Genomic DNA, 56790 nt, shown 5'->3' on the forward strand with positions numbered 1-56790 from the left:
CGGCGTTACTAATGATGTCTTTATAAGTGCCACGACAACCACGGAACCCCACCCAGAAAATAGGTGCGGCGGGTGGGGAGTGGAAAAAGGAGCAGGGAGACCCCCCCCCCCCGGACCAAGACCGTGGCGCCCCCGCCCCCCCCCCCGATCCCCCCCCCGCGGGGGGCCCCGCCGATCGACGTGGCAGAGCCGCGCCCGACCGACGTGGTCACGCCGCCTTCGCCGCCCTCGCCGCCCGCCCCGACCCCCAATGTCGAGGCCTCGGTTGATGCGTCCTACAAGAACCGCAATCCGCCCAAGTATCCGCCGGCGGCGCTGCGGGCCGGCATCACCGGTACGGTGGTGCTGATCATCGACGTCGACGCCAGTGGCAATGTCACCAACGTGTCGGTGGAGAAATCCAGCCGCAACCGCGACCTCGATCGCGCGGCCATGGATGCCGCCCGCAAGTGGCGTTTCAACCCCGGTTCGCAGGGTGGCCAGAAGGTGGCCGGACGCGTGCGCGTGCCTGTTGACTTCAAGATGTAAAGCGCGGACAAGCTGTTTCATGCCTGTCCGGGCAAATGGATTGCAAAAGAACCAAGCGACAACCGCTACATAACCGCATCACCCTCATCATCACAAATAAAAGGTAAGCGTCATGCTGCAGGAAACCACCGCCGCTGCTGGAGGCACCAACGCCGCCGATGCAATGAAGAACATGGGCTTCGGACATCTGATCCAGGAGATGACCGCCCATCCCAGCGAATTCGCCGTGTCGTGGATCGTGCTGATCACCCTGGTGATCATGTCGGCGCTGAGCTGGTACTGGACCGTGATCAACTTCATCAAGAACGTGCGACTGAAGGGTCAGGCCGAACGCGTCACCGGCGCCTTCTGGGATACCGCCAACGCCCAGGACGCCATCCGCCTGATGGAAGAACAGCCCCGCAACGAGCCGTTCTCCAAGATCGCGCTCGACGCCGCCCAGGCTGCCGCCCACCATCAGCGCAGCGAAGGCTCCAAGCTGGCAGAGTCGCTGAACCGTTCGGAGTTCGTCGATCGTTCCCTGCGCCAGGCCGTGACGCGCGAAAGCTCCAAGTTGCAGGCCGGCATGACCGTGCTGGCAACCGTCGGTGCAACCGCTCCGTTCGTGGGCCTGCTGGGTACGGTGTGGGGCATCTACGGCGCACTGATCAAGATCGGCGCGACCGGACAGGCATCCATCGACGCAGTGGCCGGCCCGGTGGGCGAGGCGCTTATCATGACCGCGCTGGGCCTGTTCGTGGCCATCCCGGCGGTGCTGGCGTACAACTTCTTCAACCGCACCAACAGCTCCACCAACGCCAAGTTCGATACGTTCGCGCATGACCTGCACGACTTCTTCGCCACCGGCTCGCGCGTTCGCTGAGCCGGCTCGAAGTCACGTACAGATCAATCGCATAAGCACGGAGCCCGGAAATGGCCTTCAGTAGTGGTAACGACAGCGGCGGCCCCATGGCCGACATCAACGTCACGCCCCTCGTGGACGTGATGCTGGTATTGCTGATCATCTTCATCATCACCGCGCCGCTGATGTCGCACAAAGTGCAGATCAAGCTTCCCGAGGCCAATTTGATCCAGGACCCCGAGAAAGCCCAGAAGCGCAAGTTGCCCATTACGGTTTCCGTGAAGGAAAACGGCTCGCTGTACTGGAACGATGAAGCGATCACCAAGGAAATCCTTGAGTCGCGTCTTTCCAGTGCCGCGCAGCTTACGCCGCAACCACCACTCAACCTGCGTGGTGACCGCACCACCAAGATGCGTACCATCAACGAGGTGACACGCATCGCGCAGGAGCAGGGAATGCTGGACGTTGGCTTCGTTGCCACCAAAGACAGGAGCCAATAAGCCATGGCATTCGCTACCGGTTCCGGCAAGGGCCAGCCGATGGCCGACATCAACGTCACGCCCCTGGTGGACGTGATGCTGGTGTTGCTGATCATCTTCATCGTGACCGCGCCGGTCATGACCTATCCCATCGACGTCGACCTGCCGCAGCGTGTGATCAACCCGCCGCCGCAGGTACGCGAGCCGCCGCCGCCGATCGAGCTGAAGATCGACGCCTCCGGACAGGTCACCTGGAACAACGCCGCGGTGCAGGTCAACGCCCTCCAGCAGATGATGGAGAACGAGGTCCAGCGCGATCCGACCAACCAGCCGCTGCTGCAGATCGATGCCAATCCCGATGCGCAGTACGACGTGATGGCCAAGGTCCTGGCAGCCGCCAAGAACGCGCAGATGCTCAAGATCGGTTTCGTGCAACAGCAATAAAGGGCAGCCGCCAAGCGCCGCAACCCGGCAGAAATCTTCCACGCCGCCTTCGGGCGGCGTGGTCGTTTCCAGGACAGGAGATAACGCCGAGATATCACCGCTTGTGGTGCCTCGCAAGTCGGCGTAGCGTGGAATCGACCACCGACTCCAGGAGTGCGCCATGGCTTTCTCCGCTGCCGTCCGTGATTCCGCCGTTGCCGAAATGAACATCACGCCGCTGGTGGACGTGATGCTGGTCTTGCTGGTGATCTTCATGGTTTCCGCACCGCTGGTGTCGAGTCCGGTCAGCGCCAGCCTGCCGCAGAGCGTCCTGCGACCCGTCACTCCCACGCCTTTGCAGTTGCAGCTGACCGTCGCGGCGGATGGGTCGTATCGGCTGGATGATCGCCCGCTAGCGCCTGACCAGCTCTGGGAGCGACTGGAGGATGCGCTGGTCAGCGATCCACAGGCCACATTGCGCGTGGATGCCGAGTCCGATGCCCACTACCAGAACGTGGTCACCGCGCTGGCCCATGCACGCAGGATCGGTATCACCCGTATCAGCATCCAGCCCTGACCCCGGCTGATGGCGGCCGTCCGGTGCTGCGGCCGGACAGCCGTCCCTGCATGCCCGGCACCGGAACGCGGCTCAGACTCTGCTGTCCAGGATCCGCAGATAGTTGTGAACCGTCTGTTCCAGACCGGCATACAGCGCCTCGCTGACCAGCGCATGGCCGATGGAAACTTCCAGCAGCTGCGGAATGGCGTTCCGGAATTCCCCCAGGTTGGCCTGGCTCAGGTCATGCCCGGCATTCACGCCCAGGCCCAGCGACCGCGCCTGCTCGGCGGTGGTCACGCAATCGCGCAACGCTGCGACCGCATCACCCCGCGCATGCGCCTCGGCGTAGGGGCCGGTATAGATCTCGATACGCTCGGCGCCCATCGCGCGCGCCTGGTCCAGCCCGGCGCCTCCGGCATCGACGAACAGGCTCACCCGGCAGCCCATGGCCTTGAGCGCGGCCACCAGCGGCGCAAGCCGCGCCGCATCGCGAGCGAAATCAAAGCCGTGGTCGGAGGTGATCTGGCCGTCGCTGTCCGGCACCAGCGTGGCCTGGGCAGGGCGGACCTGTTCGCACAGGGCCAGGAACCCGGGATAGCCGGCACGCGCGGGTGCAAACGGGTTGCCCTCCAGGTTCAGTTCGACCTGCTGCTGCGCCACCAGCCCGGCCAGCGCGAGCACATCATCGGTGCGGATATGGCGCTGGTCGGGCCGTGGATGCACGGTGATGCCATGGGCGCCGGCTTGCAGGCAGGTGCGCGCGGCGCGGACCACGTCGGGTTCGTTGCCGCCACGCGAGTTGCGGATCACCGCGATCTTGTTGACGTTGACGCTGAGCGCAGTCATCCGTCCACAAGACCCGTGGTGGACCCCGGGTTCAAGACTGCGCCGGCGGCTCGACCGGGGGCTGCAGACCGGCCTTGCGGGCTTCGGCGATCTCACGCAGGCGCCGCAATTCCATCGGGTCGATCATCTGGCTTTCGTCACGGCTGCTGCTGCCTATGCGTGCCGCGTACCAGCCCATGATCCAGGCCACGAACAGGGCCAGCGACACCAGCAGGCACACCACCATCAGGGCTACCGAAGCGGTTTTCAGGGCGACCGCCATGGCGGCCAGGGCAAGCAACAGGAATAGCCAATGCATGAGTCGGTTCCCCTCCAGGCAGTGGCCGAAGTTTACTATTTCCACCCCGCAGAAACGCCACCCGGTTCACAGCAATGGCGACATCAGGCGGGCCAGGGCCTCGGGCAGGCGATTGCGCCACAGCGAGCGGTTGCGCAGGTCCTGCACGCGCTCGGACGCGTCCATCTCGCCTTCCATCAACTGGGCCAGGGTGGCATTGATGGTCGGGTCGCGGAACAGCACGGAGATCTCGAAATTCAGCCGGAAACTGCGATGGTCGAAGTTGGCGCTGCCGATCAGGGCCATGCCGTCGTCGCAGAGCAGGGCCTTAGTGTGCAGCAGCCGCGGACCGTATTCGTAGACCTTGATGCCAGCGGCCAGCAGCTCGTCGAAATACGAGCGCGCGGCGTAGGTGACCAGGCGCGAATCACTCATCTTGGGCACCAGCAGGCGCACGTCCACGCCGCCCAGCGCGGCCGAGGTCAGGGCCATGCGCGCGGCTTCGCCGGGCACGAAGTACGGGGTGACCAGCCAGACCCGTGACCTGGCTTCGTGGATCGCGGCCACGTGCAGGCGATGGATGGCTTCCCAGGAGGAATCCGGCCCGGATACCACCACCTGGGTGGAAGTGCCGCCCTGCAGGCCCTGGCCGGGGGCCTCCCACAGTTGCGTGCCTTCGAAATCCTGGCGCTTCTGGCCGGTGGCATAGGCCCAGTCCTCGATGAAGACCACCTGCACGCTGCGCACCACTTCGCCCTCCAGGCGCAGGTGCAGGTCGCGATAGGCATTGGCGTGCAGCCGCTCGTTCTCTTCGTCGGTGATGTTGATGCCGCCGGTGAAGGCGACCCGGCCGTCCACGACCACGATCTTGCGGTGCGTGCGCAGGTTGACCCAGGTGCGGGTGAACGGGCGGAAGCGGGTCGGGTGGAACCAGGCGAATTCGCCGCCGGCATCCAGCAGCGGCTGCAGGAACCCTCGCGACACCTTCGAGGAACCCACCGCATCCAGCAGCAGGCGCACCTTGACCCCGGCGCGCGCGCGTTCGACCAGGGCGTCGCGCAGGCGCGTGCCGGTCTGGTCCGGCATGTAGATGTAGTACTCCAGGTGGACGTGGTTGGTGGCCGAGGAGACCGCATCGATCAGCGCGTCGTAGGTGGCCGCCCCATCGATCAGCAACTGCGCCGACGTGGCCGAGGAGGGCGCCAGCCCGGTGGTGGCCTGTCCCAGCAGCGCCAGTTCCGAACCGCCGTCATCGAAGGCGGCGGACACATCGTGCGATTCCAGGCCCTTGCGCGAGCGATGCCGGCGCAGGCGCTGGCGATTGATCTTCTGCGGCCCGAGCAGGAAGTAGATCAGGTAGCCCAGGTAGGGCAGCAGCGCCAGCGACAGGACCCAGGTCAGGGTGGCGACCGGCTCGCGCTTCTGCAGTACGATCCAGCCGCACAGCAGCAGGATGTAGAGCAGCCAGGCCAGGGTCAGGTACAACTTGAGGTGCGGGATCGCCCACAGGGCGGACCACAGGGTCTGGATGGTTTCTAGCATGCACCGGTACCTGCCGGTGTCGCCGGCCATGAGATCCCACGACGATAGCATTCCAGCATGGGCGAACTGATCAAGGGACGCGGCTCCACCGGCTATCTGCCGGGGCGCTTCGAAGTTTCCGTCACCGATGCCGTCGACGATGGCTGGCATGGCGGGGAAGAGGAAGAGTTTGCCCCGGTGCTGCCCCGCACCCAGGTGCGCGAGGAGGTCGCGCGCAGCGTCATCAGCCGCAACAGCTCGCCAGACATCGGCTTCTCGCAATCGGTCAATCCGTACCGCGGTTGCGAGCATGGCTGCAGCTACTGTTTCGCGCGCCCCTCGCATGCCTACCTCGGGCTGTCGCCGGGGCTCGACTTCGAAACCAAGATATTCGCCAAGACCAATGCGCCGGAGGTGTTGCGCCGGGAGCTTGCCAGGCCCGGTTACCAGGTCAGCCCCATCGCCCTGGGTATCAACACCGATGCCTACCAGCCGGTCGAGCGCGGGCTGCAACTGACGCGACGGCTGATCGAGGTGTTCGCCGAGACCCGGCACCCCTTCACCCTGATCACCAAGAACGCGCTGGTCACCCGCGACCTGGACCTGTTGGCGCCGCTGGCCCGGCAGAACCTGGTGCGCGTGCATTTTTCGGTGACCTCGCTGGACAACCGCTTGTCCGCGGCGCTCGAGCCGCGGGCCTCGGCGCCACACGCGCGCCTGCGTGCGATGCGCGCGTTGCGCGAGGCCGGCGTGCCGGTCGGGGCGATGGTGGCGCCGGTGATCCCGTGGGTGAACGACAGCGAGCTTGAGGCCGTGCTGGAAGCCGTGCACCAGGCGGGCGCCGAGTCGGCCGGTTATGTGCTGCTGCGCCTGCCGCATGAAGTCTCGCCCTTGTTCCGCGACTGGCTGCAGAACCACGTGCCCGATCGCGCCGCCCATGTCATGAGCACCATCCAGCAACTGCGGGGTGGCAAGGACTATGACGCCAGCTTCGGCAAGCGCATGCGCGGGCAGGGCGTGTATGCCGATCTGCTGGCGCGCCGCTTTGCGCTGGCGGTCAAGCGTCTCGGTTTCCCGCCACGGCCTGCGCGCGGCCTCGACCACAGCCTGTTCGTGGCCCCGCGCGCGCCATCGCCGCAGGGCGAACTGTTCTGATAGCCGGGCGCAGGCCAATGCCTGCATGCTTGCCAGCCTTCCGGGCAGGGTCGGGGGAGCAGGTGCGCGGCCATGGCCGCCGCTGCCGCGCCGCCTGCAGGCTGGCCCCGTCCATCGGGAAATGGACGGGCGCCCAGTGCCCACTCACACACACCAGGGGAAACAAGATGAAGATCCGCACCATCGCCGTGGCATCGCTGCTGTTCGTTTCCGGCATCGCCGCCAGCCACGCGGCCCAGCAGGCCGGCCCGGCCAACTACCGCGGCAAGGACAAGCAGGAGGCCGCGCTGGCCCTGCTCGAGGTGGCCAAGGCCCAGGCTGGCAAGGGCAGCTGGGAGCGCATTGCCGTCGCCCGCATCTATTACCTGGGCGGCATGAAGCCGCAGGGCAAGGCGATCTTCGATGACGTGCTGGCCCATGATCCGGAGTCCAGCGACCTGTTCCGCATTGCCCGCATCTATCGCCAGGCAGGCGAGTGGGAACTGGCCAAGGCGTTGCTGGAACGTTCGGTGCGCGAGAACCCCAAGGACAGCAAGGGCATGGCCGAACTGGGCGCCTATTACCTGCTGGCCGACGAGCGTGCCGCCGCCGAGGACCTGTTCGACCGCTCGTTCAAGCGCGAGGACGAACTGTGGTCGACGGTGGCCGCCGCTGGCGCCTACCTGGGCGTTGCCCCGCAGGAGTGAGGCTGTCGGACGCCCTCGGCACCGTTCTGGTCCCGAGGGTTGCCGTCCCGCCGGCCCGGAGCCCGCCGAGGCACAGCAGATCAGTGCAAGGCGATCGGTGCCCTGCCGCTCAGGCCGCCGGGTACAGGTGCTCGGCCGACTGGAACAGGATCCAGCTGGTGGCGATGAACTTGTCGCCGTGCTGCGGGCGGTTGCCGCGGTGGGTATGGGTGAAGGCGGTGGGCGCGATCAGCAGGCTACCGGTGCGCGGGGCGATCTTGCGCTGCTGGAACAGGAATTCGGTTTCTCCTTCGGCGAAATCGTCATTCAGGTAGAGCGTCCACAGCAGGTGGCGGTGCAGGGTCTCGGCGCCCGGATCGCGCGGGTAGAGTTCGCAATGCCAATAGGGATAGCCGCCCTCGCCGGCGCCGTACCATTGCAGGTTGATCGCGCCCGGGCGCAGGCAGGTGCGGGCCAGTTCGACCAGCTGGGCCTCGCCCATGGCGGGGAAATCACCGGCCTGCAGCCGGCGCATTTCGCCGGTGGCATCGGCCTGTTGCAGCATCAGCGGCGAGATCAGGACCTGCGGGTACTTGCGCAGGTAGGCCAGCAGCCCGGCGAACACGGCCTGCTGCAACCGCTGCTCGACCTCACGCCAGGCCGGGTCGCCGCTGATGCGCAGGTCGCGGCTGTGCTTGAGCTCCGGATACACGCCACCGCCGACCCGGCCTGGCTGGAGGTCGCGGCTGCCACGCAGGCGCGCCACGATGGCCTCGCAGCTGGCCCGGTCCAGGGCCGCGTCGGTGACTTCGATGAAGTCCGCGGGGTCCGCCATCAGGCCTTGCCGTCGGCGATGGCGTGCTGGCGCTCGACCGCGGCGACCTCGTTGCGCGAACCGAGGAAGACCGGCACGCGCTGGTGCAGCTGCTGCGGAGGCACGTCGAGGATGCGTTCGCGCCCGGTACTGGCCGCGCCGCCGGCCTGCTCGACCAGCAGGCCCATCGGGTTGGCTTCGTACATCAGCCGCAGCTTGCCGGCCTTGCCTGGGTCCCTGCGGTCCCACGGGTAGATGAAGATGCCGCCGCGGGTCAGGATCCGGTGCACGTCGGCGACCATGCTGGCGATCCAGCGCATGTTGAAATCCTTGCCGCGCGGGCCTTCCTTGCCGGCCAGCAGTTCCTCCACGTACGCCTGCATCGGCGGTTCCCAGTGGCGCTGGTTGGAGACATTGACGGCGAACTCGGCGGTGTCGGCGGGAATCCGCATGTCGCGCTGGGTCAGCAGGAAGGCACCCTGCTCGCGATCCAGGGTGAAGGCATGGGTGCCGTGGCCCACGCTCAGCACCAGCATCGTGCTGGGGCCGTAGATGCAGTAGCCGGCGGCGACCTGGGCGCTGCCGGGTTGCAGGAAATGCGCGTCGGTCGCCGCGCCGACCCCGTCGGGGTGGCGCAGGACCGAGAAGATCGTGCCGACCGAGACGTTGACGTCGATGTTGGAGCTGCCATCCAGCGGGTCGAACAGGAGCAGGAAGTTGCCGCGCGGGTACGCATCGGGGATCGGCTGGCAGTGGTCCATTTCCTCCGAGGCGCAGGCGGCCAGGTGGCCGCCCCAGGCATTGGCTTCCAGCAGGATGTCGTTGCTCAGTACGTCCAGCTTCTTCTGCGCCTCGCCCTGGATGTTCATGCTCATCGAACCAGCGGTGCCGGCATCGCCCAGCACCCCGCCCAGCGCGCCCTTGCTGACGGCGATGGAGATGCTGGTGCAGGCACGCGCCACCACCGCGATCAGCTGGCGCAGGTCGGCCTCGATGCGGCCGGCGCGTTGCTCCTCGATCAGGTAGCGGGTCAGGGAAACCCGCGGGTTTTCTTGCGTGGACATGGCACCACGGGAGCAGAGAGGACGCGGGCATTGTCCGGTGTTGGGCAGGGGAAGCAAGCGCATGCCAGAATCGGGCGCTTACCGGAGCGATGCCGTGCCAGAAATCGACAACGCGCTCCTGCTGGGATTCTCTTCCGCGCTCGGCCTGGGGTTGCTGATCGGCCTGGTCCGTGAGCGCAGCCACGCCCGCGGCCACGCCATCGCCGGCTTGCGCACCCATGCGCTGGCGGCATTGGCCGCGGCGGTGGCGGCCTGGCTGGGCCCACCGGTTTTCCTGGTGGCCCTGGCGCTGGTCGGGGTGCTGGCGGCGATGGCCTACCAGGCCACCCATGCCGAAGATGCCGGCCTGACCAGCGAGATCGCGCTGGTGCTGACCTTCCTGCTGGGCGGCATGGCCATGCGCTCGGCCGGCCTGGCCAGCGGGCTGGCCGTGCTGGTGGCGGTGCTCCTGTATGCCAAGGAACCCCTGCACCGCCTCAGCCGCGAGCGCCTGAGCGAACGCGAGGTGTTCGATGGCCTGATGTTGCTGGCCGCCGCGCTGGTGGTCCTGCCGATCCTGCCCGACCGCGACATCGGCCCGTTCGGGGCCATCAACCTGGCCACCCTATGGAAGCTGGTGGTGCTGGTGATGGGCGTCAGTGCGCTGGGCCACGTGGCCCTGCGCATGGTCGGCAACCGCTGGGGCCTGGCGGCGGCCGGATTCTTCGCCGGCTATGTTTCCTCGACCGCCGCGGTGATCGGCTTTGGCCAGCGCAGCAAGGACACCCCGGCGCTGCTGCGCTCGGCGGTGGCCGCCGCGCTGCTGGCCAACCTGGCCTCGCTGAGCCTGTGCCTGCCGATCCTGTGGACGGTCTCGCCGGCACTGGCCACGCGCCTGCTGCCCGAACTGCTGGCGGTGGGCGCCGTACTGCTGGGCGGGGGCCTGCTGGGCCTGCGCGCCGGCCGTGACGAGCAGGTCCCACCGCCGACCGCGCAGAGCCGCATGTTCCGCTTCGGCCATGCGCTGGGATTTGCCCTGCTGGTCGCGGCGCTGGTGCTGCTGTCGGCAGCCCTCAGCGCCTGGATCGGGCCGACCGGGGCGATGGCTGCGGCGATCGTCTCGGCCATGGCCGAGCTGCATGCGGCGGTGGCCACGCTGGGCAGCCTCACCGGCAAGGGCAGCGTCAGCCTGGACCAGGCCCGCTGGCTGATGCTGGGCCTGCTCGCGGCCAGCCTGGTGACCAAATCGGGAATCGCCCTGGCCAGCGGCACCCGCGCCTACGGCCTGCGGGTCGCGGCCGGCCTGCTGCTGGCGTTGGCGGCGGGCCTGCTGGCGGTGTTGCTGACCTGAAGCCGCGTGCGGCTCAGATGATGCGCAGGGTGATCGCCTTCAGCACCGCGCGGGTGCGGTCGCGGGTGCCGAGTTTGTCCAGGATGGTCGATACGTAGTTCTTCACCGTGCCTTCGGCCAGGAACAGGCTGCGGGCGATTTCCTTGTTGGAATAGCCACCGGCCAGCAGGCGCAGGATCGCGACCTCGCGTGCGCTGAAGGTTTCGGTCGGCGCGGCCTCGTCGCGGAAACGGAAGCGCGCACGCACCGGGTCGGTGCTGACGGGTTGCAGCAAAGTCTCTCCGGCGGCCACGCGCACGATGGCATCGCGCAGGTCTTCGGGTGCGGCGTCCTTGAGCAGGAACCCCTGCGCGCCGGCATCGGTGGCGCGCAGCAACAGATCGCTGTCGTCGAAGGTGGTCAACAGCAGCACCGGCGTGGCATCGCCACGTTCGCGCAGCCGCAGCAGCGCCTCGATGCCATCGGTGCCCGGCATGCGGATGTCGCTGAGCACCACGTCCACCGGCTGCCCGGCGAGTTTCGCCAGCAGGTCGGCGCCGTCCTCGGCTTCCAGCACCACGGTGACGCCCTGTTGCTGCAGCAGGGCGCGCAGCCCGGCGCGCACCAGCGCCTGGTCGTCGGCCAGGGCCACCCGCACGCTGCCGCCCGTCATGCCGGCAGCTCCACCTGCAGGCGCAGGCCGCCGCGCGCGGACCTGCCGATGACCAGGCTGCCGTCGACCGCGGCGAGTCGCTCGCGCATGCCGGCCAGGCCATTGCCTTCGCGCACCGCACCGCGCAGGCGGCCGTCGTCCTCGATGTCGAGCAGGATCCTGCCGTGCCCGTGGCGCAGGCTGACCGACAGGGTGTCGGCATCGGCATGGCGCGCGGCATTGGTCATGGCTTCCTGCACGATGCGCAGGATGGTTTCGGCGATGAGCGGATCAGCCACATGCACCTGCTCGGCCACTTCCAGCCTGAGCACGGGCCGCGGCATCGGTGCGGCCAGGGCGCGCAGCGCGGTCTGCATGTCCAGGCCACGGGCATCGCGCAACGCCTGGACCACGTTGCGGATGTCTTCCAGCAGTTCCGAGGAAAGTTGCTGGGCAATCATTACCTCACTGCGGCCGGCAAGCAGGGGATCGGCCGCCAGGGCGCGCAGGTTGAGTTTCATCGCGGTCAACTTGTGCCCGGCCACGTCGTGCAGTTCGCGCGCCATCCGCAGGCGTTCGGCATCGCGCGCGCTGTCGGCCAGCAGCGCGCGCGTGGCCAGCAGGTCGGCGTTGACCAGGGCCAGCTGGTCGCGCGAGGACTCGGCGCGCACGGCGTAATACACGCACAGCGCCGCCAGCGCCTGGAAGCCCATGTTGATCATGACCATGGTCAGCGGTGAGCGGAAACCGGCGTCGCGGATCAGCAGGTAGAAGATCGCGTCCGCCAGCAGCGCCGCAGCGACCGCAATGCCAACGCGCCAGGCCGAGAAGGCGCAGGCCACCCAGATCACCAGCAGGATCTGCGCGGTGCCCAGTTCGGGCGCCAGCTTTATCTGGAACAGTGCCGCAGCGGCCATCAACACGAGCAGTGCGGAGCGGACGCGCTTGCGGTGGTCGGCGGTGGCGCCCAGTGCAGTGAACAACACCGCGAAGGCCACCAGGCACAGCGTCGCCGGCACGGTGACCTCGCGTTCGGTGAAGCGCAGTGACAGCGCCACTCCGGCGATGGTGAAGAAGCCTGCCAGGTTCAGCGGCTGCAGAAGGTTCCGGAGGAATTCGCGCATGCAGCATGCTGGCCGCTGGCCCCGGCGATGGCAATGCGCATACGGCAGAAAGTGACTTCCGGCACTGCGGATCGGTGACTGCCGGCATCTGACCGCGGCATGGCGGCGGCAGACACTGGCGACGCCATCCCGGCGCCGAGGAGCACCCCATGAACTTCACCTCCAGCAACCCCAGTGCCAGCAATCGCAGCATTGTTTCCCTTTCCCTGGCGCTCGCCGCCGCGCTCGCCGTCGCCGGACCGGCGGCGGCGGCCGAGCTCACGGTCAAGCTGCACGGTGTCCGCGCGCAGACCGGGCTGGTCAAGGTGGCCGTGGTCGATTCGCAGGAGGCATGGGACGGCAAAGCTGCGCCCGTGCGCGCCGACGGCGCACCTGCACAGGGCGAGGAGGCGAAGTTCTCCTTCCAGGATCTCAAGCCGGGCGAGTACGCGGTGATGATCACCCATGATGAAAACGGCAACGGCAAGCTCGACACCAACGTCATGGGCATGCCGCTGGAAGGCTATGGCTTCAGCAACAATCCGCAAGTGATGCGCAAACCGACCTGGGACGAAGCCCGCTTCACGGTCGGCGACGGCGACGTCGCCATCGACGTCGACCTGCATTGAGGAGTCGCGCCATGGGCACGGAACTCAACCGCCGCCGCTTCCTGCGCAACCTGCTGTCGGGCGCAACCACGCTCGCGCTCGCGCCCCTTCTGCTGCACGGGCAGGACGCATTGGCGGGCGACCCCGCCGTCTTTGCCCGCGGTCTGCGCGCGAACCCCTGGCTGGCCGGATGGAAAAGCGTCGAGGCCGAGGCGCTGGGTCCGACCGTGGTCGAGGTCGAGGGCCAGCTGCCGGCCGGTTTCGCCGGCACCCTGTATCGCAATGGACCGGCCTGGACCGAACGCGCCGGCTTCCGCTACGAGCACTGGTTCGATGGCGACGGCATGGTCCATGGCTGGCACTTCGAAGGCGACCGGGTCACCCATCGCGCCCGCATGGTGGCGACGCCGAAGTTCAGCCGCGAGCAGAAGGCCGGGCGCTTCCTGTATCCGGCCGCCGGGACCACGGTTCCCGATACCCAGCCGATCCGCAACAACGACGACGCCAATCCGGCCAACACCTCGGTGGCGACGATCAACGGGCGCCTGTTCGCGCTGTGCGAAGCGGGCTCGGCGTTCGAGCTCGATCCGGACCAGCTGACGACGCTGGGCCCGGTGACCTGGCGCCCGGACCTGGCCAGCGTGCCGTTCTCGGCGCACCCGCTGGTGGACCGCGATGGTTCGACCTGGAACTTTGGCGCGATCAGCCTGATGGGCGGCTCCGGCCTGTTCGTCTGGCACATCGGCGCCGACGGCACGCTGATCTCCGGCGATGTGCTGGACACGCCGGTGCGTGGCTACCTGCACAGCTTCGCCCAGACCGACCACTACCTGGTGTTCACCCTGATCCCGTTCGACTACCGGGAAGGCCACGGCGCGTTCTTCGAGCGCCTGCGCTTACAGCCCGACCAGTCGCTGCGCGTGGCGGTGGTGGCGAAGGACGCGCCAACGAAGGCGCGCTGGTTCGAAGCCGAATTCGCCGCCATCTACCACTTTGGCGATGCCTTCGAGCGCAATGGCCAGATCGTGATGCGCGCCGTGCAGCACGCGGACGTCGAGCAGGCGCGCTCGCCGATGCAGTCGGCGATGAACGGGCGTCCCGACGCCCACGGCGGCCAGGGCCGCCTGCGCGAACTGCACCTGGGACTGCGCGACGGCAAGGCGCGCTGGCAGGACACGGGCGTGGCCGGCATCGAGTTCCCGCTGTTCGATCCGCGCACCCGTGGCGATCGCGCGGCGCGGCTGTATGCGCCGGCCAACCATGGCCTGCACACTGCGCCCTACTTCAACGCCATCGCCTCATTCGACGTCGAACGCGACCGCCGCCAGTTACATGACTACGGCGAGTCGGTGCTGGTGGAAGAGCACGTGTTCGTGCCGCGGCCGGGCAGCACTCGTGCCGGCGACGGCTGGCTGGTCGGCACCCTGCTGGACAGCGCCCGCGGGCGCAGTGGCATCGCGGTGCTGGATGCCGAACACGTCGACGCCGGTCCCCTGGCCCAGGCGTGGCTGCCGCATACGCTGCCGTTGGGATTCCACGGGCATTTCGCCGCAAGGACGTAAACGTGCACGCTTGCTTCTGCGGTGATCCGACAGGTCCTCCACCAGCCGATGGAACTGCACCGACTACCTCCTACCGTGCCCACTGCCACTGCGCGCCCAGCAACCAGGTCCGGCCGGGGCCGGGTTCGTAGAAACGGCCGTTGCCTTCGTTGACGATGACCGAGCCGATGTAGGCCCGGTCCAGCAGGTTGTCCACACGCGCGAACCCGCGCAGCGTGCCGGAGGCCAGCCGCCACTCGCGCGCCGCTTCCAGGTTGAACAGGAAATAGCCCGGCGCGCGTTCGCTCGCCACGTCATTGACCACCACGTCGCCCACGCCTTCGCCTTCCAGTGCCGCGCTCCAGCGTTCGCCGCGCCATTGCAGGCGGCTGGAAAACTGCTGGCGGGGCACGCCGGGAATGCGTGAGCCGGCGGCCACCGGCGTCGACGGCAGCGTGCAGCCGGCGCCGCTGCACACCAGGTAGGCGGTGCGGAAAGTCGCATCCAGCCACGTGTAGGCCAGCTGCAGTTGCCAATGGTCGGACAGCGGCGCCTCCAGCGAGGCCTCGAAGCCGTCGCGGCGGGCGCTGCCCACGTTCTGGAAACTGCTGCGGCCGCCGACGTTGCGGGCCACCGCCAGTTCGTCGTCGGTATCGGCACGGAACCACGCCGCCTCCAGCCGCGTGCCGGCGTCGCTGCGCCATTTCATGCCCAGCTCGAGGTTGCGGCTGACCGCAGGGCGCAGGTCGAAGGCCAGGCCGGCACCGCCATCGGCGCGGTAACCCAGTTCGTTGAAGGTCGGCGTTTCGAAACCGCGACCGGCCGAAACGTACCAGCGAAGATCCTCGCTGGCCTTGAACATCAGCCCGGCCACGGGCGTGGTTTCCACATAGCGCACGCTGCCGCTGTCATCCGGATTGGCCGCGGTCACGTAGCGATCGCGGGCGGTGAATGCCACCTCGCTGTGGCGCGCGCCGGCCAGCAGCGACCAGCGCGGGCTGAACTGCCACCAGGCCTGGGCGAAGCCGTCGGCATTGCGCACGCGGTTGCTTTCATCGCGGCGCAAGCCGCCTTTCACGCCCAGCGTGGCGCCGACGAAATTCTCGTAGCCGCGGCGGGCCTGGTCCTGCTGGTCCACGTTGGCGCCCACGGTGAACTCGAAAGGCTGGGTCGCCAGCTCGCCCTGCCAGCTCCAGCGCAGGTCGGCGCCGCCGTAGTCGCTGTCCAGGTCGATGACGCCGCCGGCGTTGAGCGGATTGGCCTGGGCCGCCACCGGCAGGGCCAGGAACTGTTCGACCGCGCGGCTGCCGCCGTAGAGCAGCGCCCGCCAGGTCTGCGCGGCGCCCACCTGCTGGGTGTAGGTCAGCCCGGCCTGGCTCTGACGCACCGATTTGCGGGTGTCGAACAGGGTGGCTGCCGCGGTGGCCTGGCGCGGATCGTCCCGGACCTGCGCGCGGGTCAGGCCCAGCGGGTCTTGGGCGTCGGGCAAGTCGAGGTGATTGAGCACGAGCGTGAGCGTGCGGGAGGAATCAAGGTTGAAGTCGAACCGCGCGTTGATCGAATCGCGCCGCGCCGCGCTGTGGTCGCGATAGCCGTCGGTATCGAAATGCGAGGCGGCCAGGTTGTAGCCCATCGGCCCGCTGGCGCCCTTCAATTGCACCCCCAGCGTGGTGGCCGCATCGCTGCCGGCGGCGGCGCGCACGCGCCAGGGATCGCCTTGCCGTCCCTCGGCGCTCCACAACTGGACTACGCCGCCGGAGGAGTTTCCGTACAGGGCCGAAAACGGTCCACGCATGATCTCGATGCGTTCGGCCCCCAGCACGTTGAAATGCGAAAGCTGGCCTTGCCCATCCGGCATGGAAGCGGGCACACCGTCAGCAATCAGGCGCACGCCGCGCACGCCGAAGGTCGAACGCGCGCCGAAACCGCGCAGCGACAGCTGCGTGTCCTGCGCATGGTTCTGGCGATCACGCGCCAGCAGGCCGGGTACGCCGCCCAGCACATCGGACACGTTGGCCGCGCTGGTGTTGTCGTCGTCGCGCAGGGACACGGTGGCCACCGAGGCCGGCGTGTCGAAATCATTGACCCCGAGCAGGCGGGTGGCGCTTACCTGGATACGGTCCAGCGTGGCCGGCTCGGCGGGCGTCGATTGCGCGGCAACCCCCGTGTGGCACAGCAGGCAGGCGAGCAGCAGGGCAGGGCGCGCAGAAGTCATGCGGCATGATCGCAGCTGCCCGCCGCGCCGCCGTGATTCTCCTGGACGCGAGGGCATGGCGGGCTGGTTGCAGGAGCGACGCAAGTCGCGAAGCCAGGAGATCACGAGGCCAGAGCCTGTCGGCAATCAGGTGCTGTGGGCTTCGCGACTTGTGTCGCTGCTACAAGAGCCAGCTTGCGCGCATTGGCCCGGAGCCCGGCTCCACAAGATCGACCCACGGCCGATCAGCGGGTCCGATGCTTACACGTCGGCGTCGGTGGCCCAGCCCTCTCCGCTGCCGCGATGGAAGACCTGGTCCGACTGCAGCACCTTGCCGGCCGGGAAGGCTTCGCGCTGGGCCAGCTTGGCGTAGATCGGGGTGAAGTCCGGCTCGGTCGCGGCGATCAGCTGCTCGAAGCTGTCGATGACGAAGTAGGTCTTCTGGAAGGTGTCGATGCGGTAGCGCGTGCGCATCACCCGTTCCAGGTCGAAACCAATCCGGTTGGGCGCGTCGGCTTCCAGCGAATACAGCGACTCGCCTTTCGAGGACACGATGCCGCTGCCATAGATGCGCAGGCCCTGCGGGGTGTCGATGAGGCCGAATTCCACCGTGTACCAGTACAGCCGGGTCAGGTTGACCAGCGCCTCGGCGCCGATGCCGTGCGCCTTGACCCCGCCGCGGCCATAAGCCTGCATGTAATCGGCGAACAGCGGGTTCATCAGCAGCGGCACGTGCCCGAACAGGTCGTGGAACAGGTCGGGTTCGGCGATGTAGTCGATCTGGTCGGGCCGGCGGATCCACCAGGTCACCGGGAAGCGGCGGTTGGCCAGGTGGTCGAAGAATTCCAGTTCCGGCAGCAGGCCTTCCACCCCCACCAGGGTCCAGCCGGTGGCCGCACCCAGCACTTCGTTCAACTGGTCGAAGCGCGGGATCGCGTGCGGGGTCATGCCCATCTCGTCCTGGGCGTGCAGGAATTCATCGCAGGCGCGGCCGACCAGCAGTTCGCGCTGGCGCTGGTACAGGGTGCCCCAGGTGGCATGGTCCTCGGCCTTGTAGTCCTCCCAGGGCTGCTCGACCAGGGCCGTCGTGTAGACCGGCACGTAGCCCTTGTCCGTCTCCTGGTGCTCGACGCGGCGCGGCTGGTTCATGGGGTCTCCGATGAGGATATTGCGGCATTCGATGTTAGCGCCGGACCCGCGCAACGGGGTTGCAAAGTTGCGCAGTAGGCGGCCGTCAGCGCAATATTCGTGCGTATCAGTGGAAAATAGAGCATGAAATGACCGAATCCCTGTCTCTGGACCGCACCGACCTGCGCCTGCTCGCACTCCTGCAGCAGGATGGACGCGCCACCAATGCCGAGATTGCCAGCCAGGTGAACCTGTCGCCGTCGGCCTGCCTGCGCCGGGTCCAGCGCCTGGAGGCGGCCGGCGTGATCCAGGGATATGCGGCACTCGTCGACCCCAAGCGGGTCGGCCTGGGGCTGCAGGCCTTCGTGCGCGTGCAGCTGGAAAAACATGGGCAGCTCGGCCTCGACCGATTCATCGAAGGCGTCAGCAGCTGGGACGAGGTGGTCGCCTGCCATGCGCTCACCGGCGACATGGACTACCTGCTGCAGGTGGTGGTGCAGGACCTGGAACACTTCTCCAGTTTCCTGCTGGACAAGCTGATCAACGCCACCGGCGTGGCCGATGTGAATTCCAGTTTCGTCCTGCGCACGGTCAAGCAGACCCGGGCGCTGCCGCTGGGCCATCTGGGCTGAAGTCCGGGTGTTGCATGGCCCGGCTTGCCCGGCTGATCTCTTCGCCCAACGCGGCCCAGCCGGGAACGCCCGGCGCTACCAACGCGACAGCGTCGCCGGTCGTCATCGCCGGCGCGGCCACTCAACAGGACTTGCGGCCATTGCCCCGGCTGTTGCTGTCCTGCAACATGCGGGTGCTAGGTACGCCCGCCCCCTTCCACCATCCTACGGAAGCTCCCGCCATGTCCCCAAGCCGTCCCTCGTCCGTGCGTCCGCACCGACTCGCCCTTGCCATTGTCGCCGTGCTGCCCTTCGGCCCCGCTTTCGCCCAGGACACCGCGCCTTCCGCCCCGGCCACGCGATCCAACGAAGCCACCACCCTGGAGGCCGTGGAAGTCACTGCCCAGCGCCGGGTCGAGAACATCCAGGACGTGCCGGTGTCGATCAGCACCATCAGCAGCGAGAAGCTCGACGTGCTGGCGTCCGGCGGCAACGACGTGCGGTTCCTGTCCGCGCGCGTGCCCAGCCTGAACATCGAATCCTCCTACGGCCGCGCCTTCCCGCGCTTCTACGTCCGCGGCCTGGGCAACACCGACTTCGACCTCAACGCCTCGCAGCCGGTGTCGCTGATCTATGACGACGTGGTCCAGGAAAGCCCCCTGCTGAAAGGCTTCCCGGTGTTCGACCTGGAGCGCATCGAAGTGCTGCGTGGTCCGCAGGGCACCCTGTTCGGTCGCAACACCCCGGCCGGCGTGGTCAAGTTCGAATCGGCCAAGCCGACCCAGGAATTCGGCGGCTACGGCCGGCTGTCCTACGGCACCGACAACATGTGGAACGTGGAAGGCGCGGTGGGCGGCGGCCTGACCGATCGCTGGTCGGCGCGCGCCTCGGTGCTGTTCCAGCGCCGCGAGGACTCGGTCACCAACACCAACGAACCGGGTCCCGACCGCGGCGCCGAGGGCTACGACGAATCGGCCGCGCGCGTGCAGTTCCTGTACGAGGGTGACGCGTTCGAAGGCCTGTTCAACCTGCACAAGCGCCACCTCAACGGCACCGCGCGCCTGTTCCGCGCCAACATCATCGACCCCGGCACCAACAACCTGGTGCCGGGCTTCGACCGCGACCAGGTGTCCACCGACGGCGTGAACTTTTCCGAGCTCGATACCTGGGGCGGCAGCGCGCGCCTGCGCTGGGAGCTGGGCCGGGTCAACCTGTATTCCATCACCGGTTACGAGACCGCCGAATCGCTCAACCGTGGCGACATCGACGGCGGCTTCGGCGCCGCGTTCCTGGGCCCGGGCAACTCCGGTCCGGGTTTCATTCCGTTCGCATCGGAATCGGCCGACGGCCTGCCCGACCACCGCCAGATCACGCAGGAATTCCGCGTCGAGTCAAACGAATGGGGACGCTTCGACTGGCAGGCCGGCCTGTTCTACTACGACGAAGACATCAGCATCGACAGCTTCAACTACGACTCGCTGACGCCTGGCAATCCGCGCGCCGGCTATGCCATCCAGGACCAGCGCAACAAGGCCTGGGCGGTGTTCGCCTCCGGTGATTTCGAAGTCACCGATGCCTTCACCCTGCGCGGCGGCCTGCGGTACACGCAGGACAAGAAGGACTTCAGCGCCAGCGTGCTGGAAGCGGCGCCGTTCTCGGCCGCGCCGGTCGGCGGCCCGTATACGGTCAGCACCGACGTCAACGACGTCAGCTGGGACCTGAGCGGGGTCTATGCCCTCAACGAAGACGTCAATTTCTACGCGCGCGTGGCCAAGGGCTTCCGCGCGCCGTCGATCCAGGGCCGCCTGCTGTTCGCCAGCGCCGATGCGGTGGCCGACAACGGGGGTGTCTCAACCGCCGATTCGGAAGAAGTGATTTCCTACGAGGCCGGCATCAAGGCCGATCTCTGGGACAAGCGCGCGCGCCTGGGCTTCAACGTGTTCCGCTATGACGTCAACGACCAGCAGATCATCGCGGTCGGCGGCGGCGGCAACAGCGCGACCCTGCTCAACGCCGACAAGACCGTCGGCCAGGGTTTCGAACTGGACCTCGAGGCCTACCTGACCGACAACCTGCTGGTCACCCTGGGCAGCAGCTACAACGACACCGAGATCCAGGACGCCAGCCTGGCCGTGCCCGGCTGCGGCGGTGGCTGCACGGTCACCGATCCGGAAACCGCGCCGGGTTCGGGCCTCTACCTGATCGATGGCAACTCCCTGCCACAGGCGCCCAAGTGGGTGCACAACGTGACCGCGCGCTGGGCCATGCCGGTGGGCGAGGGCGGCGAGTTCTACGTGTTCACCGATTGGGCCTATCGCAGCGAAGTGAGCTTCTTCCTGTACGACTCGGTGGAATTCACCGGCAAGTCCTCGGTCGAAGGCGGCCTGCGCATCGGCTACAACTGGAACCAGGGTGACTACGGCGTGGCCGTGTTCGGCCGCAACATCACCGACCAGACCCGCATCGTCGGCGGCATCGACTTCAACAACCTGACCGGCTTCCTCAACGAACCGCGCACGGTCGGCGTGGAGTTCAGCGCCCGGTTCTGAGCGGCGCCAGTGGGCAGGGAAAAGAGCCGGCTTGTCCGGCTCTTTTCCTGCAGGTGCGAGCTAGCCCGGATACTGCCGGACGCGGCAGTTGCGGCTGTTGTAGGAGGGACGCGAGTCGCGAAGCAGGGAAGCCATGAGTGCCGAGATCTGCAGGCCGGCGTGCTTCGCGACTTGCGCCCTGAAGGAAGTCCCCTCGGGGGGCGTCGCTCCTACAAGGGTCGCGTCGCTCCTGATCCGTCCTTGGCTACTCGCGTGGCGGGAACTTCAAAACCACGCCGTGTTCGTCCTGGCGCTCGGCGCGGTTCCACAACACCGGCACCTGGCGGGGCGCGGGCGGTTCCAGCTCATCGTCCAGCGGCGCCAGGGTTTCTTCCTCGTCTTCCCAGCTGTAGCGCTTGCGCGGCAAGGCCGGGTCCAGCTTGCGGAACAGCATCGCGGCGAGGAGGCCGGCCACCGCGCCACCCAGGTGCGACTGCCAGGAAACGCCGGGCTCCCTGGGCAGCACCGTCAACAGCATGCCGCCGTAGAAGAAGAACGCGATCATGCCGGTGGCGATCGCGGCGCGGTCGCGCCGCAACACGCCCAGTGCGAAGACCAGGAACATCAGGCCATGGGTCAGACCGCTGGCGCCCAGGTGGAAACTGCCCGGCGCGCCCAGCCACCATGCACCGAGTCCCGAGCCCAGCCACAGCAGGGGCAGCGACCAGGCGGTAGCGCGCGGATACACGCTGCCGGCCAGCGTCCCCAGGATCAGCAACGAACTGGCATTGGCGACGATGTGTTCCAGCGAGCCATGCAGCAAGGGCGCGGTCAATAGCCCCAGCAGGCCCGGCAGCGACTGTGGCGCCACCGCGAACGCACGGGTGTCTAAACTGCCCTGCGCCGAATACACGATGGCCAGCAGGAGCACGAACATCAGGCTGAGGTTGAGCGCGCGCTTGAGCCTGCCACGGTCTATCCGGGCCTGGGTTTGCGGGTCGTAGCGGGGATCGTCGGGGTGGTAGGGGTCCATGCGAAAGGGATGGCGGCGTGACGCGGGAATGCAAGGGTGGGTGGTGAGGGATGGTGAATCCCGATGAGCTCCAAGGGACCGTGGCGCGGGGTGCTCTTGGCGATTAAATTCACGCGAACAGACCCGATGGAGATACGAAGGGCGAGTTGCAGGGCCGCCAATCAATACGCCAAGAGCACCCCTCCCCAACCCTCCCCTTTGCTGCGCAAAAGGGAGGAGGCCAAGCAGCCACCGCGTAGAATGGGTCCATGAATACGCCACTCCCCGCCGTCCACCTCAAGAACGCCTGGCGCTCCAGCCATCCCTGGATCTTCCAGAAACTCGTCGCCAAGCCCGAGCCCAAACCCAAGCCCGGCAGCATCGTCGATGTGATCGGCGTCGACGGCGAGTGGATCGGCCGTGGCTTCTACAACGGCCACTCGCGCATTGCCGTGCGCATCCTGGAAACCGATCCCGACGTGGCGGTCGATGCCGACTGGTTCTCGCGCAAGATCGCCCAGGCCGTGTCCCTGCGCCGCGAGGTGCTCAAGCTCGACGAGACCTCCAACGCCTGGCGCGTGGTGCATGCCGAAGGCGACGGCCTGTCGGGCCTGGTGGTCGACCGCTATGACGACCTGCTGGTGGTCGAGTTCTTCAGCGCCGGCATGTTCCGCCACCGCGACTGGATCTACGACGCACTGAAGGAACAGTTTCCGGGCGCGCGCTTCTACAGCTTCGCCGAGGAACACGTGCAGAAGCAGGAGTCGTTCGACTTCCGTGGCACCGAACCGCCGGCGCCGGCGATCATCACCGAGAACGGCGTGCACTTCCGCGCCGATCCGGCTGGCGCGCACAAGACCGGTTTCTTCGCCGACCAGCGCGACAACCGCGAGTGGCTGTCGCAACAGGTCGCTGGCAAGCGCGTGCTGGACCTGTGCTGCAACACCGGCGGCTTCGGCGTGTACGCCAAGGTCCGCGGCGCCGAGGAAGTGGTCGGCGTGGACATCGACGAGGACGTGATCTCGATCGCCAAGGGCAACGCCAAGCTCAACGACGTGCGGTTGAAGTTCGTGCAGGCCGACATCTTCCCGTGGCTGCGTGATGCGGGCAATGCCAAGGATCTTTACGACGTGGTGATCCTGGACCCGGCCAAGATGACCCGCGATCGCGAGCAGGTGATCGCGGCGCTGAAGAAATACCTGGACATGAACAAGTTGGCGCTGGGCGTGGTCAAGCCGGGCGGACTGTTCGCCACGTTCTCCTGCACCGGCCTGGTCAGCGAACAGGAATTCCTCGACATGCTGCGCCGCGCCGCCTATTTCTCGGGCCGCACCATCCAGATCCTGAAGTTGTCAGGCGCCGGCGCCGACCATCCGTTCATGGCCCACGTGCAGGAATCGCGTTACCTAAAGGCGGTGTTCTGCCGGGTGTTCTGAGCACATCGTAGGGTGGGCCCTGGCCCACCATGGCCATGTCGTCGCTTGCGATGGCAATGATCGACGTGGTTCCGCCAGCATCCCGGCAGCGCCGGAACGAGGGCAACGGTGGGCCAAGGCCCACCCTGCGTCGGAACATTCAGTAGCCGTGCTTGCCCAGGGTCGCGTGCACCTGCTCATGCTGTGACTGCAGCTGCGCGCTGGGGGCCTTGCCCAACAGGCTGACGACGAAGATGGCGACCGTGGCGGCGAAGAAGCCCGGCACGATTTCATACAAAGCGCTGCCGGTCTGTTTCCACAGGACCACGGTCAAGGCGCCCGTCACCATGCCGGCCAGCGCGCCGTTGCGCGTCATCCGCTTCCAGAACAACGACAGCAGCACCACCGGCCCGAACGCGGCACCGAATCCCGCCCACGCGTAAGCCACCAGGCCGAGCACACGGCTGTCCGGATCGCGCGCGATCCACACCGCAAGCAGCGCCACCATCAGCACCATGGCCCGCCCGAACCACACCAGTTCGGCATGGCCGGCGCGCGGCCGCAGGAAGCCGCGGTAGAAATCTTCGGTCAGCGCGCTGGAGCAGACCAGCAACTGCGCCGACAGCGTGCTCATGATCGCGGCCAGGATCGCCGACAGCAGCACCCCGGCCACCCACGGATTGAACAGCAGCTCCGACAGCGCGATGAAGACGCGCTCTGGATTGGCATCGACCGGTGCGGCTGCCTGCGGATGCGCGGCGAACCAGGCAATGCCGAAGAAGCCGGTTGCCACCGCGCCGGACAGGCACAGGATCATCCAGGTCATGCCGATGCGCCTCGCGCGCGGGATCGTCGCCAGGCTGTCTGCGGCCATGAACCGGGCCAGGATATGGGGTTGCCCGAAATAACCCAGGCCCCATGCCGCCGAGGAAACAATGGCGACAAGCCCACCCGCGCCGACCCAGTGCAGGCGTGCCGGATCGACCTGTTCGACCATCGCCAGTGCCGGGGCCAACCCGCCCACGGCGGCGATCGTGAACATCGGCACCAGCAGCAGCGCGAAGATCATCAGGGTGGCCTGCACGGTGTCGGTCCAGCTCACCGCCAGGAAGCCGCCGATGAAGGTGTAGGCGATGGTGACTGCCGCGCCCCAGAACATCGCCTGTGCATATGGCAGGCCGAACATGCTCTCGAACAGGCGCGCCCCGGCGACGATGCCAGAGGCGCAATAGACGGCGAAGAACACCAGGATCACCAGCGCCGAGAGGATGCGCAGCAGGCGGCTCTCGTCGGCGAAACGATGGGTGAAATAGTCCGGCAGGGTCAGCGCGTTGCGCGTCTGCTCGGTGTAGACGCGCAGGGGGCCGGCAACGTACTTCCAGTTGCACCACGCGCCCACGATCAGGCCGATGGCGATCCAGGCCTCCGACGCCCCACCCAGGTACAACGCACCGGGCAGGCCCATCATCAGCCAACCACTCATGTCCGAGGCGCCGGCGGCCAGCGCGGTGACATAGCTGCCCAGCGAACGGCCGCCCAGGATGTAGTCGTCGAAGGTGCGGGTACGGCGCCAGGCCATGAAGCCGATGCCAATCATCACCAGCAGGTAGGCGGCGAAGGTGACGAGCAACGGGGTGCTGGCGGTCATTGGAGTCCTTGGGTGTCGTTGCTGGAGTATGCAGGCCCGCGCAGCGGCCAGCCGGGGAAAGGCGGCCGGACCGGGAGCATCTGCGGAGAATCGTCGGCAGCCTAAAGCGCCAAGGCATGCCAGGCAATGGCGCTGCGCCAAGGGGCCCGATCAAGCTGCGATGCGCGGCATCACTCCGATCGCCGGAGCACGCGCGCGGTGTTCAATCCGCGCCTGAATTTTCGGTCATGGCCGTGTAGGCATTGGCCCGGGCGGTATCGATGGGGCGGATCTCGAAAAAGAGGCCATGGCGCAGGCAGGGATTTTCCGAAGCAAGCGCTGCCGCCTCTTCCAGGCTGTGCGCCAGGATGAACCAGTAACCGCCGACCACTTCCTTGGCTTCCCCGAACGGCCCGTCGGTGACCACGCCCTTCCGGGAAACCGTGGCGCCGGGCATGTCCAGCCGCTGCCCCATCTTCATCTTCCCCTCCTCGATCATCCGCTCGAGCCAGGTATAGAACGCGTCGATGGCAACCTGGATGTCCGCAGGATCGGCATCCCGGTCCCACTGGCCGCGGGAGAGGACCAGGTATTCGTTGGAGGCTGGCTCGGCCATGCTGTTTTCCATGCGCGGGCGGTGCAGTAGGCAATGGGAGCCGGCCTTGTGCTGACAGTTGCACGCTGCTCGCCGGCCTTCCCGCTAGACAACGCCTGGCCACGGACCGTGCGGCCAGGCTAGGGCCCGACGTCAGCCATTCGCGCCGGCCAGCAGGTCGCGCAACGACGGCACCGATATGAAGGGCATGTACTCGTGCCAGTCCAGCAACAGCGAGAAGGCGACATGGATGGCCGGCGACGACAGCAACGCCAGCGCCAGGTACCAGGCCAGCTCGCGGCCCGACAGACCCAGGACCGCCGGAGGCAGCAGCAAGGTGGCCAGTGCCGGCACCGTGTAGTAGATCCACCACGGCAGGCCGGCGTTGTTGCCGAATTTGGCAAAGACCATGCCGCCCACGACCACGACGGCTGCCAGCACCAGCACCACCTTCAGCCGGGGGCGGACAACACGCTGCCGCGTAACGAAACGCAGGAGGCCGATGAACACCACCAGCGACACCGCTACGAACACCCAGAAACGCGCTGCTTCAGGAATCATGGATTCTTTGCCCCCGTGCAATCGTCCCGTTCACGGCAGCAACTGGATGCCGAACTGCCGGACCACCATGGCGAACACGCCAAAGCACAACACCGTGATGCCGACGCTGGCCAGCATGGTCAGCCAGAATCCCAGGCGCGGCAGCAGCAGCGGGAAGGCCAGGAACATCGGCAACGTCGGCAGCACGTACCAGAACGTGTACCAGGCATGGTTGGAAATCCTGGCCTGCGGCTGCTTCTCCACATACAGCCAGATCAGCGCAAGGAAGGTGACCAGCGGCAGCGCGGCAATGAATCCGCCCAGCTTGTCGCTGCGCTTGGCCGCCTCCGAAACTAGGACCACGACCGCCGCGGTCAGCAGGTATTTCGTGATGAGCCAAGCCATGGTGATCTCCGGACTTTCTTGATGCGTGAAAATAACAGCCGCTGAGCTGCAGCAACAGGAGCCAGGAGTAGCGAGGGTCCTGGATGCAGGAAGTTGCCGACGCGGAGGTGGTCTGCACGGTCAGCAGTTGGGCCGGGACACGTCATGGGTTTGTCCAGGTTCCTGCGCATTACGATGGAGCATGATGGTGTAGCCATTGCCGCAAGCCTACGTAATCTGCGGGCCTGGACGCGATATGCCGCGCAGGGAGCGAACAAGCCGCCGGCGCAATCGGTGAGACCGGCCCCGCTACACTGTGGCCATGGAAACCAACACCCTTTTGCTGATCCTGCTGTTGCTGGCCGCCGCCGCCGTGGTCCTGCTGGTCGTATTGCTGCTGCGCCGCCCCGAGCAGCGCATGGAGCTGGCCCTGCGCGAGGAACAGCGCAATGGGCGCGGTGAATTGCGCGAGCAGCTCGACAGCCTGTCGCGCCAGCAGGAAACGCGTATCGAAGGCTTCGGCCGCAACCTCACCGAGCTGAGTACGCGCACCGACCAGCGCCTCGATCTCCTGCGCGAAGCGCTGGGCGAGGACGCACGCAAGGGCCGCCAGGAAAGTGCCGAGCAGCAACAACGTTTCAGCGACACCCTGAGCCAGCGCCTCAACGAACTCACCCAGCGCAACGAACTGCGCATCGGCGAACTGCGCGCCACCCTCGAATCGCGCCTCAAGGAACTGCAGGCCGACAACACCGCCAAGCTCGAGCAGATGCGCCAGACCGTGGACGAAAAACTGCACGCCACCCTGGAAACCCGCCTGACCGAAAGCTTCGGCAACGTCACCACCATGCTGGCGCAGGTCCATCAGGGACTGGGCGACATGAACAAGCTGGCGGCCGACGTCGGCGGCTTGCAGCGCGTGCTCAACAACGTAAAGTCGCGCGGCGTATTCGGCGAAGTGCAGCTGGCCGGCCTGCTGGAACAGGTGTTCGCCCCCGACCAGTACTCGGCCAACGTCGCCACCGTGCCCGGCAGCAACGACCGGGTGGAATTCGCGGTGCGCTTTCCGGGTTCCTCGGTGGATTCGGTGGTCTGGCTGCCGATCGATGCCAAGTTCCCTCGCGAGGATTACGAACGCCTGCTCGATGCCCAGGAGCGCGCCGACGCCGACGCCGCGCGCGTGTCTGGCGACGCACTGGAGCGCCGCGTGCGCCTGGAGGCCACCCGCATCCGCGAAAAATACGTGTCGCCGCCGCACACCACCGAATTCGCCATCCTGTTCCTGCCCACCGAGGGCCTCTACGCCGAAGTGCTGCGCCGCCCCGGCCTGGTCGACGCGCTGCAACGCGACCAGCGCATCGCCGTCGCCGGCCCGACCACGCTGCTGGCGCTGATGACCAGCTTCCACATGGGCTTCCGCACCCTGGCCATCGAGAAGCGTTCCAGCGAAGTATGGAAGACCCTGGGCGCGGTCAAGACCGAGTTCTCCAAGTTCGGCGACGTACTCGATTCGGTGAAGAGCAAGCTGGACCAGGCCAGCACCCAAATCGAGAAGACCGGTGTGCGCACGCGCGCGATCGAACGCAGGCTGCGCGACGTGGAGTCGTTGCCCAGCGAAGGGGAACAGGGCTTGCCGGGGAGCGAGAGCGAGGATTCGCAGGAGTAATGGAGCAACCCGGTCGGGTCATCCCGGCGCAAGCCTGGATCCGCTTTCCAGTGCTGGCGGAATCGGCGTCACCCGTTTGGTCGGGTCCCGGCTTGCGCCGGGATGACGACTTTATTCGATACGGAATGGGCCACCGGGGCCCGGTTGCCCTCACCCGCCCGGCGTAGGCACCAGCACCGGCATCGCGTCCATCGGCACGGTGGGGTTCTCTTCTTCTTCCAGCAGGTAGTCGGGCAGGTTCTCGTCGTCGGATTTCCGGCGATCGTCGCCGATCTGGTAGTTGCGGCGCTGCAGCCACGAATCGCGGAACAGCGCGTATTCGTCCACCGCGCCTTCGCGCAACGCGTCGACCGACAGCAACTGCGTGCGCACGTCGACCAGTTGCAGGCCCTGCAGGAAGAACCGGGTCTTGTCGTCCTCGACCCCACGGATCAGCGACAGCGGCGAGTCGCCGATCAGGCCGAACACGTCGCGGATGGTGCGCGGCCCGAACAGCGGCAGCTCCACGTAGCGCGAGCGCTTCCAGCCCCACACGCCCAGGGTCTGGCCGAAGTCCTCGTTCTTGCGCGGCAGCTTGGCGTCGCTGGCCGGGTCGAAGATGCCACCGATGCCCAGGGTGGAATTCAGCAGGAACCGCCCCAGCGACTGCCCGGCCTGCACCGGCTTGCCCTGCAGCAGGCTGTTGAGGGCGGTGATCGGCTCACCCAGGTTGCTGAAGAAATTGCTCACGCCCAGGCGCGCCGGGCGCGGCACCACCTTCACGTAGGTCTGCGCCAGCGGACGCGCCACGGCCCGGTCCACCGCGTTGTTGAAGGAATGCATGTTGCGGTTGAACTTTTCCCACGGGTCGTACGACACCGGCATCTGCACGCCCGGCGGCAGGGTGGGGTCGGCCACCGGGTTGTACTCGTCGCCGTAGATGGCGCTGTAATCGTCCTCGGCGGCGGTGCCGTCGGTGGCAGCCGGCGGTGTCTCCGCAGCCGGGGCCGTACCCACGGCCGGGGTGGCGTCGGCCACGAACCCGGGCTCGGCCGGGCCCGCGGCTGGCGCCGCTGCTTCGCCCACGACCAGGGTTTCGGCCGGGGGTGGGCCAACCGCGACCGGTGGAGTCGAGGCACAGGCCGAGGCCAGCGCGGCGAGGGCAACGAGGGTAGTGACGCGTAACAGGTTCATCCCGCTTCCCTGGGTGTCTTACGTGGTGGGGGTCGCACCGGGGAAGTCCAGCCCGGGCGTCAATCTGTACGCGGTACGCAGTTCCGACAGGCCGGCGGGCTCGCCTTCGATGGCGACCGGGGCCCCGGCCGCGCGCAGCCGCGCGGCCAGTTCGGCCAACAATGCCAGCCCGGCACTGTCCACGGTAGTGACATTGGTCAGGACGATGCGTTGCGCCCCCGCCGCGACCTGGCTGGCTGGCGCCCACAGCCCCGCCGCCGCGGCGCGGTCGAGCGCCCCGGCGAATACCAGTGCGTCACCCTCGCGGGTGACCCGGGCCTCAGTTGTTGCCACTGGCCTGCAGCTTGCCCGAGCGCAGCTCGGCGGTGACCTGGGGCAGGGTCTTCTGGCGCAGCGGGGTGTCGAACTGGTTCTTGAAGGTCTGCACGTAGGAGATGCCTTCGACCATCACGTCGAACACCTTCCACTGCCCGCCCACGTTGCGCATCAGGTAGTCGACCGGGATCGGTTCGCCGCCGTCGCGCAGCATCTCGCTGGAAACCTTCACGCCGCGGTTGCCCGGCAGCGCCGATTCGGATTTGACCCGCACCCGCAGCTTGCTGTTGAAGTCGAGCAGCGAGGTGCCATAGCGCGACATCAGGTTGTCGGCCAGGGCGTCGGCGAAGCCCTTGACGTCGGCGTCGGAGGCGCCGCGGCCATGCACGCCCAGCACCAGGCGGGCGGCGTACTCGCGGTCGAACATGCGGGTGAATTCGCCGGTGATGAACTGCTTGAGCGTGGCGGGGTTCTTGCGGAACTCGGCGCGGCGCGCTTCCAGCGTGGTCAGGATGCGGGTGCTGCTGTCCAGCACCAGCTTGCTGGCCGAACCCTGCGCGGCCGGGGCCGTCTTAGCGGCCTTGGCGGTCTGGGCGGTGGCCAGCAGGGGCGCGCCTGCAAGCAGGGCCGAAGCGATAACGAGCGAAAGCAGGGAATTCTTCATTTGGCGGGTTCCTCGGAGGACGGGGGTGCGGCAGGCGGGGTGCTGGCGTCGGCGCCGGCATCGGCGCCCTCGGCCGGCTTTCCGCCGCCGCTGAACATGTATTTGCCGACCAGCTGCAACAGGTCGACCGCGGGTTGGGTGAAGGCGATCTCTTCGCCGGGCTTCAGGACTTCCGGGTCACCGCCCGGAGACAGGCCAATGTAGTTCTCGCCCAGCAAACCACTGGTGAAGATGCCGGCCGAAGTGTCGGCGGGCAGTTCCTTGTATTCATTATTGATGTCCAGGGTGACCACCGAATCGAACTTGACCGGGTCCAGCACGATCTTCGAGACCTTGCCGATCACCACGCCGCCGATCTTCACCGGCGCCTGCGGGCGCAGCTGGCCCAGGTTGCTGAAGCGCGCGGTCAGCTCGTAGCTGCTGCCGCCGAAACCGAACTTCTGGTTGGTCGAGGCGATCGCCAGCACCAGCAGCGAGGCCAGGGCCAGCAGCAGGAAGGCACCAACGGCGAATTCAAGACGGGGTCCGCGAACGGCCATGGGTCAACTCCTGAACAACAATGCGGAAAGAACGAAATTGAACATCAGCACCAGCAGCGAGGCATTCACTACCGCGCGGGTGGTGGCCACCGAGGTGCCTTCGATGGTGGGCTCGGCATGGAAGCCCACGTAGGCGGCCACCAGCGCGCTGGTGCCGCCGAAGATCGCGGCCTTGATGAAGGCCACGCAGAAGTCGTCGGCGAAATCGACACTGTCCTTCAGGGTCTGCCAGAAGGTGCCCGAATCCACGCCGATGACATGCACCGCTTCCAGGTAGCCGGCGGTGATGGCCAGGCTGCAGAAGAAGCCGGTCAGCAGCGGCACGCTGATCACCGCCGCCCAGAAACGCGGCGCCACGGCCTTGGCGATCGGATCGATGGCCATCAGTTCCAGCGCCTTGATCTGGTCGGTGGCGCGCATCAGGCCCAGCTCGGCGGCGATCGAACTGCCGGCCCGGCCGACGAACAACAGCGCGGTCAGCACCGGCCCCAGTTCCCGGTACAGGCCCAGGCCGAGCAGGGCGCTGACCTGGCTGGTGGCGCCGTAGGTTTCCAGGGCACGGTAGCCGAGCAGGGTCACCGAGAGGCCGACGAAGGCGCCGCCGGCAGCGACGATAGGCAGCGAACGTCCGCCAATCTTGTAGATTTCACGGACAAGTTCGGCGAAAAAGTCCTTCGTCGGCCGAGACGACCGGAGCACCGACAGGGTGAACAGGCCGGCCCGGCCCAGCGAGCGGATGGCGGGGGCGAAGGCCATCAGGCGGCCTCGGTCCGGGGCGTGGCGTCGAAGGCGATGGGGCCGTCGGGTTCGCCGCGCAGGAACTGCCGCACCAGCGGGTCGGCGCTGTTCTCCAGCTCCGCAGGCGTACCCGAGAACACGATGCCGCCATTGGCGATGACCACGGCCTGGTCGGCGATCGGCAGGGTCTCGTGCACGTGGTGGGTAACGATGATGCTGGTCAGGCCCAGGGTGTCGTTGAGGCGCTGGATCAGACTCATGATCACGCCGCTGGCGATCGGGTCCAGCCCGGTCAGTGGCTCGTCGTAGATCATCAGCGGCGGATCCAGGGCCAGGGCGCGGGCCAGGGCCACGCGCCGGGCCATGCCGCCCGACAGTTCGCGCGGGTAGGCATCGCGCGCGGCCAGCAGGCCGACCGCGTTGAGCTTGAAGTCGACGATGCGCTCGACCAGCAGGGCCGGCAACTTCGTATGCGTGCGCAGCGGCAGGGCCACGTTCTCGGCCACGGTCAGGTCGGTCAGCAGGCCGTTGCCCTGCAACAGCACGCCGATGGACTTGCGCATCTCCAGCAGGTGGCGGGTGCCCAGGGGTACCGGCCTGTCGAAGACTTCCACCGTGCCCGCCGCCGGCGGCAACTCGCCGGTCAAGGCCGCCAGCAGCGTCGACTTGCCGCTGCCCGAGGGTCCCAGCACGGCAGTGATGCTGCCGCGCGGCACCGACAGGTCGATGTCGCGCAGGATCGTGCGCCCACCACGGTCGAGCCGGGTGCTGGACAGGCGAACGGCAGGCGAATCAGGGGAAGGCATGGGCGAGTCAAACTCCAGACGACCGTGGAGGATCAGGGTCGGCAGCTGAACAATATTGCACTGTCGAGTTTTATTTTGCGCGAGGACCATCTCTTTTCTTCCTGCTCTGGCCCGCGTTGAGGCATGCAAGTGAGGCAGTCGCGGCAGATGCGACCACGCTGCGGCAAGATGGGGCGATGCCCGCACCTGCCACCGACTTCCGCCTCTACCACTCCAATTCGCTGGAAGTGCTGGCCGCCCTGATGGCTAACGAACTGCGCACGCCGGCAGCGGGGCAGCCATTGCTGGCGCCGGACCTGGTGCTGATTCCGCAGGTCGCCATGCGGCGGTGGCTGCAGGCCACGCTGGCGGCCGAACACGGCATCGCCGCCAACCTGGAGTTCCTGACCCCGGGCGAGTTCGTGGCGCGCGCCCTGGACGCCAACCCTGTATCAAGTCCGGGTCAGGCCGAACCCGGCGCCGCCGAGGACCTGGGCGCCGACGCCCTGCAGTGGCAGTTGTATGCGGCGCTGACCGATGCGGCCTTGCTGCGCGATCCGGTCATGCAGCCGCTGCGGCGCTACCTGGAAGGCGACCAGGCGCTGAAGCCGTGGTCGCTGGCCGGCGAGCTGGCCTCGGTGTTCGAGAAATACCAGGCCTGGCGCCGCGACTGGCTGCTGGGCTGGGAAGCCGGCCAGGCGCCGCGCGATCCGCAGGCGGTGCTGTGGCGGCGCATCGCCCGCGGCAAGGCCCATCGCGCGCGCCGCATCGACGATTACCTGGCCAGGTTCGCCGGCGCCGAGGGTGGCGATGCGCCCTTGCCGGCCGGCCTGCCGTCGCGCCTGTTCGCCTTCGCCACGCTCAATGTGTCGCCGGACGTGCTGCGGGTCATCGCCACCCAGGCCCGCGTCGGCACCATGCATTTCTACATGCCCACGCCGACGCGCTCGTACTGGGGCGACCTGCAGACGCTGGGCGAGAAGCTGCGCACCCAGCAGCAGGATCCCTTCGCGCGCAACGAGCCGGAGACCCCATTGCTCGAAGCCTGGGGCGCGGCGGGCCGCGATTTCGTGTCGGTGCTGGGCAGTTACGAGGTGGTGCACCCGTCCGGCGAGATCGCCGCCTACGACGATCCCGAACAGCGCGGCGCCGACCAGCCCGAACGCGATTCCCTGCTGCAACGCCTGCAGCGCGACCTGCTGCATCGCCGTCCGGCGCCATCGGCACCCTGGCGCCCGGCAATCGACGTGCAGGATGTCAGCCTGCAGGTCCACGCCTGCCACACCCGCCTGCGCGAGGTCCAGGTCCTGCACGACCAGCTGCGCGGATTGCTGGAGGACAAGCGCTTCGATCCGCCACTGCAGGCGCGCGAGATCGCCGTGCTGGCGCCGGACATCGATCCCTACGCGCCTTACGTCGAGGCCGTGTTCGGTGGCCTGGCCGGCGGCCCGGACTTCATTCCCTACGCGCTGGCCGACACCAGTCCGCTGGCCAGCGAGCCGCTGGCCGAGGTGTTCCTGCAGCTGCTGGCCCTGCCGGTGTCGCGCTTCGGGCTCAACGAAATTCTCGACCTGCTGGCCTGCGCGCCCATCGCCAGCGCCGCCGGCCTGGATGCGCCGGCCCTCGAGCGCCTGCATGGCTGGCTTTCGGCGGCCGGTGCGCGCTGGGGCATCGATGCCGGTCATCGCCAGCGCCAGCAGGCCCCGCGCGACGAGGCCTATACCTGGGCCTTCGCCCTGGATCGCCTGTTGCTGGGCCATGCCAGCGGCGAGGAGAGCGACATTGCCGGCGTGGCCCCGTGGCCGGAGCTGGAAGGCAGCGCCCTGGTGGCGCTGGACGCCCTCATCCGGCTGCTGCGGGTGCTGGCCCGGCATGAGCGCGTGCTCGGCGAAAGCCTGACCCCGGCGCAGTGGCGCGAACGCCTGCTCGGCCTGCTCGAGGCGATCCTGCCGCAAGCGCCGCAGGCGCCGGCCGACCAGCGCGCGCTGGAGCGCCTGCGCAGCAGCATCGAGCGCTTCGCCGACGCCGCGCGCCGCGCCGGCTTCACCCAGCCGCTGCCGCCGGAAGTGGTGCGCGCGCATTTCGGCGCCGCCCTGGCCGAGGCCGACACCCGCGCGCCGTTGCTGACCGGCGGGGTCAGCTTCGGGCGCATGGTGCCGATGCGGCTGCTGCCGTTCCGCGCCATCTGCGTGCTGGGCATGAACGACGGCGACTATCCGCGTCGCGACCCGGCCGCCGGGCTCAACCAGCTGACCGCCGAACTGGGAACGAAGCAGCGCCGCCATGGCGATCGTTCCCTGCGCGAGGACGACCGCTATCTGTTCCTGCAACTGTTCAGCGCCGCCTCGGAGGTGTTCTACCTCAGCTTCCTGGGCGCCGACCCGCGCGATGGCAGCGTGCGCGAACCTTCGGTGCTGGTCTCCGAACTGCTGGACACCGCGGCGCGCTACCACGCCGATCCGGCCGCGGCAGCCAGGGCGCTGGTGGTCACCCACCCGCTGCAGCCGTTCGCGCCTGCAGCGTTCGGTGCCGGCGACGGCGAGGACGCCGCCAGCGAACCGCGCCGCTTCAGCTATCGGCGCGAATGGCATCCGGCCGCCGGCTCGAATGCTTCGGCCCGGGTCGCGCCGGCGCGCTGGCTGGTCGATGCACTCGAAGGCGCCGCTGAACCCGTGCAGTCGCTGTCGCTGCAGGAACTGCGCAACTTCCTGCGCGACCCGGCCGATGCCTTCCTGCGCAACCGCCTGGCCATCCGCCTGCCCGAGGCGGGCGAGGCCGATGACGATCTCGACCCGCTGGCCCCCGCCGGCGGACTGCAACGCTGGCAACTCCAGCAGGCCGTCTGGGAGGCGTGCGTGCAGGGCCCGGTCGACGACGCGGCACTGCATGCGCGCCTGCGCGCCCGCGCCCTGTTGCCCTCCGGTCCACTGGGCCTGCGCCAGCTGCAGGTGCTGCGCGCGCAGGTGCAGCCGTATGCCGAGGCCTTCGTGCACTGGCGCGGGCCGCGCGAAGCCGTCTCGGAAGCATTCGAACTGGATCTGCAAGGGGTTCGCCTGCACGGCCGCATCCACGAGGTCTATGGTGCCGACCTGCCGCGCCTGCGCATGGACAAGCTGCACGGGCCTTCGCAGATTTTGCACGGCCTGGACTGGCTGGTGATGTCGGCCCTCGGGCGCGGCAGCCGGCTGTTCCAGTTCCACGACACCGGCGCCGGGCCGGGCCCGCTGGCGCGCGAGCCGGTCGATGCCGAACGTGCGCGCGCCGCCCTGGCCGCGCTGCTGCAACTGCGCGCGCACGGCCTGCGCGAACCACTGCCGTTCGCGCCGCGCGCCGGCTGGCTGTACTACGAGGGCGAACAACGCCTGCAAGCCGGCGAGAAGCTGCGCGCCAACAGCAAGTCGCCTTGGGAACGGGCGCAGGACCAGTGGCAGGCCGATCGCGGTTACAGCGAAGGCGGCACCGCCAGTGCGCGGCTGGCCTTGCGTGGCCGCAATCCCTTCGAGGACGAAGCACTGGGCGAGGAGTTCCGCGCCATTGCCCGGCTGGTGTTCGACGCGGTGGTCCACGGCCGCGACGGGGAGGGTGCATGAGCGCAGCCGTTCCCGCAGCCGACGCTTACCTGGACCTGGAGCTCGACGGCTTGCAGTTGATCGAGGCCAGCGCCGGCACCGGCAAGACCTTTACCCTGGCCACGCTGGTGACGCGACTGGTGGTCGAGCGCGGACTGGCGCTGAGGCAGATCCTGGCGGTGACCTTCACCGAGGCGGCGACGCAGGAGCTGCGCGCGCGCCTGCGCAAGCGCCTGGCGCTGGCCGCCACCCTCAGCGGCAAGCTGATGACGGGCGAGCCAGTGGAGGCAGGCGACGATGCCGAAGTCGCCTTGACGCTGGCCCTCCTCCAGCGTCGGCTGGCTTCGGAAGACGCCGCCAGCCTGCATGCGCGCCTGCGCCGCGCCGAGCATGAAATCGACCTGGCCTCGGTATTCACCATCCACGGCTTCTGCGCGCGCGTATTGTCCGAACATGCCCTGCAGACCGGGCAGGCCTTCGATGCGCCGCAGATGATCGGCAGCGAGCGTGAACTGCTCGATGAAGTGGCGGCCGACGTGTGGCGCGCGCATGGCGCCGATGCCGGCGATGCCGAGTTGCTGCAGGGGCTGTGGGCCACCCCCGATGCCCTGGCCCGCGATCTGGACAGCCTGCTGCGCATCCCGCAGTTGCTGCCCGCGCGCCCGGAGGCGTCTGCCGATCCCGCGCCTGCGCTGCAGGCCGCGTTCGATGCGCTGTGCGCCGCCCACGCCCGCCACGGCGATGACGCGCGCGCCAGCATCGCCCATGCATTCGCCGCCAGGCACTTCGACGGACGCAAGGCGCGCGCCGCCAGTTTCGAGCAGGCCTGGCAGTCGCTGGACCGCGGACTGGCGGGCGCCTGCCTCAGCTGCGACGACGCGCACCTGGACAAGCTCACGCCCGAGCGCATGCAGGGATTTGCCAAGGCCGGCGCAGAAGGTCTGTTGCCCCGCTCGCCGCTGTTCGAGGCGCTGTCGGACTGGTTCGGCGCCGAGCGCGCACGCACGCAATGGCTGGCCGAACAGGCCCTGATCCTGCTCTATCGCATCCGCGACGACGCCCGCCAGCGCCTGGCGTTGCTCAAGCAGACCCGCCGGCTGCAGAGCTATGACGATCTCATCGACGAAGTCGCCAATGCGCTTGATGGCGACCAGGGCGAGGCCCTGGCCCGCAACCTGCGCAGCCAGTACGCCGTGGCGCTGGTGGACGAGTTCCAGGACACCGACGCGCGCCAGTGGTCGATCTTCCGCCGGGTGTTCGCCGCGAACGCAATCGGCGCAACGGAGGTCGGGGAGGCCTTGACGCTGTTCCTGATCGGCGATCCCAAGCAGGCCATCTATGGCTTCCGCGGCGGCGATGTGCATACCTACCTGGCCGCGAAGCGCGAAGCGGTGCAGGCGCCGCCGCTGCTGCACAACTTCCGCTCGCGGCCGTCGGTGCTGCGTGCCATCGAAGCGCTGTACGCGCAGGCGGGCGAACACGCTTTCGTCGATGCGGGTATCCAGTTCCAGCCGGTACGGCCCGGCGCGGGCAATGCCGATGCCGATTACCTGCGCCACGGCAAGCCGGCGCCGGCGTTGACCGTGCGCGTGCTGCTCAATCCGCAGGCCGATGCCGACGGCGCGCGCAAGGCGTTCAGCGCGCCGCACTCGCGGCAGCTGGCGGCCGAAGCCTGTGTCGGCGAAATCCGCGCGGTGCTGGACCAGGCGCGCGCCGGTTCCGCGCTGATCGACGGTGCGCCGGTGCAGCCGGGCGATATCGCCGTGCTGGTCCGCAGCCATGCCGAAGCCACGCTGATGCAGGCCAACCTGGCGGCGGTCGGCATCCCGGCGGTCGCGGCGGGCAAGCGCAGCCTGTTCGAGACCGAACAGGCCGAAGAACTGCTCGCCGTGTTCGAGGCCCTGCTGCAACCCAACGACGAAGGCCGGCTGCGCGCGGCGCTGTCGACCCAGTTGCTGGGCATCGACGCCGCCGGCATCGCGCGCCTGGACCAGGATGACGACTGGCGCAGCGAACGCCAGCTGCTCGCCTTGCAATGGCGCGAGCGCTGGCAGCGGCACGGGCCGCTGGCCCTGGTCTCGGACCTGTGCGCGGCCAACGCCGAACGCCTGCTGCGGCTCCACGATGGCGAGCGCCGCCTGACCAATACGCTGCAGCTGGGCGAACTGTTGCAGGAAGCCGATGCGCGCGCACTGGGTTTGCATGGCCTGGTCGACTGGCTGCGCAGCCACATCGCCGACGCCGACGCCAATGACGAGCAACAGTTGCTGCGCCTGGAATCGGACGCGCGCCGCGTGCAGATACTGACATTGCACAAAGCCAAGGGCCTGGAGTTCCCGCTGGTGTTCCTGCCCTTCATCGGCATCGGCCGGTCCACGGAAAAACCGGCGCGGCATTGCCAGGTACCGGCCCCGGGCGGCCGCGTGCTGCATTGGAAAATGGGCAAGGACGATGATTCACAACGCTGGAACGACGCGGTGGCCGCGTGGGAACACGAACAGAGTGCCGAGGACGCCCGGCTGCTGTATGTCGGCCTGACCCGCGCCGAACACGCGCTGTGGCTGGCCTGCGGCGATTTCTACAAGCATGGCAACACCGCGCTTGCACCGATGGTCGCGCAGTGGACGCAGCTGCAGGGTGGCAGCGACATCGTGGTGGACGAGCGTGCGCCACAGGGGCTGCCACCCTCGTTGCCGGCGGAGGCCGAAACCGATGTGCCCGAGGCGCGGCGCGCACAGCGGGTGGTGCCGCGCGACTGGTGGGTCTACAGCTTCACCCAGCTGAGCAAGGCCGACGCCGGTGAGTACGGCGCGATTGCAGCCGTGGACGCGGACGAGAAGGGCGCCGGCGACGAACCGGACATCGTGCTCGCCGAAACCGCCGCGTTGGCGGCGGCGTTCGACACGCGCTTCAGCGGCAGCCGGTTCGGTAACGTGCTGCACGACGCGCTGGAGCACGTGGATTTCAATGCCTGGTCGGCGTGGGGCGAAGATGCTGCGCCCAGTGGGCAGGAACAGGCCTTGCGCGACGCGCTGCTCAATGGTGGTTACGCGGCGGCCGATGTCGACGATGGCCTCGTCGAGCTGGTTTCGCTGGTCGGTCGCACGCTGACCGTGCCGCTGCCCGAAGGCGGGCGCCTGTGCGAGCTGCCCGCGGACCAGCGCCGTGCCGAACTTGAATTCCATTTCGCCCTGCAGCCGACCGCCGTCGATGCGCTGCTGCAGGTCCTGCACACCCACGGGGTGGCACGCGAGCGTCGCGCCTTCGGCCTGCGCCGCCAACTGGAAGGCCTGATGACCGGCAAGATCGATCTGACCTACCAGCGCGACGGGCGCTGGTACCTGCTCGACTACAAGTCCAATCGCCTGCCCGGCTACGACGCCGGCGCACTGGAACAGGCGATGGCGCACAGCGAGTACGACCTGCAGGCGCTGATCTACACCGTGGCCCTGCATCGCTGGTTGCGTTTCCGGCTCGGCGAGGCGTATGACTACGCGCGCGATTTCGGCGGCGTGCGCTATCTGTTCTGTCGCGGGCTGGCCTGGGCCGGGGGCAGCGTCGGCGGCATCCATGCGTGGACGCCCACGGTTGCACTGGTGGAAGCACTGGATGCGCTGTTTGCAGGAGGCAAGCCATGAGCCTGCTCGACGACCTGTACCGCGCAGGCGCCTTGCGGGTGATCGATCACGCCCTGGCGCAGAGCCTGCGCAAGCTCGACCCGGCCACGCCGGACCTGGTCCTGGCCGGCGCCGCGCTGGCCTCGCTGGCGGTGGGCCAGGGCCACGCCGGCTTCGACCCGGCGCGGCCGCAGGTGCTGTTCGATGGGGAGATGGAATGGCCCGGCGCGCAGGAATGGAATGAAGCCCTCGCCGATTCGCGCTGGATCGATCGATCCTCCGCAAGCACACCGGCTTCCACGGCCACGCCGCTGGTGCTGGAAAACGGCTTGCTCTACCTGCGCCGCTATCGCCAGTACGAATTCCGCCTGGCGATGCGGCTGCAGCAGCTGGCGGCGCATTCGCCACCAGCGAGCGACCTCGAAACACTCGCGCCGCTGTTCGCGAGCCTGTTTCCCGATGCACGATCGGGCGACGATCGGCAGGCGCACGCGGCGGCGACGGCGCTGCTGCGTTCGCTGCTGCTGGTCACCGGCGGTCCCGGCACCGGCAAGACCACCACCATCGCGCGCCTGTTGCTGTTGCTGACCGCGCAGACGATGCACGCGGGCGGCGTGCTGCCGCGCGTTGCGCTGGCTGCGCCGACCGGCCGCGCGGCCGAGCGCATGGCCGAGAGCCTGCGCAGCGCGGTGGCCGGCTTGCGCGCACTGCCGGGCGTGGACGCGGCGCTGTGCGATGGGCTGCCGACCGAGGCCAGCACCCTGCATCGCCTGCTCGGCACCATTCCCGACAGTCCGCGTTTCCGTTTCGATGCCGACAATCCCTTGCCCTTCGACATCGTGGTCGTCGACGAGGCCTCGATGGTCGACCTGCCGCTGATGTGCAAGCTGGTGGAAGCGGTGGCGGTAGGGGCACGGCTGGTGCTGCTGGGCGATCCGGACCAGCTGCCCTCGGTGGAGGCGGGCGACGTGCTGGCCGCGATCCTGGCTGCAGCCGGTGACGGCCTTTCGCTCGCGGTCCCGCCCGCCCTGTTGCCCCTGCTGGGTGACAACGGCAAGGCCGAAACCGGCCAGCGTTCTTCGCTGTCGGGGCATCATGTCCATCTGCTCCGCGGCTATCGGCAGGCCGCGACGCTGGATCTTTCGCCACTGGCCGCGGCCGTGCGCGAGGGCGATGCGGACACGGCACTGGCGTTGTTGCGCGGCGGCCAGCTGGCCGGCGTCCATTTCCACGAGAACCTGTTCGATCCGCTGGCCGCGCAGCGCGAGACATTGCTGGCGCATTGGCGCGGGCTTGCCGGGATCGACGAACCGCAGGCCGCGCTGGCCCAGGCCTCGCGCCTGCGCCTGCTCACCGCGGTGCGCGAAGGGCCGCAGGGCGCGCGCGGCCTGAATGCCCGCATCGAGGACATGCTGGCGAGTAACCGTGGGCTGGCGGGCAACCGTGGACCTGCCTACTTCCATGGCCGCCTGTTGCTGGTCACCGAGAACAGCTATCGCCAGCGCCTGTTCAACGGCGACATCGGCATCTGCCTGCGCAACGCGCAGGGCGCGGTGCTGGCCTGGTTCCCCGGCGATGCGGAAGACGGACCGCGCCCTTTCCATCCTTCCGCGCTGCCCGCACACGAGAGTGCGTTCGCGATGACCGTGCACAAGGCCCAGGGTTCGGAATTCGACAGCGTGTGGCTGCAGTTGCCGCGCCAGCCCACCCGGGTGCTGTCGCGCGAACTGGTCTACACCGCCCTGACCCGGGCGCGCCGCGAGGTGCATGTCTGCGCCAGTGCCGAATCGCTGCGCAGCGCGCTGGCGCGGCGCGTCGAACGCGTCTCGGGGCTGGCCGCGCGGCTGGCATGACGGTTCGTTGCAGGGGCTGGGGTACGATGCGCGTCCCCACAGGGAAGCCGAACCCATGAGCGCCAGCGACAAACCCACCCGTGATCAGGCCGAAGCCGCCGTCCGCACGCTGCTGGCCTGGGCCGGTGAAGATCCCACCCGCGAAGGCCTGCTCGACACGCCCAAGCGCGTGGTAGAGGCCTATGGCGACTGGTACAGCGGCTATGCCGAGGATCCGCGCGAGTTCCTGCAGCGCACCTTCAAGGAAGTGGCCGGCTACGACGAGATGATCGTGCTGCGCGACATAGAGTTCGAAAGCCATTGCGAGCACCACATGGCGCCGATCATCGGCAAGGCCCACGTCGGCTACCTGCCCGACGGCAAGGTGGTCGGCATCAGCAAGCTGGCGCGCGTGGTGGAAACCTATGCGCGCCGCTTCCAGGTGCAGGAAAAGATGACCGCGCAGATCGCCGCCTGCATCCAGGACGTGTTGCAGCCGCTGGGCGTGGGCGTGGTGGTGGAAGGCGTGCACGAATGCATGACCACCCGCGGCATCCACAAGCGCGGGGTCAGCATGATCACCTCCAAGATGCTCGGCAGCTTCCGCGAGGACGCGCGCACCCGCGCAGAGTTCCTGCGCTTCATCGAGGCGGGCAACGGCAAGCGTTGAGTGGTGCAATGTCGAGTCCTTGACCGGGACATGCGCAGAGACAAGGAGGTCTCGTGCCGAACAACCCACGATTGCTGGGACATGCCAGACGCATGCGCCATGAGCCCACGGATGCGGAGGCACTGCTGTGGCGACATCTCCGCGCTGGGCGCCTTGCCGGACACAAGTTCAGAAGACAGCAGCCCATGGGCCGCTTCATCGTGGACTTCGTATGCTTCGAGATGTCTATCGTTGTCGAAGTCGATGGGGGACAGCATCTGGAGGCGCAAGCTGCGGATGCCGCGAGAACACGTTGGCTGGAGGCAAGGGGTTTGCAGGTTTTGCGATTCTGGAACGACGATGTACTCGTGCGCAGTGAGCATGTGCTGGAAGAAATAATCCGAGTACTGCAGCACCGCGCCTGATTGCCTCCCTACGTGCAGCCGGTGTCAGTTGTGACCACCTCTCCCCTTGTGGGAGAGGTCGACGCGCCTGCGCGGCGGGAGAGGGGGCGAGCGGAGCCAGCCTTGTCGGACAGCGGGAGGCATGGCCGCGCTTGCCGTCGAGCCTTGAGTTTTCAGGCACTCAAAAACCCTAACTCCGCTCACCCTCATCCGCCCTGCGGGCACCTTCTCCCGCAAGGGGAGAAGGGGGCGCGCGGTGTCCTTGAGTATTTCTACATTCGGCCTTCGACCACCTCTCCTGTAAAGGGACAGGGAACAGCACGCATAACTCCAAGAAGTGACGCGGCGGACGCAGTCTCCACCCGCTAAACTGCGCCACCGCAACCGACCGGCTTTCCCTTGAACGCAGCCCCGCCTTCCGGCAAGCGCACTGCCGCGCTGATCTTCATCTTCATCACCGTGCTGATCGACGTGCTGTCCTTCGGCGTCATCATCCCGGTGCTGCCGGGGCTGGTGCGCCAGTTCACCGGCGGCGACTTCGTGCAGGCGGCCTGGTGGGTCGGCATCTTCGGCACCTTGTTCGCCTTGATCCAGTTCGTCAGCGCGCCGATCCAGGGCACGCTGTCCGATCGCTACGGACGCCGCCCGGTGATCCTGCTGTCATGCCTGGGGCTGGGCATCGACTTCGTGCTGATGGCGCTGGCCCAGTCCTTGCCGTGGTTGCTGGTGGCGCGGATTTTCTCGGGGGTGTTCTCGGCCAGCTTCACCACCGCCAATGCCTATATCGCCGATGTCACCGCCCCGGAAAAGCGCGCCAAGGCCTTCGGCATGATCGGTGCTGCCTTCGGCCTGGGTTTCATCCTGGGCCCGATCATCGGCGGCCAGTTGAGCAAGTACGACCTGCGCGCGCCGTTCTGGTTCGCCGCGGGGCTGGCCCTGCTCAATTTCCTGTACGGCTGGCTCGTGCTGCCCGAATCGCTGCCCAAGGAAAAGCGCACCGCGCGCTTCGACTGGGCCCATGCCAATCCGGTTGGATCGCTGATGCTGCTCAGGAAGTATCCGCAGGTGTTCGGCCTGGCCGCGGTGGTGTTCCTGGCCAACTTCGCCCACTACGTCTACCCGAGCGTGTTCGTGCTGTTCGCCGAATACGAATACCGCTGGAATGAACAGCAGGTCGGCTTCGTGCTGGCCGCGGTCGGCGTGTGCAGCGTGATCGTGCAGGGCGGGCTGATGGGGCCGGTGGTGAAGAAGCTGGGCGAGCGCCGCGCGCTGCTGTTCGGGCTGGGCTGCGGGGTGATCGGCTTCCTGATCTACGGCATCGCCGATGCGGGCTGGTTCTTCCTCATCGGCTTGCCGATCAGCGCCTTGTGGGGATTTGCGGGCCCGGCCACGCAATCGCTGATCACCCGCCAGGTCGGCGCCGATGCGCAGGGCCGCGTGCAGGGCGCGCTGATGAGCCTGGTCAGCCTGGCCGGCGTATTCGCGCCGCTGGCGTTCGCCGGCACCTTCGGCCTGTTCATTGGCAAGCAGGCGCCGGCGCACCTGCCCGGCGCGGCCTGGTTGCTGGCCGCGCTGCTGCTGTTCTGCGCTTTCGTGGTCGGCTGGCGTTATGCGCGGGAGACACCCGCGCCGGTCGCGCACTGAGGTCCGGGCAAGACCATGACGATGAAGGAAGGCGAGTTCCTCGGCTTGCCGGCCCTGCTGGTCAGCACGCCGCTGGCCACTGCCGCGCTGTCATTGCATGGCGGGCAATTGCTGTCGTTCGTACCGAACGGTTATGAGGACCTGCTGTGGCTGTCGCCCCGCAGCAGGCGCGCGCCGGACGCGATCCGTGGCGGCGTGCCGGTGTGCTGGCCGTACTTCGGCCGCGAAGGACAGTCGGCCGAAGTGCCGCAGCACGGTTTCGCGCGCAATACACGCTGGGTGCTGGCCAATGCCATCCGCGACAGCGGCGACGGCATGATCCTGGAACTGGAACTTCCGGAGAATCCTGCGACTCCGCTGCAATTGACCCAGCGCCTGCACATCGGCCGCGAGCTGCGCCAGTCACTGACCACCCACAATCCCGGCACCGTCCCGGTCACCTTCACCCAGGCGCTGCACAGCTACCTGCGCGTCGGCGATGCGGATCGCGTGCAGGTCACCGGCCTGGACGGGCTGGAGTACGCCGATCGTTACGACGGCAAGCGGCACGTGCAGGCGGGCCCATGGAACCTGCACGATCCGCGCGATCCCGGGCGCAGCGACCGCACCTATCGCGATGCCGGCCATCACTTCGAACTCGCCGATACGGCACTGGGTCGCCGTATCGAGCTCGACACCTCGGGCAGCCGTTCGTTGGTGGTGTGGAATCCGGGCGAGTCCGGCATCGGCGCGCTCGGCGATGCGCCCGCCGAGGGCTGGCGCCAGTTCGTCTGCCTGGAAGCCGCCAACGCCGGCGAAGACGTGATCACGCTGGCCCCCGGCCGCAGCCATACCCTGCAGCAGACCCTGCGCGTAGAGGCGATGCACCTGTAGGAGCGACGCCAGTCGCGAAGCAGGAAGACTTCAGGCGCCCGTCAAAGCCCTCACGTGTGGGTTGCTGCGATTCTCTGATCTGTGGGCCAGAAGGCCTACGAGCTTCGCGACTGGCGTCGCTCCTACAAAAACGGGTGGTGCTACAGGCCCTGCTTCGCGAACTCCGCATTCAATGCATAGAACAGCTTGCCGACCTGCGGGGTCAGGCAGGTGTTGTAGGTGGCCGGATCGCTGCACGCCGCCTCCACGTCCGCAGCGGCCTTCTTCAGGCCCCAGCCGGCCAGCACCTGGCGCGCCTTGACGAAACAGGCCTGCCCGCGGATTGCGCCGCCAGGCTGCCGTGGCGGGTGCTGCAATAGGTCATGGCGCTGGCCAGTGCCGCTGAATTGATTGCATACAGCGAGTGGCTGGAACGGGCGGCTGGCGCAGCCACCTTGGCAGTGGCCGTGATCGTGGCCAGCAAGCACATGCTCAGCATCAACAGGGTTCGGGGCATGGGGTTTCCAATTCGCGTGTGATGGTTGGCGTGGAGGCCTCATTGTCCACGCAGGATGCTGGCACGCCAAATCGCGGCATGCGGAAACAGCAAGGGCCGCATCGCTGCGGCCCTGGCTGGTATCGGTGCTTCGTCTCAACAAGACAGCACGACTGCAACAAACTCAGTCGTTTTCGACATGGATCACGCGTCCGTCCTTGGCATCCAGATGGATCTCCACATCGTTGCCATCGGCACGTTCTGCCTCGGCCTTCCAGACGCCATCATCGAAGTCCACGTCGTGGACCTTGGAGTAGCCTTCGGCGGTCAGCTTGGCCTTGACGTCCTCTTCGCTAAGCGTGGAAACCAGCGACTCGGCATAGACGCGCTTGGTCGCCGGATCGATGCGCACGTCGACGCGGTTGCCGTCGGCGCTGGTGGCATCGGTTTCCCAGGCGCCGTCTTCGAAATCCAGATCGTCGATACGGGTATAGCCCTGCTCGGTCAGCAGGGCGCGTACCTGTGGCTCTGTCAGCGTACTGGCGGGCTTGGCGTCGGCCGGCTTGGCCTGGGCAAAGGCAGCGCCCGACAGGGCCAGCGTGGTGGACAGGAACAGCATTCGAAGTGGAAAGGTGCGCATGGATTGCTCCTGCGGATGAGTGAGCGGCGAGTCTGCCCAAGCGCACATCACTCGCAGATGAACTAACGGTTCCTGCACATTGCTGAGCGAAGCGCATCGGTCGTTGTAGGAGCGACGCAAGTCGCGAAGCTGGCAATGCGTGATTGCTGATATGCAGCGTGCCGCAAACGTACGAGCTTCGCGACTTGCGTCGCTCCTACAACAGCCTGACCGATCAGCTTTTATGGCGGCGAAAGGCCAGCAGGGTCACGCCACCCGCCACCAGTCCCCAGAAGGCCGAGCCGATGCCGGCCAGCGACACGCCAGAGGCGGTGACCAGGAAAGCGATCAGCGCCGGCTCGCGGTCGCGTTCCTCGCGCATCGCCGCGGCCAGACTGTTGCCGATGGTGCCGAACAGTGCGATGCCGGCGATGGCCATCACCAGTTCCTTCGGAAACGCGCCCAGCAGGGCCGCCACCGTCGCACCCAGCAAACCGACGATGACGTAGAAGATGCCGGCAAAAATCGCGGCCACGTAGCGGCGCTGCGGATCGGTGTGGGCCTCGCGGCCCATGCAGATCGCTGCCGTGATGGCGGCCAGGTTCAAGGCAAACGCGCCGAACGGCGCCAGCAGCACGTTGGCCACGCCGGTCCAGCCGATCACCGGCGAGAGCGGCACTTCGTAACCCGAGGCGCGGATCACCGCAGCGCCGGGCACGTTCTGCGAGGTCATGGTCACCACGAACAAGGGCAACGCAATGCCGAAGACCGCGGCCAGCGAAAGCGAGGGCAAGGTGAATTCGGGCCGCGCCCACTGCAGGCGCACTCCGTCCAGCTGCAGCAGGCCGCTGGCGCCGGCAATGGCGATGCCCATCAGCAGGGTGGCGATGACCGCATAGCGCGGGAAAGCGCGGCGTCCGGCCAGGTAGGTGATGAACATGGTCAACGCCATCGACAGCTGGGTCTGCATGGACACGAACACGTCCAGGCCGAAGCGCAACAGCACGCCGGCCAGCATGCCCGAGGCCAGCGAGACCGGGATGCGGTTGAGGCTGCGTTCGAACACCCCGCTGAATCCGGCCAAGGCCATCAGCAATGCCGACAGCACGAAGGCGCCGATCACTTCGGCATAGGGCAGGCCGGCGGTGCTGGCGATCAGCATCGCCGCGCCCGGGGTAGACCATGCCGTCACCACCGGCACGCGATAGCGCAGCGACAGGCCGATGCAGGTCAGGCCCATGCCCAGGCCCAGGGCCCACATCCACGAGGCGATCTGCGCTTCGTTGGCACCCAGCGCCTGTGCGGCCTGGAACACGATCACCGCCGAGGCGGTGAAGCCGACCAGCACGGTGACGAAGCCGGCGGCGACTGCTGAAAGGGAGAAGTCGCGGAGGAAGCGGCTCGAGGTCATGCGCCGATTGTCGCCCATGCAGGCGCGGGTCTGGACGCTGCGGTGCGGTCAGGCGGGTTGGTAGTTCGCCAGGCCCGACACCACGCCCAGCGATGGATCGCCGAAGACCATGCGCGCCTGCGGGAAGGCATCGCGCACCAGCGCCTGCACATACGGCGCGCGCGACATGCCGCCGGTCAGGAACACGCTGTCAGGCGGCGATCCCAGCGAGTCGCCGACTTCCTGCAGCAGGCGGCCCAGGCGCGAGAGGAAATCGACGCTGGCCGTGCGCAAATCTTCGCGGCTGGCGCTTACCGACAAGGCCTCATCGATGTAGTCCAGCGCGTGCCGGCTTTCGTCGTGTTCGCTGAGCCGCATCTTCATCGACTCGACCGCGCGATACAGCCGGGTGGTGCCGCCGTCGTGCTGCAGGGCCTGCAGGCGGTCGTTGTAGGGGGCGGGCACTTCGCTGAAGTTGCGCTTGTGGAAGGCGCGCTGGCGCGGCATGTCCTGGACCATCGCCGCATCGACGAAATGATGGGCCGGCACGCGCGTGTCGCCGCGCCCGAACAGCGGCATGAAGTGGGCCATGTTCAGGGCCAGGTCGACGTCGGTACCGCCGTTGGGCAGGCCCCAGGCGCGGTGGATCAGCGGCGCCTCGCGGCCGCCGACATGGGCATGGGCGATGTCGCTGGTGCCGCCGCCGATGTCGACCACCAGGGTCGAATGACGGGCCTCGCTGCCCAGGTGGTAGTGCAGTGCGGCCGCGACCGGTTCCTCGAGGAAATCCACCGCCTCGAACCCGGCGATCTGCGCCGCCTCGGCCAGGATGTCCAGCGCCTGTTCGCCACCTTCCGGACCCATGGAACTGCGGAACTGCACGGGCCGTCCGATCGTGGCCAGGCGCACGTCCACATCCAGCTGCTCGCTGGCCGCGATGCGGATGTGCTCGAGGATCTGCGCGGCGATGCCGGTGATGGTCTGGCGGGCGCGCGGCAGCAGGTCGTAGCCCAGCATCGACTTGGGCGACTGCACCAGGTGGCCGCTGCCTTCTTCCAGATAACGGTCGATGGCGTCCTCGCCGAACACCGCATCATCCAGGTCGGCGGCGGCGTCCTCGGCTTCGCGCGATTGCGCTTCCAGCCACTGGCGGCGGACCACCTGTACCGCATCGCGGTACAGCTGGGCCTCGCTGCGCGGGGCCACGCCGCTGCGGGTCTGCTCGGCCTTGGCTGCGCGCAGCAGCACGGCGACTTCACCCTCGCGTTCGCGGGTCATGTGGAAGTCGGCCGGGTCGGGCAGGTCGGTCGGAAAGAACACCGCGGTGCGGAACTGCGGCAACCCGTTGAACTGGATGTGCTGCAGGCGATCGCCCACGCGCGCGGCCGCGGCTGAATAGCTGGTGCCGAAGTCGATGCCGATTCTCATGAAGGAGTGGGAAGCCTGCGCGGGGGCCGGGGATTCTACGTGCTTGCAGGCGGTGCGTCCGGCCAGGCGCCGGACAGTCCAGGCGTTTTACCGGTGCGCGTGCCCCGATTTCCTTGCCTGGCGGGCGACCGGGACCAGGATCAGCAGGGCCAGGCCGGCGAAGCAGGCGCCGGCCAGGAAGGTCGCACGTGAGCCGAGCACATCCCACAGGCCACCGGCGACGACACTCGCCGCCAGCAGGGCCAGCCCGCCGACCAGGTTGAACACGCCGAAGGCGGTGCCGCGCAGCGACTCCGGCGCCACCTCGGCCACCAGGGTGGCCAGCAGGCCCTGGGTCATGCCCATGTGCAGGCCCCACAGGAACACGCCCAGGGCCAGTCCGGTCATGCCGCCGACCAACGCCAGCACCAGCTCCGACAACACCAGCACCAACATGCCCAGGGCCAGCAGCATTCCGCGGTCGTGGCGGTCGGCGAGCACGCCGATGGGATAGGAGGACAACGAATAGACCAGGTTCAGCAACACCAGCACCAGCGGAATCAGCATCAGCGCCAGTCCCAGTTCCTGCGCGCGCAGGACCAGGAACGCCTCGCTGAAGCGCGCCAGGGTGAACACCGCCGACACGCCCACGATCCACCAGTACAGCGGTGGCAGGCGCCCCAGCTCGGCCCGCGACAGCGGCGAACGCACGCGTTTTTTTCCCGCCCGCGCCGGCGCATCGTGGACCGTGAACAGGATCAGGGCGAAGGCCGCGAAGCCCGGCACGACCGCCGCCCAGAACACCAGCCGCAGGTTGTCCGAGGTCAGCCACATCAGGCCGATGGCCAGGGCCGGGCCGAGGAAGGCGCCGGCCGTGTCCAGTGACTGGCGCAGGCCGAACGAGGCCCCACGCAGGTCGGGTGGGGCCAGGTCGGCGATCAGCGCATCGCGCGGCGCGCCGCGGATGCCCTTGCCGATGCGGTCGACGAAACGCGCCGCGACCACCCAGCCCAGCGTAGTCGCCAGCGGGAACACCGGTTTGGTGAAGGCGGCCAGGCCGTAGCCGATGGCCGCCAGCACCTTGCGCCGGCCCAGCCAGTCCGACAAGGCCCCGGAGAACACCTTGGTGATCGACGCCGTGGCCTCGGCGATGCCCTCGATGAAGCCCACCGCCAGGGTCGAGGCGCCCAGGGCGGTGACCAGGTAGACCGGCAGCAGCGCATGGATCATCTCCGAGGAAACATCCATCAACAGGGAGACGAAGCCGAGTGCCCAGATCCCGGGCGGGATCCGGCGCAGGATCGAGGCGCGGGGCAAGGCCTGGCTCACCCCGGCCGGCGCAGGCAAGCCGTCGAGGCGCCCGATGCGCCCACCCCCCGTATCGTCGCGCTGTGCGCAGCAGGCAGGTCTCGCGGCTGGCTTGCCAGGGCGTCGGCCACGGTTGCCGCGCTATTGGCCGCGCGCATCACGCAGCCGCTCGCGCGCGGTCTTCCGCAACAGTGCGCGCTGTGCGGGCGTGAACGGCGATCGCCGGCCGCAGTGGGCAAGCAGCATGGCGTCGTCCTGCGCCTCGCCCAGCGCCTGTGCCTGGTGTTCGAGCGCCTTCGCCTCGGCCCGCACCGGCAGCTGCAGCGCGGCCAGCAGGCTGTCCTGCTGGTGCAGGCGGCGCAGGCGGCGGCGGAAGACATGCCAGGATTCATCGTCGGAGGACTTCTGCCGAGCGCGACGCCCGGCCTTGGCAGCGCGGCGCTCGCTGCGCTGCGCCGCCTTGGTGATGTCCGCGGTGCGCAGGGCAGCCCAGTCGAGCCGCTGCAGTCGCAGCGAAGCCGCGCGCAGGCGTCGGCGTCGGGCCGCGAAATGCGGATCGCGGGCCAGTGCCTGTTGCAGCAGCCGGTCGCGCCGCTGGCAGGCGGCCGCCTCGGCCGCCGGCAGGATCGCCTGCAATTCGCGCGGCGCCTTGTCCCGCAGCCGCTGCAAGGCCTCGACCAGTGCCTGCGCATCGCGCAGCCGGGACAGGCCCCGGCATAGGCGCCCCAGCTCCGCGTCCAGGCGCCTGCCGCCAACGCCCAGCGCCCGCCGCCCCAGCGCAAGGGCCGAGCGCACCCGCCGGATCGACTTGCGCGCCTGGTGGATGCCGGCATGCAGGTCGGCGACGTCGCTGGCCAGGAACGTCTCGGCCAGCTGGAGTTGCCCGGCGGCCAGCATCGCCAGGCGCACGCCGACCACGGCACTGCGGTCGGTGCGCGTCACCGCAGCCGGGTCAAGGCAGGGCAGGGGAACGGGGACAGGGCTACCCGCCGGCGCGATCATCGGATCAGTCATCGGACCAGTCATCGAATCAACCGTTGCGGCCGCTGTCGGGACCGCCATGCTAGGCCGATCGGCGGGTCCGGGGTTGATCCGGATCAAGTGCCGCTCCTGCCCCACGCAGCTGGTGGTTGCAGGCCGAGCCTGCGGTCCGGGGCGCGGCCTGCTTCAGTCCAGCAGCATCCGGGCGATGCTGCCGGCGGCATCGCGGCCTTCGGCTACCGCGGTCACCACCAGGTCGGCGCCGCGCACGGCGTCGCCGCCGGCGAACAGTTTCGGATTAGTGGTCTGGAACGGAAGACGTCCTTCCTCCTCGGCCAGGCTGCCGCTGACAACGATGCGGCCGTTCGGACTGCCCTGCACGCCTTGCGCCGCCAGCCACTCGGGCACCGTGGGCGAAAAGCCGAAGGCGATGATGACGATGTCCGCTTCCAGCAGGGATTCACTGCCTTCGATCGGCACCGCGCTGCGCCGCCCGCGCGCGTCGGGTTCGCCCAGCCGGGTCTCGACCACGCGTACGCCGGTGACCAGGTCGTCCTCGCCTTCGATCGCCAGCGGCGCGCGGTTGAACAGGAAGCGCACGCCTTCCTCGCGCGCGTTGGCCACTTCGCGCGCCGAGCCCGGCATGTTGGCCTCATCGCGGCGGTAGGCGCAGGTCACCTTGGCCGCGCCCAGGCGGATCGCACTGCGCACGCAGTCCATGCCGGTGTCGCCGCCGCCCAGCACGACCACGCGCTTGCCGGCCATGTCCGGCAACTGGATCGTGTCTTCCCAGCCTGCGATGGGCCTTCCCCACGGATCATTGCCGCCGACGATGCGCCCGTTCTGGACCAGGAACGGCAGCGCCGGCAGCACGTTCTTCAGGTCCTGCCCGGGCAGGCCGCCATCGGTGTAGCGATATGCGCCGGTGCCGAGGAACACGGCGTCGTAATCGGCCAGCAGGTCCTCGATGCCGAGGTCCTTGCCGATCTCCACGCCCAGCCGGAACTCCACGCCCATGCCCTCGAGTACTTCGCGACGGCGCGCGATGATGCTCTTCTCCAGCTTGAAGCTGGGAATGCCGAACTGCATCAGCCCGCCGATCTGTTCGTAGCGGTCGAATACCACCGCGTGGATGCCGTTGCGCGCGAGCACGTCGGCGCAGGCAAGACCCGCCGGACCGGCGCCGATCACCGCCACGCGCCTGCCGGTGGCCACCACTTCGCTCAGGTCGGGGCGCCAGCCCTTCTCCAGCGCTGCATCGACGATGTATTTCTCCACCGCGCCAATGGTGACCGCGCCGAAGCCGTCCTCCAGCGTGCAGCTGCCTTCGCACAGGCGATCCTGCGGACACACGCGGCCGCACATCTCCGGCAGCGGGTTGGTGGTGTGGCACAACGCGGCGGCTTCCTCGATGCGGTTCTCCTGCACCAGCTGCAGCCACTGCGGGATGGCGTTGTGCACCGGGCACTTCCAGCTGCAATACGGATTCCCGCAATCCAGGCAACGCCCAGCCTGGTGCTGCGCCTCGGGCAGCGCGAACTTGCCGTACATCTCGCCCCAGTCGCCATTGGTGCGCAGCTCCAGCGGTATGCGCTGCGGCATCTGCCGGGGGAGTTCTAGGAACTGGAAGACTTGCTTGCGGCTCATGGTGCGTCTGCTCTTTGCTTTCCCTCTCCCTTGATGGGAGAGGGTGGCCGAAGGCCGGGAGAGGGTGAGCCGGAGCCGTCGGCGATGAAGCGAAGGGTCAAATCGAGTGGGGGAGAGCCAAGGCGCGCTTCGCTGCGCTCGCGGCCCCTCTCCTGCCCTTCGGGCATCCTCTCCCACAAGGGGAGAGGAGAAAAACAAAAGCGCCTGTCGTGCAAGTGAGCGTGCATTTCCATCACGCCGCCCGCCTCAACGATTCCGTCAACGACTCCAGGCTCGCCGCCTTCGGCTTCACCAGCCAGAACTTGCCCACGTAATCGCGGAACTCGTCGAGGATCTGCTGGGCCCAGATGCTGCCGGTCAGTTCGCGGTGGCGGGTGACCAGGGTGTGCAGGTGCTGGCGGTGGCTTTCGAAGCCTTCCGGCGAAATGCGGTGGATGTCGATCAGTTCGTGGTTGTAGCGGTCGACGAAATCGCGGTCCAGGTCCAGCACGTAGGCCAGGCCGCCGGTGAAGCCGGCGCCAAAATTCAGGCCGGTGCGGCCCAGGACCATCACGATGCCGTCGGTCATGTATTCGCAGCAGTGGTCGCCGGCGCCTTCGATCACCGCCAGCGCGCCGGAGTTGCGCACCGCGAAGCGTTCGCCGGCGCGGCCCGCGGCGAACAGTTCGCCACCGGTCGCGCCGTACAGGCAGGTGTTGCCGAGGATGGCGGTGTTGCGGGCCTCGAAGCGCGCGCCGCGCGGCGGACGCACCACCAGGCGGCCGCCGGCCATGCCCTTGCCCACGTAGTCGTTGGCTTCGCCTTCCAGCTCCATCAGCAGTCCGCCGGCGTTGAAGGCACCGAAACTCTGGCCAGCGGTGCCGCGGAAGCGCAGGTTGAGCGGTGCATCATTCATGCCGTGGTTGCCGTGGGTGCGGGCAATGGTCCCGGACAGGCGCGCGCCGATGGAGCGGTCGGTGTTGTGGATCAGGAAGCGCTGTTCACCACCGGTCTTGTCGGCGATGGGTTTGGCCATCAGCCCATCCAGCTGGGTGGCCAGGCTGTCCGGCGATTCGTACAGGCGCTGGGCGGCGCAATGCCCGTTGTCCTGGTGCACCTGCTTGAGCAGGCGCGACAGGTCCACGTGCACGCCCGGTCGCGGCGAGACCTCCAGCTGCTGCAGCAGGTCGGTGCGGCCCACGATCTCGTCCAGAGAACGCACGCCCAGGTACGACAGCCACTGCCGCACTTCCTCGCTGAGCAGGCGGAAGAAATTCTCCACGCGCTCCGGCAGGCCGGTGAAGTGCTTGGCGCGCAGGTGTTCGTCCTGGGTGGCAACGCCGGTGGCGCAGTTGTTCAAGTGGCAGATGCGCAGGTACTTGCAGCCGAGCACGATCATCGGCGCGGTACCGAAGCCGAAACTGTCGGCGCCCAGCAACGCGGCCTTGACCACGTCCAGGCCGGTCTTGAAGCCGCCGTCGGTCTGCAGCACGGTGCGGTCGCGCAACTGGTTGGCGACCAGGGCCTGGTGCGATTCGGCCACGCCCAGCTCCCAGGGCACGCCGGCGTAGCGGATCGAACTCAGCGGACTGGCGCCGGTACCGCCGTCGTGTCCCGAAATCGTGATCAGGTCGGCGCCGGCCTTGACCACGCCGGCGGCGATGGTGCCGACGCCGGCATGCGAGACCAGTTTCACCGAAATCAGCGCGGTCGGATTCACTTGGCGCAGGTCGAAGATCAGCTGGGCGAGGTCCTCGATGGAATAGATGTCGTGGTGCGGCGGTGGCGAGATCAGGCCGATGCCCGGCTTGGCGTAACGCAGCCGCGCGATCATCTCGTTGACCTTGTGGCCGGGCAGCTGGCCGCCTTCGCCGGGCTTGGCGCCCTGGGCGACCTTGATCTGCAGCACTTCGGCATTGACCAGGTATTCGGGAGTGACGCCGAAGCGCCCCGAGGCGACCTGCTTGATCTTGCTGCGCTTGACCGTGCCGTAGCGGGCGGGATCTTCGCCGCCTTCGCCCGAATTGCTGCGCCCGCCCAGCCGGTTCATGGCGATGGCCAGGGCCTCGTGCGCCTCGGGCGACAGCGCGCCCAGGCTGATGGCGGCGGTGTCGAAACGGCGCAGCAGGTCGCCGGCTTCGGCGACTTCCGCGAGCGGCGTCGGCGTGTCGGACTTCTTCAGCTGCAGCAGGTCGCGCAAGGCCGAAGGCGGACGCGCATGCACGAAGTCGGTATAGGTCTTCCAGTCCTGCACCTCGCCCGTGCGGCTGGCGTGCTGCAGCGACATCACCACGTCGGGGTTGTACATGTGGTACTCGCCGCCGTGCACGTACTTGAGCAGGCCGCCGATTTCCTGCTTGTGCAGTTCGTTCCAGGCATTGCGGCTGAGCTGTCGCGCTTCCACGTCCAGCCGCGCCAGGTCCACGCCGCCGACCCGCGAAGGCGTATCCGGAAAACACAGGTTGATGACATCCGGCTGCAGGCCGACGATCTCGAACAGCTGCGCGGCGCGGTAGCTGGCGATGGTGGCGATGCCCATCTTGGAAATGATCTTGGACAGGCCCTTGTAGATGCCCTTGCGGTAGCTGCGCCCGATCTGCGCCTGCTCGCCGCCCTTCTTCAGGAACAGGATGCCGCGCCGCCCCAGGTCGAACAGGGTCTGGTAGGCGAGGTAGGGGTACACGGCGGTGGCGCCGAAGCCGAGCAGGCAGGCGATGTGGTGCGGGTCGCGCGCGGTGCCGGTCTCGATGATCAGGTTGACGTCGCAACGCAATCCGATCCGCGACAGGTGGTGGTGCACGGCGCCGGTGGCCAGCAGCGCATGCACCATCGGTCGCCCGGCGACCGGGTAGCGGTCGCTCAGCAGCAGCATCACCATGCCTTCGCGCGTGGCCGCCTCGGCCTGCGCGCAGATGCGTTCGATGCCGGCCTTCAAGCCTTCCTCGTGCGAGTACGACAGGTCCAGCAACTGGTTCTTCTCATCGTACGGCTGCATCTTCAGCAACTGCCGCAACTTGCGCTGCGACAGCACCGGCGAATTGAGGATCACGTGGTTCACCGTTTCCGGGCCCGCGTGGAAGATGTTGGTTTCCTTGCCCAGCTGCGTCGACAGCGACATCACGCAGTCTTCGCGCAGCGGATCGATCGGCGGATTGGTGACCTGGGCGAAGGCCTGGCGGAAATAGTCGTACAGCGGCCGCGTCTGCCGGCTCAGCACCGCCATCGGCGTGTCGTCGCCCATCGAGCCGGTGGCTTCCTGCTCGGTCTCGGCCAGCGGCCGCAGCACGAACTCCACTTCCTCGTTGGTCAGCTGGAACAGCTTGTGGTAGCTGCGCAGGGTCTTCTCGTCGAAGGGTTCCTCGACCAGCGAGGGATCGATCAGTTCGGTCTGCAGGTAGGTCACGCCGTGCTGCAGCCATTGCTTGTAGGGCGCGCGACCGCGGTTGATGCGGTCCACGGCCTCGCTGTCGAGCAGGTCGCCGCGCTTGAGGTCGATGGCCATCATCTCGCCCGGGCCCAGCTTGCCCTTGCGCACGATGCGTTCGGCCGGCAGTTCCCACACGCCGGCCTCGGAAGCAACCAGGAAATGCCGGTCCGAAGTCAGCAGCCAGCGCGCAGGGCGCAGGCCGTTGCGGTCGAGCATGCAGGCGGCATAACGCGCGTCGCAGGCGACGATGCCCGCCGGACCGTCCCAGGGCTCGCTGTTGAGGCCATGGAATTCGTAGAACGCGGCCAGATCGGAATCCTTGAACTCCAGCGACTGCGTCGCCGGCGGCACCAGGATGCGCAGCGCCTGCAGCAGGTCCATGCCGCCGGCGATCAGCAGCTCCAGCATGTTGTCCAGGCTCTGCGAATCCGAACCGTGCATGGAGATGACCGGGTCGAATTCGGCGATGTCGAAGCGCGGCGTCTTCCACACCTTGCTGCGCGCCTGCGCCCAGCGGCGGTTGCCTTCGATGGTGTTGATCTCGCCATTGTGGGCAAGCAGGCGGAACGGATGGGCCAGCGGCCAGCGCGGCAAGGTGTTGGTGGAGAAGCGCTGGTGGAACACCACCGCGCTGGAGGCCAGGTCGTTGCGCTGCAGGTCGGGGAAGAAC

49 protein-coding genes and 1 pseudogene (1 of these 50 only partly in view) are annotated in these 56790 nt (G+C 67.9%); 22 read left to right on the top strand and 28 right to left on the bottom strand.

Going from position 1 to position 56790, the window contains the following annotated elements; genetic code table 11:
- Window positions 1–96: 96 nt before the first annotated feature.
- From DT603_RS08340 to DT603_RS08360, 5 genes and pseudogenes are all read left to right on the top strand, one after another.
- Window positions 97–528 (top strand): annotated as a pseudogene (locus tag DT603_RS08340) (energy transducer TonB); the annotation flags it as partial.
- A gap of 112 nt (window positions 529–640) precedes the next feature.
- Complete coding sequence (locus tag DT603_RS08345) at window positions 641–1390, top strand: MotA/TolQ/ExbB proton channel family protein (RefSeq protein ID WP_162349424.1); 750 nt, start codon at window positions 641–643, stop codon at window positions 1388–1390.
- A 50-nt stretch (window positions 1391–1440) separates the two neighbouring features.
- Window positions 1441–1869: an ExbD/TolR family protein gene (locus DT603_RS08350; RefSeq protein WP_162349425.1), complete on the top strand. Its 429-nt coding sequence runs from the start codon at window positions 1441–1443 to the stop codon at window positions 1867–1869.
- Between the two features lie 3 nt (window positions 1870–1872).
- Window positions 1873–2292: an ExbD/TolR family protein gene (locus tag DT603_RS08355; protein ID WP_162349426.1), complete on the top strand. Its 420-nt coding sequence runs from the start codon at window positions 1873–1875 to the stop codon at window positions 2290–2292.
- Window positions 2293–2452: 160 nt separating this feature from the next.
- Entirely contained in the window at window positions 2453–2848 is a 396-nt protein-coding gene (locus DT603_RS08360; protein WP_162349427.1) for an ExbD/TolR family protein, read from the top strand.
- A 72-nt stretch (window positions 2849–2920) separates the two neighbouring features.
- On the opposite strand, the gene DT603_RS08365 is transcribed toward DT603_RS08360, so the two are convergent.
- The 3 genes from DT603_RS08365 to cls all read right to left on the bottom strand — a co-directional run bounded on the left by DT603_RS08365 (window position 2921) and on the right by cls (window position 5495).
- Window positions 2921–3676: a pyridoxine 5'-phosphate synthase gene (locus DT603_RS08365; RefSeq protein ID WP_162349428.1), complete on the bottom strand. Its 756-nt coding sequence runs from the start codon at window positions 3674–3676 to the stop codon at window positions 2921–2923.
- 31 nt (window positions 3677–3707) lie between these two features.
- The gene (locus tag DT603_RS08370; protein ID WP_162349429.1) at window positions 3708–3974 is read right to left on the bottom strand and encodes a hypothetical protein; all 267 of its coding nucleotides are present in this window, start codon (window positions 3972–3974) and stop codon (window positions 3708–3710) included.
- Between the two features lie 66 nt (window positions 3975–4040).
- Window positions 4041–5495 carry a cardiolipin synthase gene (gene cls / locus DT603_RS08375; RefSeq protein ID WP_162349430.1) on the bottom strand — a complete coding sequence of 485 codons (1455 nt, stop codon included), beginning with the start codon at window positions 5493–5495 and terminating at the stop codon, window positions 4041–4043.
- A gap of 57 nt (window positions 5496–5552) precedes the next feature.
- Between cls and DT603_RS08380 the strand changes: the two genes are divergently transcribed.
- Complete coding sequence (locus DT603_RS08380; protein ID WP_162349431.1) at window positions 5553–6629, top strand: PA0069 family radical SAM protein; 1077 nt, start codon at window positions 5553–5555, stop codon at window positions 6627–6629.
- Window positions 6630–6796: 167 nt separating this feature from the next.
- On the top strand, window positions 6797–7315 hold the full coding sequence (locus DT603_RS08385) for a tetratricopeptide repeat protein (RefSeq protein ID WP_162349432.1): 519 nt from the start codon (window positions 6797–6799) through the stop codon (window positions 7313–7315).
- A gap of 109 nt (window positions 7316–7424) precedes the next feature.
- Here DT603_RS08385 and DT603_RS08390 read toward each other — a convergent pair whose 3' ends face one another.
- Both DT603_RS08390 and DT603_RS08395 read right to left on the bottom strand, forming a co-directional pair.
- Complete coding sequence (locus tag DT603_RS08390) at window positions 7425–8129, bottom strand: 2OG-Fe(II) oxygenase (RefSeq protein ID WP_162349433.1); 705 nt, start codon at window positions 8127–8129, stop codon at window positions 7425–7427.
- On the bottom strand, window positions 8129–9172 hold the full coding sequence (locus DT603_RS08395) for a class 1 fructose-bisphosphatase (RefSeq protein WP_162349434.1): 1044 nt from the start codon (window positions 9170–9172) through the stop codon (window positions 8129–8131). Before DT603_RS08395 ends, DT603_RS08390 begins: the two co-directional genes overlap by 1 nt.
- A 94-nt stretch (window positions 9173–9266) precedes the next feature.
- Here DT603_RS08395 and DT603_RS08400 point away from each other — a divergent pair, with 94 nt between their 5' ends.
- Window positions 9267–10502, top strand: a complete 1236-nt coding sequence (locus tag DT603_RS08400; protein ID WP_162349435.1) for a DUF4010 domain-containing protein — start codon at window positions 9267–9269, stop codon at window positions 10500–10502.
- A 13-nt stretch (window positions 10503–10515) separates the two neighbouring features.
- Here DT603_RS08400 and DT603_RS08405 read toward each other — a convergent pair whose 3' ends face one another.
- Both DT603_RS08405 and DT603_RS08410 read right to left on the bottom strand, forming a co-directional pair.
- Window positions 10516–11154 carry a response regulator transcription factor gene (locus DT603_RS08405; RefSeq protein ID WP_162349436.1) on the bottom strand — a complete coding sequence of 213 codons (639 nt, stop codon included), beginning with the start codon at window positions 11152–11154 and terminating at the stop codon, window positions 10516–10518.
- The gene (locus DT603_RS08410; protein WP_162349437.1) at window positions 11151–12257 is read right to left on the bottom strand and encodes a sensor histidine kinase; all 1107 of its coding nucleotides are present in this window, start codon (window positions 12255–12257) and stop codon (window positions 11151–11153) included. Before DT603_RS08410 ends, DT603_RS08405 begins: the two co-directional genes overlap by 4 nt.
- 149 nt (window positions 12258–12406) lie before the next feature.
- On the opposite strand from DT603_RS08410, the gene DT603_RS08415 reads away from it, so the two are divergent.
- Window positions 12407–12865, top strand: coding sequence for a DUF2141 domain-containing protein (locus tag DT603_RS08415; RefSeq protein ID WP_162349438.1), 459 nt, complete (start codon window positions 12407–12409; stop codon window positions 12863–12865).
- Between the two features lie 11 nt (window positions 12866–12876).
- Window positions 12877–14406 (top strand): carotenoid oxygenase family protein, encoded by a 1530-nt coding sequence (locus tag DT603_RS08420; RefSeq protein ID WP_162349439.1) that lies wholly within the window; start codon window positions 12877–12879, stop codon window positions 14404–14406.
- A gap of 70 nt (window positions 14407–14476) precedes the next feature.
- On the opposite strand, the gene DT603_RS08425 is transcribed toward DT603_RS08420, so the two are convergent.
- Both DT603_RS08425 and phhA read right to left on the bottom strand, forming a co-directional pair.
- On the bottom strand, window positions 14477–16600 hold the full coding sequence (locus DT603_RS08425) for a TonB-dependent receptor family protein (RefSeq protein WP_162349440.1): 2124 nt from the start codon (window positions 16598–16600) through the stop codon (window positions 14477–14479).
- 240 nt (window positions 16601–16840) lie between these two features.
- Window positions 16841–17728, bottom strand: coding sequence for a phenylalanine 4-monooxygenase (gene phhA / locus DT603_RS08430; RefSeq protein WP_162349441.1), 888 nt, complete (start codon window positions 17726–17728; stop codon window positions 16841–16843).
- Between the two features lie 128 nt (window positions 17729–17856).
- Between phhA and DT603_RS08435 the strand changes: the two genes are divergently transcribed.
- Both DT603_RS08435 and DT603_RS08440 read left to right on the top strand, forming a co-directional pair.
- Complete coding sequence (locus tag DT603_RS08435) at window positions 17857–18339, top strand: Lrp/AsnC family transcriptional regulator (protein ID WP_162349442.1); 483 nt, start codon at window positions 17857–17859, stop codon at window positions 18337–18339.
- A gap of 221 nt (window positions 18340–18560) precedes the next feature.
- A complete protein-coding gene (locus DT603_RS08440) occupies window positions 18561–20867 on the top strand; it encodes a TonB-dependent receptor (protein WP_162349443.1) in 2307 nt (768 codons plus the stop codon).
- A 244-nt stretch (window positions 20868–21111) separates the two neighbouring features.
- Here the strand turns inward: DT603_RS08440 and DT603_RS08445 are convergent, their stop codons facing one another.
- Window positions 21112–21879 (bottom strand): rhomboid family intramembrane serine protease, encoded by a 768-nt coding sequence (locus tag DT603_RS08445; protein ID WP_162349444.1) that lies wholly within the window; start codon window positions 21877–21879, stop codon window positions 21112–21114.
- A 248-nt stretch (window positions 21880–22127) separates the two neighbouring features.
- On the opposite strand from DT603_RS08445, the gene DT603_RS08450 reads away from it, so the two are divergent.
- The gene (locus tag DT603_RS08450; protein ID WP_162349445.1) at window positions 22128–23294 is read left to right on the top strand and encodes a class I SAM-dependent rRNA methyltransferase; all 1167 of its coding nucleotides are present in this window, start codon (window positions 22128–22130) and stop codon (window positions 23292–23294) included.
- A 139-nt stretch (window positions 23295–23433) separates the two neighbouring features.
- Here the strand turns inward: DT603_RS08450 and putP are convergent, their stop codons facing one another.
- The 4 genes from putP to DT603_RS08470 form a co-directional block, all read right to left on the bottom strand.
- Window positions 23434–24921, bottom strand: a complete 1488-nt coding sequence (putP, locus tag DT603_RS08455) for a sodium/proline symporter PutP (protein WP_162349446.1) — start codon at window positions 24919–24921, stop codon at window positions 23434–23436.
- Between the two features lie 202 nt (window positions 24922–25123).
- On the bottom strand, window positions 25124–25516 hold the full coding sequence (locus tag DT603_RS08460) for a YciI family protein (protein ID WP_162349447.1): 393 nt from the start codon (window positions 25514–25516) through the stop codon (window positions 25124–25126).
- A gap of 132 nt (window positions 25517–25648) precedes the next feature.
- Complete coding sequence (locus DT603_RS08465) at window positions 25649–26056, bottom strand: hypothetical protein (protein ID WP_162349448.1); 408 nt, start codon at window positions 26054–26056, stop codon at window positions 25649–25651.
- A 30-nt stretch (window positions 26057–26086) separates the two neighbouring features.
- Window positions 26087–26440, bottom strand: a complete 354-nt coding sequence (locus DT603_RS08470) for a DUF3147 family protein (RefSeq protein WP_162349449.1) — start codon at window positions 26438–26440, stop codon at window positions 26087–26089.
- A 301-nt stretch (window positions 26441–26741) separates the two neighbouring features.
- Here DT603_RS08470 and DT603_RS08475 point away from each other — a divergent pair, with 301 nt between their 5' ends.
- Window positions 26742–28085 carry a DNA recombination protein RmuC gene (locus tag DT603_RS08475; protein WP_162349450.1) on the top strand — a complete coding sequence of 448 codons (1344 nt, stop codon included), beginning with the start codon at window positions 26742–26744 and terminating at the stop codon, window positions 28083–28085.
- Window positions 28086–28235: 150 nt separating this feature from the next.
- On the opposite strand, the gene DT603_RS08480 is transcribed toward DT603_RS08475, so the two are convergent.
- Genes DT603_RS08480 through DT603_RS08505 form a run of 6 tightly spaced genes read right to left on the bottom strand, consistent with a single transcriptional unit; the run spans window position 28236 to window position 32320 of the window.
- Window positions 28236–29258, bottom strand: a complete 1023-nt coding sequence (locus DT603_RS08480) for an MlaA family lipoprotein (protein WP_162349451.1) — start codon at window positions 29256–29258, stop codon at window positions 28236–28238.
- An 18-nt stretch (window positions 29259–29276) separates the two neighbouring features.
- On the bottom strand, window positions 29277–29591 hold the full coding sequence (locus DT603_RS08485) for an STAS domain-containing protein (RefSeq protein ID WP_162349452.1): 315 nt from the start codon (window positions 29589–29591) through the stop codon (window positions 29277–29279).
- Window positions 29578–30237, bottom strand: coding sequence for an MlaC/ttg2D family ABC transporter substrate-binding protein (locus DT603_RS08490; RefSeq protein ID WP_162349453.1), 660 nt, complete (start codon window positions 30235–30237; stop codon window positions 29578–29580). Before DT603_RS08490 ends, DT603_RS08485 begins: the two co-directional genes overlap by 14 nt.
- Complete coding sequence (gene mlaD, locus DT603_RS08495; RefSeq protein WP_162349454.1) at window positions 30234–30776, bottom strand: outer membrane lipid asymmetry maintenance protein MlaD; 543 nt, start codon at window positions 30774–30776, stop codon at window positions 30234–30236. Before mlaD ends, DT603_RS08490 begins: the two co-directional genes overlap by 4 nt.
- 3 nt (window positions 30777–30779) lie before the next feature.
- Complete coding sequence (locus tag DT603_RS08500) at window positions 30780–31532, bottom strand: MlaE family lipid ABC transporter permease subunit (RefSeq protein WP_162349455.1); 753 nt, start codon at window positions 31530–31532, stop codon at window positions 30780–30782.
- Window positions 31532–32320, bottom strand: coding sequence for an ABC transporter ATP-binding protein (locus DT603_RS08505; RefSeq protein ID WP_162349456.1), 789 nt, complete (start codon window positions 32318–32320; stop codon window positions 31532–31534). The genes DT603_RS08500 and DT603_RS08505 overlap by 1 nt, the downstream gene beginning before the upstream one ends.
- Window positions 32321–32496: 176 nt before the next feature.
- On the opposite strand from DT603_RS08505, the gene recC reads away from it, so the two are divergent.
- The 7 genes from recC (at window position 32497) to DT603_RS08540 (ending at window position 44887) form a co-directional block, all read left to right on the top strand.
- Window positions 32497–35889: an exodeoxyribonuclease V subunit gamma gene (recC, locus tag DT603_RS08510; RefSeq protein WP_162349457.1), complete on the top strand. Its 3393-nt coding sequence runs from the start codon at window positions 32497–32499 to the stop codon at window positions 35887–35889.
- The gene (gene recB, locus DT603_RS08515) at window positions 35886–39506 is read left to right on the top strand and encodes an exodeoxyribonuclease V subunit beta (RefSeq protein WP_162349458.1); all 3621 of its coding nucleotides are present in this window, start codon (window positions 35886–35888) and stop codon (window positions 39504–39506) included. The genes recC and recB overlap by 4 nt, the downstream gene beginning before the upstream one ends.
- Window positions 39503–41338 carry an exodeoxyribonuclease V subunit alpha gene (gene recD / locus DT603_RS08520; RefSeq protein WP_162349459.1) on the top strand — a complete coding sequence of 612 codons (1836 nt, stop codon included), beginning with the start codon at window positions 39503–39505 and terminating at the stop codon, window positions 41336–41338. Before recB ends, recD begins: the two co-directional genes overlap by 4 nt.
- Window positions 41339–41393: 55 nt before the next feature.
- Window positions 41394–41987: a GTP cyclohydrolase I FolE gene (gene folE / locus DT603_RS08525; protein ID WP_162349460.1), complete on the top strand. Its 594-nt coding sequence runs from the start codon at window positions 41394–41396 to the stop codon at window positions 41985–41987.
- Window positions 41988–42079: 92 nt separating this feature from the next.
- Entirely contained in the window at window positions 42080–42391 is a 312-nt protein-coding gene (locus DT603_RS08530) for an endonuclease domain-containing protein (RefSeq protein WP_162349676.1), read from the top strand.
- Between the two features lie 378 nt (window positions 42392–42769).
- A complete protein-coding gene (locus DT603_RS08535; RefSeq protein ID WP_162349461.1) occupies window positions 42770–44014 on the top strand; it encodes a TCR/Tet family MFS transporter in 1245 nt (414 codons plus the stop codon).
- A 15-nt stretch (window positions 44015–44029) separates the two neighbouring features.
- Complete coding sequence (locus DT603_RS08540; protein WP_162349462.1) at window positions 44030–44887, top strand: D-hexose-6-phosphate mutarotase; 858 nt, start codon at window positions 44030–44032, stop codon at window positions 44885–44887.
- Window positions 44888–45027: 140 nt separating this feature from the next.
- On the opposite strand, the gene DT603_RS08545 is transcribed toward DT603_RS08540, so the two are convergent.
- On the bottom strand, window positions 45028–45243 hold the full coding sequence (locus tag DT603_RS08545) for a hypothetical protein (protein WP_162349463.1): 216 nt from the start codon (window positions 45241–45243) through the stop codon (window positions 45028–45030).
- Between the two features lie 6 nt (window positions 45244–45249).
- On the opposite strand from DT603_RS08545, the gene DT603_RS08550 reads away from it, so the two are divergent.
- Complete coding sequence (locus tag DT603_RS08550; protein WP_162349464.1) at window positions 45250–45405, top strand: hypothetical protein; 156 nt, start codon at window positions 45250–45252, stop codon at window positions 45403–45405.
- Window positions 45406–45546: 141 nt separating this feature from the next.
- Here DT603_RS08550 and DT603_RS08555 read toward each other — a convergent pair whose 3' ends face one another.
- The 7 genes from DT603_RS08555 to gltB form a co-directional block, all read right to left on the bottom strand.
- Window positions 45547–46002 (bottom strand): PepSY domain-containing protein, encoded by a 456-nt coding sequence (locus tag DT603_RS08555; protein ID WP_162349465.1) that lies wholly within the window; start codon window positions 46000–46002, stop codon window positions 45547–45549.
- Between the two features lie 214 nt (window positions 46003–46216).
- Window positions 46217–47392 carry a benzoate/H(+) symporter BenE family transporter gene (locus DT603_RS08560; protein WP_162349466.1) on the bottom strand — a complete coding sequence of 392 codons (1176 nt, stop codon included), beginning with the start codon at window positions 47390–47392 and terminating at the stop codon, window positions 46217–46219.
- A gap of 48 nt (window positions 47393–47440) precedes the next feature.
- Window positions 47441–48799 carry an Hsp70 family protein gene (locus DT603_RS08565; protein ID WP_162349467.1) on the bottom strand — a complete coding sequence of 453 codons (1359 nt, stop codon included), beginning with the start codon at window positions 48797–48799 and terminating at the stop codon, window positions 47441–47443.
- A gap of 87 nt (window positions 48800–48886) precedes the next feature.
- Window positions 48887–50125: an MFS transporter gene (locus DT603_RS08570; RefSeq protein ID WP_246191718.1), complete on the bottom strand. Its 1239-nt coding sequence runs from the start codon at window positions 50123–50125 to the stop codon at window positions 48887–48889.
- A 102-nt stretch (window positions 50126–50227) separates the two neighbouring features.
- The gene (locus DT603_RS08575; protein ID WP_162349468.1) at window positions 50228–51187 is read right to left on the bottom strand and encodes a CHAD domain-containing protein; all 960 of its coding nucleotides are present in this window, start codon (window positions 51185–51187) and stop codon (window positions 50228–50230) included.
- Between the two features lie 66 nt (window positions 51188–51253).
- Window positions 51254–52714: an FAD-dependent oxidoreductase gene (locus DT603_RS08580; RefSeq protein WP_162349469.1), complete on the bottom strand. Its 1461-nt coding sequence runs from the start codon at window positions 52712–52714 to the stop codon at window positions 51254–51256.
- A gap of 232 nt (window positions 52715–52946) precedes the next feature.
- A protein-coding gene (gltB, locus tag DT603_RS08585) for a glutamate synthase large subunit (RefSeq protein ID WP_162349470.1) crosses the window boundary here: on the bottom strand, window positions 52947–56790 show its 3' portion. It continues 611 nt past the right edge of the window; only the last 3844 of its 4455 coding nucleotides appear in the window; the start codon falls outside the window, past its right edge; its stop codon occupies window positions 52947–52949.

This window comes from Pseudoxanthomonas gei (assembly GCF_010119615.1).
Lineage (GTDB): Bacteria > Pseudomonadota > Gammaproteobacteria > Xanthomonadales > Xanthomonadaceae > Pseudoxanthomonas_A > Pseudoxanthomonas_A gei.

What these genes read in the sequence shown, in the direction of transcription:
- DT603_RS08465 (WP_162349448.1), bottom strand. Translation starts at nt 26,056, where the DNA reads ATGATTCCTGAAGCAGCGCGTTTCTGGGTGTTCGTAGCGGTGTCGCTG.
- DT603_RS08445 (WP_162349444.1), bottom strand. Translation starts at nt 21,879, where the DNA reads ATGGACCCCTACCACCCCGACGATCCCCGCTACGACCCGCAAACCCAG.
- phhA (WP_162349441.1), bottom strand. Translation starts at nt 17,728, where the DNA reads ATGAACCAGCCGCGCCGCGTCGAGCACCAGGAGACGGACAAGGGCTAC.
- DT603_RS08505 (WP_162349456.1), bottom strand. Translation starts at nt 32,320, where the DNA reads ATGCCTTCCCCTGATTCGCCTGCCGTTCGCCTGTCCAGCACCCGGCTC.
- DT603_RS08410 (WP_162349437.1), bottom strand. Translation starts at nt 12,257, where the DNA reads ATGCGCGAATTCCTCCGGAACCTTCTGCAGCCGCTGAACCTGGCAGGC.
- cls (WP_162349430.1), bottom strand. Translation starts at nt 5,495, where the DNA reads ATGCTAGAAACCATCCAGACCCTGTGGTCCGCCCTGTGGGCGATCCCG.
- recB (WP_162349458.1), top strand. Translation starts at nt 35,886, where the DNA reads ATGAGCGCAGCCGTTCCCGCAGCCGACGCTTACCTGGACCTGGAGCTC.
- DT603_RS08540 (WP_162349462.1), top strand. Translation starts at nt 44,030, where the DNA reads ATGACGATGAAGGAAGGCGAGTTCCTCGGCTTGCCGGCCCTGCTGGTC.
- DT603_RS08415 (WP_162349438.1), top strand. Translation starts at nt 12,407, where the DNA reads ATGAACTTCACCTCCAGCAACCCCAGTGCCAGCAATCGCAGCATTGTT.
- DT603_RS08425 (WP_162349440.1), bottom strand. Translation starts at nt 16,600, where the DNA reads ATGACTTCTGCGCGCCCTGCCCTGCTGCTCGCCTGCCTGCTGTGCCAC.
- DT603_RS08360 (WP_162349427.1), top strand. Translation starts at nt 2,453, where the DNA reads ATGGCTTTCTCCGCTGCCGTCCGTGATTCCGCCGTTGCCGAAATGAAC.
- DT603_RS08480 (WP_162349451.1), bottom strand. Translation starts at nt 29,258, where the DNA reads ATGAACCTGTTACGCGTCACTACCCTCGTTGCCCTCGCCGCGCTGGCC.
- DT603_RS08395 (WP_162349434.1), bottom strand. Translation starts at nt 9,172, where the DNA reads ATGTCCACGCAAGAAAACCCGCGGGTTTCCCTGACCCGCTACCTGATC.
- DT603_RS08560 (WP_162349466.1), bottom strand. Translation starts at nt 47,392, where the DNA reads ATGACCTCGAGCCGCTTCCTCCGCGACTTCTCCCTTTCAGCAGTCGCC.
- DT603_RS08385 (WP_162349432.1), top strand. Translation starts at nt 6,797, where the DNA reads ATGAAGATCCGCACCATCGCCGTGGCATCGCTGCTGTTCGTTTCCGGC.
- DT603_RS08370 (WP_162349429.1), bottom strand. Translation starts at nt 3,974, where the DNA reads ATGCATTGGCTATTCCTGTTGCTTGCCCTGGCCGCCATGGCGGTCGCC.
- putP (WP_162349446.1), bottom strand. Translation starts at nt 24,921, where the DNA reads ATGACCGCCAGCACCCCGTTGCTCGTCACCTTCGCCGCCTACCTGCTG.
- DT603_RS08500 (WP_162349455.1), bottom strand. Translation starts at nt 31,532, where the DNA reads ATGGCCTTCGCCCCCGCCATCCGCTCGCTGGGCCGGGCCGGCCTGTTC.
- DT603_RS08555 (WP_162349465.1), bottom strand. Translation starts at nt 46,002, where the DNA reads ATGCGCACCTTTCCACTTCGAATGCTGTTCCTGTCCACCACGCTGGCC.
- DT603_RS08550 (WP_162349464.1), top strand. Translation starts at nt 45,250, where the DNA reads ATGGCGCTGGCCAGTGCCGCTGAATTGATTGCATACAGCGAGTGGCTG.
- DT603_RS08420 (WP_162349439.1), top strand. Translation starts at nt 12,877, where the DNA reads ATGGGCACGGAACTCAACCGCCGCCGCTTCCTGCGCAACCTGCTGTCG.
- folE (WP_162349460.1), top strand. Translation starts at nt 41,394, where the DNA reads ATGAGCGCCAGCGACAAACCCACCCGTGATCAGGCCGAAGCCGCCGTC.
- DT603_RS08580 (WP_162349469.1), bottom strand. Translation starts at nt 52,714, where the DNA reads ATGAGCCGCAAGCAAGTCTTCCAGTTCCTAGAACTCCCCCGGCAGATG.
- DT603_RS08345 (WP_162349424.1), top strand. Translation starts at nt 641, where the DNA reads ATGCTGCAGGAAACCACCGCCGCTGCTGGAGGCACCAACGCCGCCGAT.
- DT603_RS08350 (WP_162349425.1), top strand. Translation starts at nt 1,441, where the DNA reads ATGGCCTTCAGTAGTGGTAACGACAGCGGCGGCCCCATGGCCGACATC.
- DT603_RS08435 (WP_162349442.1), top strand. Translation starts at nt 17,857, where the DNA reads ATGACCGAATCCCTGTCTCTGGACCGCACCGACCTGCGCCTGCTCGCA.
- DT603_RS08470 (WP_162349449.1), bottom strand. Translation starts at nt 26,440, where the DNA reads ATGGCTTGGCTCATCACGAAATACCTGCTGACCGCGGCGGTCGTGGTC.
- DT603_RS08530 (WP_162349676.1), top strand. Translation starts at nt 42,080, where the DNA reads ATGCGCCATGAGCCCACGGATGCGGAGGCACTGCTGTGGCGACATCTC.
- DT603_RS08460 (WP_162349447.1), bottom strand. Translation starts at nt 25,516, where the DNA reads ATGGCCGAGCCAGCCTCCAACGAATACCTGGTCCTCTCCCGCGGCCAG.
- recD (WP_162349459.1), top strand. Translation starts at nt 39,503, where the DNA reads ATGAGCCTGCTCGACGACCTGTACCGCGCAGGCGCCTTGCGGGTGATC.
- DT603_RS08390 (WP_162349433.1), bottom strand. Translation starts at nt 8,129, where the DNA reads ATGGCGGACCCCGCGGACTTCATCGAAGTCACCGACGCGGCCCTGGAC.
- DT603_RS08565 (WP_162349467.1), bottom strand. Translation starts at nt 48,799, where the DNA reads ATGAGAATCGGCATCGACTTCGGCACCAGCTATTCAGCCGCGGCCGCG.
- DT603_RS08490 (WP_162349453.1), bottom strand. Translation starts at nt 30,237, where the DNA reads ATGAAGAATTCCCTGCTTTCGCTCGTTATCGCTTCGGCCCTGCTTGCA.
- DT603_RS08380 (WP_162349431.1), top strand. Translation starts at nt 5,553, where the DNA reads ATGGGCGAACTGATCAAGGGACGCGGCTCCACCGGCTATCTGCCGGGG.
- DT603_RS08450 (WP_162349445.1), top strand. Translation starts at nt 22,128, where the DNA reads ATGAATACGCCACTCCCCGCCGTCCACCTCAAGAACGCCTGGCGCTCC.
- DT603_RS08475 (WP_162349450.1), top strand. Translation starts at nt 26,742, where the DNA reads ATGGAAACCAACACCCTTTTGCTGATCCTGCTGTTGCTGGCCGCCGCC.
- DT603_RS08440 (WP_162349443.1), top strand. Translation starts at nt 18,561, where the DNA reads ATGTCCCCAAGCCGTCCCTCGTCCGTGCGTCCGCACCGACTCGCCCTT.
- mlaD (WP_162349454.1), bottom strand. Translation starts at nt 30,776, where the DNA reads ATGGCCGTTCGCGGACCCCGTCTTGAATTCGCCGTTGGTGCCTTCCTG.
- recC (WP_162349457.1), top strand. Translation starts at nt 32,497, where the DNA reads ATGCCCGCACCTGCCACCGACTTCCGCCTCTACCACTCCAATTCGCTG.
- DT603_RS08355 (WP_162349426.1), top strand. Translation starts at nt 1,873, where the DNA reads ATGGCATTCGCTACCGGTTCCGGCAAGGGCCAGCCGATGGCCGACATC.
- DT603_RS08365 (WP_162349428.1), bottom strand. Translation starts at nt 3,676, where the DNA reads ATGACTGCGCTCAGCGTCAACGTCAACAAGATCGCGGTGATCCGCAAC.
- DT603_RS08405 (WP_162349436.1), bottom strand. Translation starts at nt 11,154, where the DNA reads ATGACGGGCGGCAGCGTGCGGGTGGCCCTGGCCGACGACCAGGCGCTG.